General features: G+C 71.2%; 57 protein-coding genes (2 of these 57 only partly in view). 32 read left to right on the top strand and 25 right to left on the bottom strand.

The window, feature by feature from the left end; genetic code table 11:
- Positions 1–584: the 3' portion of an amino acid ABC transporter substrate-binding protein gene (locus GWK15_RS22025; protein ID WP_168043553.1), read on the top strand. 460 nt of this gene lie to the left of the window's left edge; only the last 584 of its 1,044 coding nucleotides appear in the window; its start codon lies off the left edge, out of view; the stop codon is at positions 582–584.
- Between the two features lie 72 nt (positions 585–656).
- On the opposite strand, the gene GWK15_RS22020 is transcribed toward GWK15_RS22025, so the two are convergent.
- From GWK15_RS22020 to GWK15_RS22005, 4 genes are all read right to left on the bottom strand, one after another.
- Entirely contained in the window at positions 657–1,427 is a 771-nt protein-coding gene (locus GWK15_RS22020) for an SDR family NAD(P)-dependent oxidoreductase (protein WP_168043552.1), read from the bottom strand.
- Complete coding sequence (locus tag GWK15_RS22015; RefSeq protein WP_168043551.1) at positions 1,427–2,383, bottom strand: D-2-hydroxyacid dehydrogenase; 957 nt, start codon at positions 2,381–2,383, stop codon at positions 1,427–1,429. Before GWK15_RS22015 ends, GWK15_RS22020 begins: the two co-directional genes overlap by 1 nt.
- Positions 2,384–2,439: 56 nt before the next feature.
- Complete coding sequence (locus GWK15_RS22010; protein WP_168043550.1) at positions 2,440–3,204, bottom strand: Crp/Fnr family transcriptional regulator; 765 nt, start codon at positions 3,202–3,204, stop codon at positions 2,440–2,442.
- Between the two features lie 259 nt (positions 3,205–3,463).
- Positions 3,464–4,213 carry a class I SAM-dependent methyltransferase gene (locus GWK15_RS22005; protein ID WP_168043549.1) on the bottom strand — a complete coding sequence of 250 codons (750 nt, stop codon included), beginning with the start codon at positions 4,211–4,213 and terminating at the stop codon, positions 3,464–3,466.
- A 43-nt stretch (positions 4,214–4,256) separates the two neighbouring features.
- On the opposite strand from GWK15_RS22005, the gene mutM reads away from it, so the two are divergent.
- The 7 genes from mutM (at position 4,257) to gyrB (ending at position 13,213) form a co-directional block, all read left to right on the top strand.
- Positions 4,257–5,153: a bifunctional DNA-formamidopyrimidine glycosylase/DNA-(apurinic or apyrimidinic site) lyase gene (gene mutM, locus GWK15_RS22000; RefSeq protein ID WP_168043548.1), complete on the top strand. Its 897-nt coding sequence runs from the start codon at positions 4,257–4,259 to the stop codon at positions 5,151–5,153.
- A 58-nt stretch (positions 5,154–5,211) separates the two neighbouring features.
- Positions 5,212–5,988 (top strand): enoyl-CoA hydratase, encoded by a 777-nt coding sequence (locus GWK15_RS21995; RefSeq protein WP_168043547.1) that lies wholly within the window; start codon positions 5,212–5,214, stop codon positions 5,986–5,988.
- A 158-nt stretch (positions 5,989–6,146) separates the two neighbouring features.
- Positions 6,147–6,422, top strand: coding sequence for a 30S ribosomal protein S20 (gene rpsT / locus GWK15_RS21990; RefSeq protein ID WP_168043546.1), 276 nt, complete (start codon positions 6,147–6,149; stop codon positions 6,420–6,422).
- Positions 6,423–6,689: 267 nt separating this feature from the next.
- Complete coding sequence (gene dnaA / locus GWK15_RS21985) at positions 6,690–8,117, top strand: chromosomal replication initiator protein DnaA (protein WP_168043545.1); 1,428 nt, start codon at positions 6,690–6,692, stop codon at positions 8,115–8,117.
- A 238-nt stretch (positions 8,118–8,355) separates the two neighbouring features.
- On the top strand, positions 8,356–9,486 hold the full coding sequence (gene dnaN, locus GWK15_RS21980; RefSeq protein ID WP_168043544.1) for a DNA polymerase III subunit beta: 1,131 nt from the start codon (positions 8,356–8,358) through the stop codon (positions 9,484–9,486).
- Positions 9,487–9,577: 91 nt separating this feature from the next.
- Positions 9,578–10,723, top strand: a complete 1,146-nt coding sequence (recF, locus tag GWK15_RS21975) for a DNA replication/repair protein RecF (protein ID WP_168043543.1) — start codon at positions 9,578–9,580, stop codon at positions 10,721–10,723.
- A gap of 66 nt (positions 10,724–10,789) precedes the next feature.
- Positions 10,790–13,213, top strand: coding sequence for a DNA topoisomerase (ATP-hydrolyzing) subunit B (gene gyrB, locus GWK15_RS21970; RefSeq protein WP_168043542.1), 2,424 nt, complete (start codon positions 10,790–10,792; stop codon positions 13,211–13,213).
- A gap of 105 nt (positions 13,214–13,318) precedes the next feature.
- Here gyrB and GWK15_RS21965 read toward each other — a convergent pair whose 3' ends face one another.
- The gene (locus GWK15_RS21965; protein WP_168043541.1) at positions 13,319–13,750 is read right to left on the bottom strand and encodes a hypothetical protein; all 432 of its coding nucleotides are present in this window, start codon (positions 13,748–13,750) and stop codon (positions 13,319–13,321) included.
- Positions 13,747–14,490 carry a DUF7168 domain-containing protein gene (locus GWK15_RS21960; protein WP_168043540.1) on the bottom strand — a complete coding sequence of 248 codons (744 nt, stop codon included), beginning with the start codon at positions 14,488–14,490 and terminating at the stop codon, positions 13,747–13,749. The genes GWK15_RS21965 and GWK15_RS21960 overlap by 4 nt, the downstream gene beginning before the upstream one ends.
- A 181-nt stretch (positions 14,491–14,671) precedes the next feature.
- On the opposite strand from GWK15_RS21960, the gene GWK15_RS21955 reads away from it, so the two are divergent.
- Both GWK15_RS21955 and GWK15_RS21950 read left to right on the top strand, forming a co-directional pair.
- Positions 14,672–15,010, top strand: coding sequence for a Lin0512 family protein (locus tag GWK15_RS21955; protein WP_168043539.1), 339 nt, complete (start codon positions 14,672–14,674; stop codon positions 15,008–15,010).
- A gap of 14 nt (positions 15,011–15,024) precedes the next feature.
- Entirely contained in the window at positions 15,025–15,366 is a 342-nt protein-coding gene (locus GWK15_RS21950; protein WP_168043538.1) for a Lin0512 family protein, read from the top strand.
- Between the two features lie 16 nt (positions 15,367–15,382).
- Here the strand turns inward: GWK15_RS21950 and GWK15_RS21945 are convergent, their stop codons facing one another.
- The 5 genes from GWK15_RS21945 to GWK15_RS21925 form a co-directional block, all read right to left on the bottom strand.
- Positions 15,383–16,243, bottom strand: a complete 861-nt coding sequence (locus GWK15_RS21945) for a substrate-binding domain-containing protein (protein ID WP_168043537.1) — start codon at positions 16,241–16,243, stop codon at positions 15,383–15,385.
- Positions 16,240–16,959 (bottom strand): PIG-L deacetylase family protein, encoded by a 720-nt coding sequence (locus GWK15_RS21940; RefSeq protein ID WP_168043536.1) that lies wholly within the window; start codon positions 16,957–16,959, stop codon positions 16,240–16,242. The genes GWK15_RS21945 and GWK15_RS21940 overlap by 4 nt, the downstream gene beginning before the upstream one ends.
- 283 nt (positions 16,960–17,242) lie before the next feature.
- Positions 17,243–17,845: a TetR/AcrR family transcriptional regulator gene (locus tag GWK15_RS21935; RefSeq protein ID WP_245211813.1), complete on the bottom strand. Its 603-nt coding sequence runs from the start codon at positions 17,843–17,845 to the stop codon at positions 17,243–17,245.
- Positions 17,846–17,910: 65 nt separating this feature from the next.
- Positions 17,911–18,825, bottom strand: coding sequence for an aminotransferase class IV (locus GWK15_RS21930; protein WP_168043534.1), 915 nt, complete (start codon positions 18,823–18,825; stop codon positions 17,911–17,913).
- Positions 18,822–19,862 (bottom strand): histone deacetylase family protein, encoded by a 1,041-nt coding sequence (locus GWK15_RS21925; protein ID WP_168043533.1) that lies wholly within the window; start codon positions 19,860–19,862, stop codon positions 18,822–18,824. Before GWK15_RS21925 ends, GWK15_RS21930 begins: the two co-directional genes overlap by 4 nt.
- A gap of 245 nt (positions 19,863–20,107) precedes the next feature.
- Here GWK15_RS21925 and GWK15_RS21920 point away from each other — a divergent pair, with 245 nt between their 5' ends.
- From GWK15_RS21920 to GWK15_RS21895, 6 genes are read left to right on the top strand one after another with little or no spacing between them, the layout of a single operon-like run.
- Positions 20,108–20,902 (top strand): SDR family NAD(P)-dependent oxidoreductase, encoded by a 795-nt coding sequence (locus GWK15_RS21920; protein WP_168043532.1) that lies wholly within the window; start codon positions 20,108–20,110, stop codon positions 20,900–20,902.
- 42 nt (positions 20,903–20,944) lie between these two features.
- Positions 20,945–21,850: a PHP domain-containing protein gene (locus GWK15_RS21915; protein ID WP_209442350.1), complete on the top strand. Its 906-nt coding sequence runs from the start codon at positions 20,945–20,947 to the stop codon at positions 21,848–21,850.
- An 11-nt stretch (positions 21,851–21,861) separates the two neighbouring features.
- A complete protein-coding gene (locus tag GWK15_RS21910) occupies positions 21,862–22,419 on the top strand; it encodes a phosphonate degradation HD-domain oxygenase (RefSeq protein WP_168043531.1) in 558 nt (185 codons plus the stop codon).
- On the top strand, positions 22,416–23,840 hold the full coding sequence (locus tag GWK15_RS21905; protein WP_168043530.1) for an alkaline phosphatase family protein: 1,425 nt from the start codon (positions 22,416–22,418) through the stop codon (positions 23,838–23,840). The genes GWK15_RS21910 and GWK15_RS21905 overlap by 4 nt, the downstream gene beginning before the upstream one ends.
- A gap of 31 nt (positions 23,841–23,871) precedes the next feature.
- On the top strand, positions 23,872–25,206 hold the full coding sequence (locus GWK15_RS21900) for a (2Fe-2S)-binding protein (protein ID WP_168043529.1): 1,335 nt from the start codon (positions 23,872–23,874) through the stop codon (positions 25,204–25,206).
- Positions 25,203–26,330: an NAD(P)/FAD-dependent oxidoreductase gene (locus GWK15_RS21895; RefSeq protein ID WP_338147311.1), complete on the top strand. Its 1,128-nt coding sequence runs from the start codon at positions 25,203–25,205 to the stop codon at positions 26,328–26,330. Before GWK15_RS21900 ends, GWK15_RS21895 begins: the two co-directional genes overlap by 4 nt.
- 81 nt (positions 26,331–26,411) lie before the next feature.
- On the opposite strand, the gene GWK15_RS21890 is transcribed toward GWK15_RS21895, so the two are convergent.
- From GWK15_RS21890 to GWK15_RS21840, 11 genes are all read right to left on the bottom strand, one after another.
- Positions 26,412–28,028 carry a peptide ABC transporter substrate-binding protein gene (locus tag GWK15_RS21890; protein ID WP_168043527.1) on the bottom strand — a complete coding sequence of 539 codons (1,617 nt, stop codon included), beginning with the start codon at positions 28,026–28,028 and terminating at the stop codon, positions 26,412–26,414.
- Positions 28,029–28,054: 26 nt separating this feature from the next.
- Positions 28,055–28,930: an ABC transporter permease gene (locus GWK15_RS21885; protein ID WP_168043526.1), complete on the bottom strand. Its 876-nt coding sequence runs from the start codon at positions 28,928–28,930 to the stop codon at positions 28,055–28,057.
- Entirely contained in the window at positions 28,927–29,880 is a 954-nt protein-coding gene (locus GWK15_RS21880; RefSeq protein ID WP_168043525.1) for an ABC transporter permease, read from the bottom strand. The genes GWK15_RS21885 and GWK15_RS21880 overlap by 4 nt, the downstream gene beginning before the upstream one ends.
- Positions 29,877–30,848: an ABC transporter ATP-binding protein gene (locus GWK15_RS21875; RefSeq protein ID WP_168043524.1), complete on the bottom strand. Its 972-nt coding sequence runs from the start codon at positions 30,846–30,848 to the stop codon at positions 29,877–29,879. Before GWK15_RS21875 ends, GWK15_RS21880 begins: the two co-directional genes overlap by 4 nt.
- Positions 30,841–31,863 carry an ABC transporter ATP-binding protein gene (locus GWK15_RS21870; RefSeq protein WP_168043523.1) on the bottom strand — a complete coding sequence of 341 codons (1,023 nt, stop codon included), beginning with the start codon at positions 31,861–31,863 and terminating at the stop codon, positions 30,841–30,843. The genes GWK15_RS21875 and GWK15_RS21870 overlap by 8 nt, the downstream gene beginning before the upstream one ends.
- The gene (locus tag GWK15_RS21865) at positions 31,860–32,450 is read right to left on the bottom strand and encodes a sarcosine oxidase subunit gamma family protein (protein WP_168043522.1); all 591 of its coding nucleotides are present in this window, start codon (positions 32,448–32,450) and stop codon (positions 31,860–31,862) included. The genes GWK15_RS21870 and GWK15_RS21865 overlap by 4 nt, the downstream gene beginning before the upstream one ends.
- Positions 32,437–35,373: a sarcosine oxidase subunit alpha family protein gene (locus tag GWK15_RS21860; protein WP_168043521.1), complete on the bottom strand. Its 2,937-nt coding sequence runs from the start codon at positions 35,371–35,373 to the stop codon at positions 32,437–32,439. The genes GWK15_RS21865 and GWK15_RS21860 overlap by 14 nt, the downstream gene beginning before the upstream one ends.
- Positions 35,370–35,645: a sarcosine oxidase subunit delta gene (locus GWK15_RS21855; protein ID WP_168043520.1), complete on the bottom strand. Its 276-nt coding sequence runs from the start codon at positions 35,643–35,645 to the stop codon at positions 35,370–35,372. The genes GWK15_RS21860 and GWK15_RS21855 overlap by 4 nt, the downstream gene beginning before the upstream one ends.
- On the bottom strand, positions 35,646–36,899 hold the full coding sequence (locus GWK15_RS21850; RefSeq protein WP_168043519.1) for a sarcosine oxidase subunit beta family protein: 1,254 nt from the start codon (positions 36,897–36,899) through the stop codon (positions 35,646–35,648).
- A 72-nt stretch (positions 36,900–36,971) separates the two neighbouring features.
- Entirely contained in the window at positions 36,972–37,598 is a 627-nt protein-coding gene (locus tag GWK15_RS21845; RefSeq protein WP_168043518.1) for a fumarate hydratase C-terminal domain-containing protein, read from the bottom strand.
- Entirely contained in the window at positions 37,595–38,464 is an 870-nt protein-coding gene (locus tag GWK15_RS21840; RefSeq protein ID WP_168043517.1) for a fumarate hydratase, read from the bottom strand. The genes GWK15_RS21845 and GWK15_RS21840 overlap by 4 nt, the downstream gene beginning before the upstream one ends.
- A 114-nt stretch (positions 38,465–38,578) precedes the next feature.
- On the opposite strand from GWK15_RS21840, the gene GWK15_RS21835 reads away from it, so the two are divergent.
- From GWK15_RS21835 to GWK15_RS21805, 7 genes are read left to right on the top strand one after another with little or no spacing between them, the layout of a single operon-like run.
- A complete protein-coding gene (locus GWK15_RS21835) occupies positions 38,579–39,190 on the top strand; it encodes a glutathione S-transferase (protein ID WP_209442349.1) in 612 nt (203 codons plus the stop codon).
- Between the two features lies 1 nt (position 39,191).
- On the top strand, positions 39,192–39,785 hold the full coding sequence (locus GWK15_RS21830) for a carboxymuconolactone decarboxylase family protein (RefSeq protein ID WP_168043516.1): 594 nt from the start codon (positions 39,192–39,194) through the stop codon (positions 39,783–39,785).
- Positions 39,786–39,820: 35 nt separating this feature from the next.
- Entirely contained in the window at positions 39,821–40,789 is a 969-nt protein-coding gene (locus tag GWK15_RS21825) for a Bug family tripartite tricarboxylate transporter substrate binding protein (RefSeq protein WP_245211812.1), read from the top strand.
- 4 nt (positions 40,790–40,793) lie between these two features.
- Entirely contained in the window at positions 40,794–41,750 is a 957-nt protein-coding gene (locus tag GWK15_RS21820; RefSeq protein ID WP_168043515.1) for a Bug family tripartite tricarboxylate transporter substrate binding protein, read from the top strand.
- Positions 41,747–42,709, top strand: coding sequence for a Bug family tripartite tricarboxylate transporter substrate binding protein (locus tag GWK15_RS21815; protein ID WP_168043514.1), 963 nt, complete (start codon positions 41,747–41,749; stop codon positions 42,707–42,709). The genes GWK15_RS21820 and GWK15_RS21815 overlap by 4 nt, the downstream gene beginning before the upstream one ends.
- The gene (locus GWK15_RS21810) at positions 42,706–43,635 is read left to right on the top strand and encodes a 2-hydroxyacid dehydrogenase (RefSeq protein ID WP_168043513.1); all 930 of its coding nucleotides are present in this window, start codon (positions 42,706–42,708) and stop codon (positions 43,633–43,635) included. The genes GWK15_RS21815 and GWK15_RS21810 overlap by 4 nt, the downstream gene beginning before the upstream one ends.
- Positions 43,632–44,372 (top strand): GntR family transcriptional regulator, encoded by a 741-nt coding sequence (locus GWK15_RS21805; protein WP_168043512.1) that lies wholly within the window; start codon positions 43,632–43,634, stop codon positions 44,370–44,372. Before GWK15_RS21810 ends, GWK15_RS21805 begins: the two co-directional genes overlap by 4 nt.
- A gap of 185 nt (positions 44,373–44,557) precedes the next feature.
- On the opposite strand, the gene GWK15_RS21800 is transcribed toward GWK15_RS21805, so the two are convergent.
- Together GWK15_RS21800 and GWK15_RS21795 are read right to left on the bottom strand one after the other, a co-directional pair.
- Positions 44,558–45,343, bottom strand: coding sequence for an alpha/beta fold hydrolase (locus GWK15_RS21800; RefSeq protein ID WP_168043511.1), 786 nt, complete (start codon positions 45,341–45,343; stop codon positions 44,558–44,560).
- A gap of 34 nt (positions 45,344–45,377) precedes the next feature.
- Positions 45,378–46,727, bottom strand: a complete 1,350-nt coding sequence (locus GWK15_RS21795) for an NAD(P)/FAD-dependent oxidoreductase (RefSeq protein WP_168043510.1) — start codon at positions 46,725–46,727, stop codon at positions 45,378–45,380.
- Between the two features lie 163 nt (positions 46,728–46,890).
- On the opposite strand from GWK15_RS21795, the gene GWK15_RS21790 reads away from it, so the two are divergent.
- Positions 46,891–47,871: a Bug family tripartite tricarboxylate transporter substrate binding protein gene (locus tag GWK15_RS21790; RefSeq protein ID WP_168043509.1), complete on the top strand. Its 981-nt coding sequence runs from the start codon at positions 46,891–46,893 to the stop codon at positions 47,869–47,871.
- Here the strand turns inward: GWK15_RS21790 and GWK15_RS21785 are convergent, their stop codons facing one another.
- Positions 47,872–48,504, bottom strand: coding sequence for a glutathione S-transferase family protein (locus tag GWK15_RS21785; protein ID WP_168043508.1), 633 nt, complete (start codon positions 48,502–48,504; stop codon positions 47,872–47,874).
- Positions 48,505–48,562: 58 nt separating this feature from the next.
- Between GWK15_RS21785 and GWK15_RS21780 the strand changes: the two genes are divergently transcribed.
- The 8 genes from GWK15_RS21780 to rho form a co-directional block, all read left to right on the top strand.
- Positions 48,563–48,994 carry a PaaI family thioesterase gene (locus GWK15_RS21780; protein WP_168043507.1) on the top strand — a complete coding sequence of 144 codons (432 nt, stop codon included), beginning with the start codon at positions 48,563–48,565 and terminating at the stop codon, positions 48,992–48,994.
- Between the two features lie 41 nt (positions 48,995–49,035).
- Positions 49,036–50,238: an acetyl-CoA C-acyltransferase gene (locus GWK15_RS21775; RefSeq protein WP_168043506.1), complete on the top strand. Its 1,203-nt coding sequence runs from the start codon at positions 49,036–49,038 to the stop codon at positions 50,236–50,238.
- Positions 50,239–50,245: 7 nt separating this feature from the next.
- Positions 50,246–51,031, top strand: a complete 786-nt coding sequence (locus GWK15_RS21770) for a DUF2272 domain-containing protein (protein ID WP_168043505.1) — start codon at positions 50,246–50,248, stop codon at positions 51,029–51,031.
- Positions 51,028–52,140, top strand: a complete 1,113-nt coding sequence (locus GWK15_RS21765) for an oxidoreductase (protein WP_168043504.1) — start codon at positions 51,028–51,030, stop codon at positions 52,138–52,140. The genes GWK15_RS21770 and GWK15_RS21765 overlap by 4 nt, the downstream gene beginning before the upstream one ends.
- A 127-nt stretch (positions 52,141–52,267) precedes the next feature.
- Positions 52,268–53,206: a Bug family tripartite tricarboxylate transporter substrate binding protein gene (locus GWK15_RS21760; protein ID WP_168043503.1), complete on the top strand. Its 939-nt coding sequence runs from the start codon at positions 52,268–52,270 to the stop codon at positions 53,204–53,206.
- A 63-nt stretch (positions 53,207–53,269) separates the two neighbouring features.
- Positions 53,270–53,563, top strand: a complete 294-nt coding sequence (locus tag GWK15_RS21755; protein ID WP_168043502.1) for a DUF1330 domain-containing protein — start codon at positions 53,270–53,272, stop codon at positions 53,561–53,563.
- Positions 53,560–54,012 (top strand): protoporphyrinogen oxidase HemJ, encoded by a 453-nt coding sequence (gene hemJ / locus GWK15_RS21750; RefSeq protein WP_168043501.1) that lies wholly within the window; start codon positions 53,560–53,562, stop codon positions 54,010–54,012. Before GWK15_RS21755 ends, hemJ begins: the two co-directional genes overlap by 4 nt.
- Positions 54,013–54,254: 242 nt before the next feature.
- Positions 54,255–54,763, top strand: partial view of a transcription termination factor Rho gene (gene rho / locus GWK15_RS21745; RefSeq protein WP_168043500.1) — the start only. 766 nt of this gene lie beyond the right edge of the window; only the first 509 of its 1,275 coding nucleotides appear in the window; the start codon lies at positions 54,255–54,257; its stop codon lies beyond the right edge, outside the window.

Below are 54,763 nucleotides of genomic sequence, written 5' to 3'. Positions count from 1 at the left end.
GCGCGACGGTGTGCGCCACGGCGGGTTCGACCAACGAGCTCAACCTCGCCGACTGGGCGCGCACCAACAACATCCGCGTCCAGCCGCTGGTCTTCGAGAGCAACGAGGACACGCGCAAGGCCTACACCGCCGGCCGCTGCGACGCCTACACGCTCGACGCCAGCCAGCTTGCCGCCTTCCGGACCTCGCTGCCCGCCGGCGAGCACATCATCCTGCCCGACATCATCAGCAAGGAACCGCTGACGCCGGCCGTCCGCAAGGGCGACCCGCAGTGGTTCGACATCATGCGCTGGACCATCTACGCGCTGATCCTCGCCGAGGAACTCGGCATCACCCAGGCCAATGTCGACCAGATGCTGCAGAGCCCGAACCCCGAGGTCCGGCGCCTGCTGGGCGAGGCCGGGGACACCGGGCCGGCCATGAGTCTCGACCGTCGCTGGGCCTACAACGCCATCAAGGCGGTGGGGAACTACGGCGAGATCTTCGAGCGGCACCTCGGGCCGAACTCGCCCATCGGGCTCGAGCGCGGGCTGAACCGGCTGTGGAATCAGGGCGGGCTGATGTACGCGCCGCCCATGCGCTGAACATGACCGGAGGGGCCTTGCCCCTCCGGACCTCCCCACCAAAGGCCGAAAGGCCTTTGGAAACCGTCACTTTCAGTAGAGTGAATAACCGCCGTCCACCACCAGGCAGTCGCCCGTGTGGTAGGTCGACGCATCGCTCGCGAGATAGACCGCGAGGCCGCCGAAATCCGCACCCGTCCCCCAGCGGCGCGCGGGAATGCGCGGCAGGACCGCACCGGCGAATTTCTCGTCGCCCACGCTGCGCGCGGTCATCGCCGTCTCGATCCAGCCGGGCAGCACCGCATTCGCCCGGATGCCATGCCGGGCGAGTTCCACCGCCAGCGCCCGGATCACCGCGACCATCGCGCCCTTGGTCGCCGCATATTGCGTGTTGCGCGCGGCCCCCTCGATCGCCGCGAGCGAGGCCGTGCCGACCAGCGACCCGCCCCCGCCACGTTCCACCATGTGCCGCGCCGCCGCGCGCAGCGTGTAGAAGGCGCCGTCGAGGTTCACCCGCGTGACGCGATGCCACTCCGCGCTGTCGAGCTCGACGAACTTCCCCTTCCGCCCATAGGTGCCGGCATTGGCGAAGCAGGCATCGACGCGCCCCAGCGTGGCGAGCGTGGCGGCGAAGGCGCGATCCACGGCGGCCTCGTCGCCGACGTCGCAGATCTCGGCATGCACGCGCACGCCGGTCGCGGACAGCGCGGCGACCGCCTCGGCGTTCTTCGCAGCGTTGGTGCCCCAGATCGCGACATCGGCGCCGGCCTCGGCCAACGCCTGCGCCATGCCGAGCCCGATGCCCGAATTGCCCCCGGTGACGAGGGCGACCTTCCCCGCAAGGTCGAAGGGACGATAGGCCATCAGTAGCCGGCCTCCCGGTCCACCAGCTGCGACAGCGGGCGGCCGTCGACGAAGCGCTGCAGGTTCTCGACCAGCAGGGCGGCGACCATCTCGTCGCGCTGCGGATGCAGGCCGCCGATATGCGGCAGCACCATGATCTTCTCCTCGCCCCAGAACGGATGGTTCGACGGCAGCGGCTCGGTGCGGAAGACGTCGAGGACGGCGCCCGCGATCGTCCCCTCGCGTACCGCGGCGATCAGGTCCTCGTCGCGGATCAGCGCGCCGCGGCCGAAATTCAGCAGCCAGGCGGTCTTCTGCATCTTCGCCAGGCGCGCGGCGTTCATGAAGTTCTCGGTCTCGGGCGTCGCCGGCAGCAGCAGGACGACGAAATCGCTCTGCGCCAGCACATCGTCCGTGCCCTCGGGGCCGAAGACCTGCGCGACATGCGGCACCTCGGCCATGCCGCGCTTGGTGCCGACGACCCGCATCTCGAGCGCGGCGGCCTTGCGCGCCAGCTCCGCCCCGATGGCGCCGAGGCCGAGGATGCCGAGCGTCTTGCCTGCCAGTGTCGACGACACCCGCCGCGTCCAGCGCTGCGCCGCATTGTCCGCGGCGATCGCCGCATAGGGCTTGGTGATGTGGAACAGCGCGCCGAGGATGTTCTCGGGCATCTGCACCCGATGCGTGCCGCGCGCGCAGGACAGCGGCAGGTCCTCGCGCAGGTCGGCGCGCGCCAGCCAATGCTCCACGCCCGCCGTCAGCGCCTGGACGAAGCGCAGCTTCGGCATGCGGTCCAGCGTGCCCGGCGGCGGCCCCCAGGACAGCAATGCGGCCGCCTCGGCCAGCATCGCCTCGTCCGGCGTTCCGGCGCGCGGCACGATCTCCACGCGCAGCCGGTCGCCCAGCCCCGCCGCGGCGATCGCGCGCGCATAGGGCTCCGCCCCGTCGGTCCACAGCAGCACGAGCGGCTTCGTCATGGCATTCCCTCCATCGCTGCCGCGGATGCTGCGGCAGCGATGGCAGGGCGTCCAGGTCAGGCGGCGGGGGCGCGCAGCTCCGCGGCGACCAGGCTCTGGATCTCGGCGACGCGCAGGATGCGGATGGCGCGGCGGTCGCGCGCCAGCCAGCCCTCGCGCGTCATCTCCGACAATTCGCGCGAGACGACTTCACGCCGCGCCCCGATGCGCGCGGCGAGTTCATGATGCGGCGGCGGCGGGGAGACGACGCGTTCCCCCGGCGCCCCGGTGCGCGGCCGCGACAGGCGCAGCAGTTCAGAGAACAGGCGCAGCCGCACCGGCAGCGCCTCCCGTTCCAGCGTGCGTTCCGTCTGCAGCCGCAGCTTGGACGCCAGCGTCCGCAGCAGCGCGTGGCAGGCGGCCGGATTGGCGAAGACGAAGTCGAGGAAGGCCTGCGCGGGGATGATGCAGAGCCGCGAGCGCGTCACCGCGCTGACATTCGCCGCGCGCGGTGCGCCGTCGATGGCCGCGAGCTCCCCGAAGAACTCGCCCGGGCCGAATTCGTTCAGCAGCACCTCGCGCCCCGAGGCGGCGCGCAGCTGCACGCGCACGGCGCCGGCGGCGACGAAGAAGATGTCGGTGGACGGCTCGTCCTCATCCACCACGACCTGGCCGGGTTCGACCGTGCGCCAGCGGGCGGCGGCGGACAGCTTCGTCAGGGACTCGGCGGCCGCCCCGCGGAAGAAGGCGATGTCGGACAGCGCGGGCGGGCGGGTGGTGTCAGCCATGCCGGGACGCAGCCAGACGAGGTGCGGGAAGACCGGATCCGGAACGGCTTGCATGGAACACCTCCATGCCGGCGCCCCGCGAGGGGCCCGGCGGGAGGGAGCCTGCCGCGATCGTTCCGGACGCGCGAGTGATGCGGATCACGTCCCCGACACGCGTCGCGACGGGGTGGCCGCCATCACTGCAACCCCAGGTTCCAGCCGTCCCGGTCCGGACAGTCACGGTGGCGAGCCTCCATGTTCCGCTGCGCGCGATGTCGATGTTGCACCGCGACGCATGGAGATGAAAGCCCGGTCATGACATGGACGGGCGCGGCTAGAGGCGCCAGCCCGTGTGGATCGCGACGATCCCACCCGACAGGTTGCGCACCTCGACCCGCTCCATCCCCGCCTCGCGCATCATGCCCGCCAGCGTCTCCTGGTCGGGGAACATGCGGATGCTCTCGGCGAGGTATTCGTAGGAATCGCGGTCCTGCGCCACGCGCGCGCCGATCTCGGGCAGCGCCTTGAAGGACCAGGCGTCGTAGAGCGGCACGAGGGCCGAGATCTCGAGGCGCGAGAACTCCAGGCAATGGAACCGCCCGCCGGGCCGCAGCACGCGCCGCGCCTCCCGCAGCACGGCGTCCTTGTCGGTGCAGTTGCGCAGGCCGAAGGCGATCGAGACCTTCTCCACGCTGCGGTCGGGCAGCGGGATGTGCTCGGCGTCGACGCACATGAAGGACAGGCCGGCCGCGAGGCCGCGGTCGAGCGCGCGCTTCTCGGCGACCTGCAGCATGGCGGGGTTCACGTCGGTGAGGATGACGCGCCCCGCCCCGCGCTCGAGCGCGAGGAAGGAGATGTCCCCCGTCCCGCCCGCGAGGTCGAGCAGCGTCTCCCGCGCCGAGCAGCCGATCGCGTTGACGAAGATGCGCTTCCAGATCCGGTGGATCCCGAGCGACATCAGGTCGTTCATGACGTCGTAGCGCGGGGCCACGCTTTCGAAGACCTCCCGCACCATCGAGGCCTTCTCGGCGCGGGGAACGGTGCGGTAGCCGAAATCGGCGGTGTCCTGGGGGCTGTCGCTCATCGTGGCGCCACCATAGCGTGGTGGCCGGAAATGGGGAGGGACCATGCCCGAACTGCCCGAGGTGGAGACGGTGATGCGCGGCCTGGCCGCCGTGCTGCAGGGCCACCGCATCGTCGAGGTCGATCTGCGCCGCGAGGGCCTGCGCTTTCCCTTCCCGCCCGGCTTGGCGCGACGGGTCGAGGGCCGGCGCGTGGTCTCGTTCCGCAGGCGGGCGAAATACATGCTGATGCGGCTCGACGGGGGCGAGAGCCTGCTGATCCACCTCGGCATGTCCGGGCGCATGGTGGCGCGGCGGGCCGGCGAGGCGGCTGTGCCGCGCCTCGGCCCGCAGGGCGCGGCCTCGGATGCGCGCGGCCACAACGCCCCGCCCGAGGCGCATGAGCACCTCGTCCTCGTCACCGACCATGGCTGGCGCGTCGGCTTCGTCGATCCGCGGCGCTTCGGCGCGGTGGACCTGGTCCCGACGGAGGCGGAGGAAGCGCACCGGCTGCTGTCCGGGCTGGGGCCGGAACCGCTCGACGACGCCTTCACCCCGGCGGTGCTGTCGGCGGCGCTCGCCGGCAAGCGCACGCCGATCAAGGCGGCGCTGCTCGACCAGACGGTCGTGGCGGGGCTGGGGAACATCTATGTGTGCGAGGCGCTGTTCCGCGCCGGCATCTCGCCGCGGCGGCTCGCCGACAGCTGCGCCGGGGTGCGCGCCGAGCGCCTGGTCCCCGCGATCAAGGCCGTGCTGGCCGAAAGCATCGGCGCCGGCGGGTCCTCCCTACGCGACTATGTCCGGGCCGATGGCGAGGTCGGCCGCTTCCAGGAACGCTTCGCGGTCTATGGCCGGGAGGACGAGCCCTGCCCCGATTGCCCCGGGGTGCCGCCCTGCCAGGGGATCCAGCGGATCGTGCAGGCCGGGCGGTCCACCTTCTTCTGCCCCAAGCGGCAGCGTTGAGGCGGCCGCGCCCCTGCGCTACGCACTGCCCACCGACATAAGGCGAGGAACGCAGCGCATGGCCTACGAGATGATCCTGACGGAGACCCAGGGGAAGGTCGCCGTCATCCGGCTGAACCGCCCGCAGGCTCTGAACGCCCTGTGCGACCAGCTGATGGGCGAGCTCGGCGACGCGCTGCGCGGCTACGACAAGGACCCCGCCATCGCCGCCATCGTCATCACCGGCAGCGAGCGCGCCTTCGCCGCCGGCGCCGACATCAAGGAGATGAAGGACCGCACCTACCCCGCGGTCTATTTCAACGACTTCATCGGCGAGCGCTGGGAGACGGTGCTCGAGATCCAGAAGCCGGTGATCGCCGCGGTGGCGGGTTTCGCGCTCGGCGGCGGTTGCGAGCTCGCGATGATGTGCGACCTGATCATCGCGGCCGATACGGCGAAGTTCGGCCAGCCGGAAATCAACCTCGGCATCATACCTGGTGCGGGCGGCACGCAGCGCCTGACGCGCGCCGTCGGCAAGTCGAAGGCCATGGAGATGGTGCTGACCGGGCGCATGATGGATGCCGCGGAGGCCGAGCGGTCCAACCTGGTCTGCCGCGTGGTCCCCGCCGCGGAGCTGGTCGCCGAGGCGGTCAAGATCGGCGAAAAGATCGGCGCGCTGTCCGGCCCGTCGGTCGCCATGGCGAAGGAGGCGGTGAACGCCGCCTACGAGACCACGCTCACCGAGGGCGTGCGCACCGAGCGGCGGCTGTTCCTCAGCCTGTTCGCGACCGAGGACCAGAAGGAGGGCATGTCGGCCTTCGCCGAGAAGCGCAAGCCGGCCTTCAAGAACCGCTGAGAGGGTTGCGGCGCGCGAGCGACCCGCGCTTCATGGATTTCGCGGGCCGCTTTGGCTTGACGCACCATGGCGGGCCGCTCTAGAACCCCGGCCTTCGCCGCGCCCGGGCTCCCGGGCGCGGCCTCGTTTCACCCGATGTTGAACTGAACCGGAACCCCATGGCGAACACCGCGTCCGCGCAGAAGCGCATCCGCCAGACCGAGAAGCGCATGGCGCGCAACAAGGCGCGCAAGTCGCGCGTGCGCACCTTTGTCCGCAAGGTCGAGGAAGCCGTTGCAGCCGGCGACAAGGCCGCGGCGCAGGAAGCCTTCCGCGCCGCGCAGCCGGAGTTGCAGCGCGCCGCGACGAAGGGCACTCTCCACGCGAACACGGTGGCGCGGAAGGTCTCCCGCCTCTCGGCGCGCGTGAAGTCGCTGGGCGCCGCGCAGGGCTGAATACTCCGCCCCACGGGGCGGAGCACGTTCAAGTATCCGATCTGATCACGGCAGTAGCAGCTGCGAATCCGTTTGCGGCTGCTTTGTCGTGCGCGCGTTTTCACGACCTCGGGTCCGATGACGGCTGATGCTTTTTGTGCCTTGCGACAACGTTGCGGACGGCTAGTCTTCGCGATGTTGGGGGCTTGAACGAACGTCGTTGCGCCGATCGAAAGACGGCAGGTTGGGCCGGGACAATCCGGCCGGGGCGAGTTGTCTGGGGGGTTCATGGAGAAGCAAGCCGGTACCGTCTCCGCGCTCTCCGCCGCCGCCATGGGCGAAGCCTGGGCCCGCATCCGCGGGCGCCTGCGCGAGGAAGTCGGCGAGGTCGAGTACCGCACCTGGCTCCGTCAGATGACGCTGGTCGGCATCGAGGGCGACGAGGCGATCGTCGTGCTTCCCACCCGCTTCCTGCGCGACTGGGTCCGCAGCCATTACGGCGACCGCCTGCGCGCGCTGTGGCAGCAGGAGAATGGCGCGGTGCGCCGCGTCGACGTGCGCTTCGCGCCGGAACGCGCCGCCGATGACGCGCCGGATGCCGAAGCGCCGCGCGCCAACGGCCTCGCCGAACCGCTCGCCGGCAAGCCCGCCGCCGCGGCGCGCGCGGCGGCCGCGGATGCGCGCGGCGACTGGTCGGCCCCGCTCGACCCGCGCTTCACCTTCGATACCTTCGTCGTCGGCAAGCCCAACGAATTCGCCCATGCCTGCGCGCGGCGCGTGGCCGAGAAGCCCGCGAGCCCGGGCTTCAACCCGCTGTTCCTCTACGGCGGCGTCGGCCTGGGCAAGACGCACCTGATGCACGCGGTCGCCTGGGCGATCCGCAACGGCGAGCCGGCGCGCAACGTCGCCTACATGTCGGCCGAGAAGTTCATGTACCGCTTCATCGCCGCGCTGCGCAGCCAGTCGACGATGGAGTTCAAGGAGAGCCTGCGCTCCGTCGACGTGCTGATGGTCGACGACCTGCAGTTCCTGATCGGCAAGGACAACACGCAGGAAGAGTTCTTCCACACCTTCAACGCGCTGGTCGACGCCGGCAAGCAGATCATCGTCAGCGCGGACAAGTCGCCCTCCGACCTCTCCGGCCTCGAGGATCGCCTGCGCACGCGCCTCGGCTGCGGCATGGTCGCCGACATCCACGCCACGACCTACGAGCTGCGCCTGTCGATCCTGCAGGCCAAGGCGACGGCCGCGGGCATCGACGTGCCCAAGAGCGTCATCGAGTTCCTCGCGCACAAGATCACGTCCAACGTGCGCGAGCTCGAGGGCGCGCTGAACCGCCTGATCGCGCACGCCAACCTGTTCGGCCGCGCGGTGACGCTGGATGGCGCGCAGGAAGTGCTGCACGACATCCTGCGCGCGCACGACCGCCGCGTGACGATCGAGGAGATCCAGCGCAAGGTCGCCGAGCACTACAACATCCGCCTGACCGACATGTCCTCCGCGCGGCGCGCGCGGGCCGTGGCGCGGCCGCGCCAGGTGGCGATGTACCTCGCGAAGCAGCTCACCTCGCGCTCCCTGCCCGAGATCGGGCGGCGCTTCGGCAACCGCGACCACACCACGGTGATGCACGCGGTCTCCCGCATCGCCGAGCTGATGCAGGCCGACGCCGCCTTCGCCGAGGATGTCGAACTGCTGCGCCGGATGCTCGAGACCTGACCCGTTCCGCAACGGTCGCCCCGTAAGCCCCGATTCGCTTGGCTTTGCGGCGCTTCGCCTCGGTTTTTCCCCGCTTTGCCGCGCTGAGTCCGGCTGATATGGTGCCGACCCCTCGGCGGGCCGCCGCGCGGGCCGATTCGGCCCCGGCAGCCGGGGGGAACCAGGGGGACACACGCGGTCCCGCCGGGCCCTCGGACGGGCCTGGCAGGACCGCCAGAAATCGGGGCGTCGGGCTGCGATGAAGTTCACGGTGGACAGGGCGGTGCTGCTGAAGGCTCTCGCGCACGTGCAGAGCGTGGTCGAGCGCCGCAACACCATTCCGATCCTCGCCAATGTCCTGATCGACGCGAAGACCGAGGGCAACCTCACCCTCACCGCGACCGACATGGAGATCGCGGTGGTCGAGGAAGTCGCGGGCGTGACGGTCACGCGCGGCGGGCGCACCACGGCCCCAGCGGCGACGCTGTACGAGATCGTCAGAAAGCTGCCCGAGGGCGCGCGCGTCGAGTTCGACCATGGCGGCGGCGACGGCCCGCTGGCGCTGCGCGCGGGCAAGTTCAACACCACGCTCTCGGTGCTGCCGGTCGACGACTTCCCGTCCATGACGGAAGGCCGCCTGCCGACCAAGTTCGCGATCAAGGCCGGCGTGCTGCGCGACCTGATCGACCGCACGAAGTTCGCCATCTCGACCGAGGAGACGCGCTACTACCTCAACGGCATCTACCTCCATGCCGCGGAAGCCGAGGGCGCGCCGGTGCTGCGCGCGGTCGCGACCGACGGTCATCGCCTCGCCCGCGTCGAGGAGCCGCTGCCCGAGGGTGCCAAGGGCATGCCGGGCGTGATCGTGCCGCGCAAGACGGTGAACGAGGTCCGCAAGCTCGCGGAAGAGACGCAGGACGAGATCGAGATCCGCCTGTCGGATACCAAGATCCGCTTCGGGCTCGGCACCGTCGCGCTGACCTCGAAGCTGATCGACGGCACCTTCCCCGAATACGAGCGCGTCATCCCGCGCGGCAACGACAAGAAGCTGACCGTGCCGAAGAAGGATTTCGAGGAAGCGGTGGCGCGCGTCGCGGCGATCAGCAGCGAGCGCTCGCGGCCGGTGAAGCTCTCGATCTCGCGCAACAACCTGCTGCTGTCCGCGGCCAGCCCCGAGCAGGGCCAGGCGCAGGAGGAACTCGACGCCGACAGCGTGAGCTACGAGAGCAGCCCCCTCGAGATCGGTTTCCAGGCCCGCTACCTGACGGACATCACCGCGCAGATCGGCGACAAGGTGGAGTTCCTCTTCGCCGACGGCGCCGCGCCGACGATCGTGAAGGACGAGGCGAAGCCCGAGGCGCTCTACGTCCTCATGCCCATGCGTGTCTGAGCGCCCGCGCATCGCCATCGGCGATGCGCCCTGACAGAGAAGGGAGGGGGCTCGGGGGAGGTTCTCCTCCCCCGAAAACCTGGGTCACAGCGTGCTCCGCCTCACCCGCCTCCGCCTCACCGACTTCCGCTCCTGGTCCTCGCTCGAGGCCCATTTCGCCGCACCCGTCGTCGCCATCGCCGGCGAGAACGGCGCCGGCAAGACGAATCTCCTCGAAGCCATCTCCCTCCTCGGCCCCGGCCGCGGCCTGCGTGGCGCGCGGATGGGCGAGCTCGGCCGCCGCGTGGATGGCGCAGCGCGGCCCTGGGCCGCCGCGGGGCGCTTCACGGGCCCGCTGGGCGCCTTCGACATCGGCACGGGCTCCGACCCCGAGGGCGCCTCCGAACGCCGCCTGTTCCGCCTGGACGGGCAGCCGGTGCGGACCCAGGCGGATCTCGCGGACCGCGTCGCGGCCGTCTGGCTCACCCCCCAGATGGACCGGCTGTTCCAGGAAGGTGCCTCGGGGCGACGACGTTTCCTCGACCGCCTGGCCTGGGCCCTGGAACCCGCCCATGCACGGGAGGTCGCGGCGCATGACAACGCCATGGCCCAGCGCAACCGCCTGCTGGGCGAAGGCCGGGCGGATCCGCGCTGGCTCGCGGGGCTCGAGGACGCGATGGCGCGGCATGCCGTCGCGGCGGCCGCCACGCGGCGCGCGCTGGCATTGCGGCTGAACGCCGTGATGTCGGCAGGCACGGCCACGGGCGCCTTCCCCGCGGCGCGGATGGACCTGCTCTGCCCGATCGCCGCGGCGCTGGCCGAGCAGCCGGCCCTCGCCGTCGAGGACAGCCTGCGCGAGGCCCTGGCCGCCGACCGCCGGCGCGACGCGGCCGCCGGCGGCGCCGCGCGCGGGGCGCACCGGGCCGACATGACGCTGGTGCACCTGCCCAAGGACCAGCCGGCCGAGCTGTGCTCAACGGGGGAGCAGAAGGCGTTGCTGATTTCCACCGTGCTGGCCCATGCCGCCCTGATCGCCGAGGCCCGCGGCTTCGCCCCCCTGCTGCTGCTGGACGAGGTCGCGGCGCACCTCGATTCCGCCCGGCGCGAGGCCCTTTTCGCCGCCCTTGCCGCCCTGCCCGCCCAGTCCTTCCTGACCGGCACGGACCCCGAGGTTTTCCGCCCCCTCCAGGGCATCGGGGACATGTTCGCCGCGCAGCCCGGAAAGCTGCTTCCGATGGGCGAAAGCGGGTCGCCCTGAGGGGCAAGAAAGCCTATATTCGGAATACCTATTCAGCCCCCCTCCAGCCAGGAGTGAGCGCGCCGCATGAGCGAGCCCGCGCGTCCGGAGTCGGACGCCTACGACAGCGCCTCCATCACCGTCCTGCGTGGCCTCGAAGCCGTGCGGAAGCGGCCAGGCATGTACATCGGCGACACCGATGACGGCTCTGGCCTGCACCACATGGCCTTCGAGATCATCGACAACGCGGTGGACGAGGCGCAGGCAGGCTTCGCGACCGGCTGCCACGTCACGCTGAACGGCGACGGCTCCGTCACCGTGCGCGACGACGGCCGCGGCATCCCGGTCGACATCCACCCCGAGGAAGGCGTCTCCGCGGCCGAGGTCGTGCTCACGCGCCTGCATGCGGGCGGCAAGTTCAACCAGAATTCGTACAAGGTCTCGGGCGGCCTGCACGGCGTCGGCGCCGCGGTGGTCAACGCGCTCTCCGAATGGATGGAGGTGCGGATCTGGCGCGAGGGCAAGGAACATCGCCTGCGCTTCGAGCACGGCGACACCGTCGTGCCCTGCGAGGTGATCGGCCCCTCGGACAAGCCGACCGGCACCGAGGTCACCTTCAAGCCGTCCGCGCTGACCTTCACGAAGACCGAGTTCGACTTCGCCGTGCTGGAACGGCGCCTGCGCGAACTCGCCTTCCTCAATTCGGGCCTTAAGATCACCCTGCGCGACGAACGCCACGCCGAGGTGCAGGAGACCACGTTCCACTTCGACGGCGGCCTGGTGGCCTTCGTGGAGTGGCTCGACAAGGGCAAGACGCCGGTCTTCGGCGCGCCGATCAGCGTCGTGTCGAAGGAACAGGACGGCATCCGCGTCGAGCTCGCGCTGCGCTGGAACGATTCCTACCACGAGACGATGCTCTGCTTCACGAACAACATCCCGCAGCGGGATGGCGGCACGCACCTGGCCGGCTTCCGCCAGGCGCTGACGCGCGTGCTGGGCAAGGTCGCCGAAGGGCTTGCCAAGAAGGACAAGGTCAACCTCGCCGGCGAGGACATGCGCGAGGGCATCACCGCCGTCCTCTCGGTGAAGGTGCCGGACCCCAAGTTCAGCAGCCAGACCAAGGAGAAGCTCGTCTCCTCGGAAGTGCAGCCGGTCGTGCAGATGGCCGTCGCCGACGCGCTGACCCATTGGTTCGAGACGCATCCAAAGGAAGCCAAGGACGTCGTCGGCAAGATCATGGACGCGGCCGCGGCGCGCGAGGCGGCGCGCAAGGCGCGCGAGCTGACGCGACGCAAGGGCGTGCTCGACGTCTCCTCCCTGCCCGGCAAGCTCGCCGACTGCCAGGAACGCGATCCGTCGAAATGCGAGCTGTTCATCGTCGAGGGTGATTCGGCCGGTGGGTCCGCCAAGCAGGGCCGCGACCGCGCCTTCCAGGCGATCCTCCCGCTCAAGGGCAAGATCCTGAACGTCGAGCGCGCGCGCTTCGACAAGATGCTCGGCAGCCAGGAGATCGGCACGCTGATCACGGCACTCGGCACCGGCATCGGCCGCGGCGACATCAGCGAGGGCGGCTTCGATCCCGGCAAGCTGCGCTACCACCGCATCGTCATCATGACCGACGCGGACGTGGACGGCTCGCACATCCGCACCCTGCTGCTGACCTTCTTCTTCCGTCAGATGCCGGAACTGATCTCGCGCGGGCACCTGTATATCGCCCAGCCGCCGCTCTACCGCGCGAAGCGCGGCAACGAGGAGCGCTACCTGAAGGACGACCGCGCGCTCGAGGACTTCCTGCTCGAGAAGGCGCTCGCCGCAGCATCGGTGCGCTACGCGGACGGGCGCGTCCTCGGGGTGGAGGAACTGCGCAGCGAGCAGGAATACTACCGCCAGACCTCGGCGCGGATCCGCCGCCTGGCCGGGAACCTTCCGGCCGAGATCGTCGAGCAGGCGGCGGTCGCCGGCGCGCTGACGATGGAAGGCGATCGCGCGCTGCAGGCCGCGCAGCTCCTCGCCGCGCGGCTCGACGCGCTGGCGCCGGAGAACGAGCGCGGCTGGGTGGCGACGGCGGATGCGGCGGGCCTTGCCGTCTACCGCACCGTGCGCGGCGTGACGGAGCGCCACGCGCTCGACGCCACGGCGCTGCGCAGCGCCGAGGCACGCTGGCTCGACGAACGCCGCGAGCGGCTGGCGCGCGACTTCGCGACGGCGCCGGTCCTCGCCCTGGGTGCGAACGAGCACAACCTGCGCGGGCCGCTCGACGCCTTCGACAAGCTGATCGGCGAGGGCCGCCGCGGCCTTGCGATCCAGCGCTTCAAGGGGCTGGGCGAGATGAACCCGGACCAGCTCTGGAAGACGACGCTGGATCCGGCGGCGCGCACGCTGCTCAAGGTGCGGATCGAGGATGTGGAGGACGCCGAGCAGGTGTTCTCGACGCTGATGGGCGACCTGGTGGAGCCGCGGCGTGACTTCATCGTGGGCAATGCGCTGAAGGTGGCGAACCTCGACGTGTGACGTCGTGCGTGCACGCCGCGCCGGCCTGATCGGCAGGTCCGGCACCCCGGCGATGCCGGAACGCGAAGGGGCCGGGCGCGGGCTGCGTCCGGCAAGGATGGCGCCTCAGCCCGGATCCAGGCACCAGGGCCGCGCCTGCGGGTTCCACCTGATCCCGTCGGCCGCCAGGCTCGCCGCCAGCATCTCCGGGTCCAGCCGGCAATGCCGCACCAGCAGCCCGACATAGACGCCGACGAAATCCGGGCCATGCGCGGCGCCGTCGCCTTCCGCCGTACTCGTCATCGCATGCGCGACCTCGTGCAGCAGGATCCAGGAGGGCAGGCTGTCCGGCGCCTCGATCGCGAGGCGGCTGCCGGTCGCGAGCGTCGCCCGGGTCGCCTTGCGGGGCCGCACGCGCGGCGGCCAGCGCAGGCCCTCCGCGGTCCAGACATGGTCGACGATCGCCTGCATCCGCTCGAAGGCCACCACCGACCGGTCCAGCGGCGCGACGACGCGGTTCTCCCACGCATAGAACCGTTCGTCGCGCGCGCTGGTCATCGCGTGCGCGTCGGCAGGGATGGCGCGCCGGCGCCGCCGCGCACGGGGCGCTGCAGGTTCACGCGCCCACCGGCCTCGGCGCCCTGCCGGTAGGCGGCGCCATCCCGCACGGTGCGCGTCGTGTAGCTCGTCCGCAGGCGGATCCCGAGGGTGCGGAAGCCCTTGGCGATGATCTCCTCCTTCACCACCACAAGGGCAGTGCCGGTCGCGGCTTGCGCGCGCGCCGCCTCGGCCGCCGCGCGCCGATGGGACGCGATCTCCTCGATGCGGGTGGAAACCCGCTCGGCGAAGCCGTAGCGAAAGCTGCGCAGGCGGTTCTGGGGCGTGGCGCGGCTCCGCCGATAGGCCTCACTCGACCGATACGCCGCCTCCTCGTGGTCCACCGCGCTCGCGACGAGGTGCAGCAGGTATTCGGCCATCAGCACGTCGGGCTCGAGCCCATAGAAGACGAAGGTGCCGCGTCCCACCATCCAGCCGCGGGTCTCCGTCAGCTCGATGACCGACAGGAAGATCACGCCGAGCGCCTGCAGCCGCGCGCCGGTGAAGACGACCTGGCGCTGGACGCAGACCTCCTGGCGGAGCTCGACCTCGGACATGGTGAGGCCATAGACCTCGAGCAGCTCGCCGATCTTCTGTGCGGCCGCGAGCGCCTCCGCCTCGGAGCAGCCGCGGTCCACCGTGCGGGCCGCGAGCGCGCGGATGCGGCCCTTCACCTTCTCGAGTTCGGTCTGCTGGCTCACTGCGTCCCTGCCCCGCGCCCCCGGATACGACGCGCCCGCCGCCAAGGTGGAGATCCTGCCGGGCGCCCGCAACCGTGCGACGGCGGCGCGGCGTCGCCGCGGGCCGGGGCTGGGCGCCCGGTCATGCCGGTGTAGGATGGCGGCGCGACCCATGGCGCGGGCCGCATCGAAGGGAACGATCATGGCGCTCAGACGCATGGTGCTCGAGATCGGCATGGGCACCGACATCCGCGGCACCGACTACACCAAGGCCGCCGTCCGGGCGCTGCGCGACGCGCTGTGGCACAACTCGCTCACCATCGGCGCCGCGGTCGGCCAGCCCGTCGACGCGATGCAGGTCGAGGTGCTGATCGGCGTGCCGAAGCCCGACCAGGTCGACAAGGCCGAGGTCCTGTCGATCCTGCCGCACGGCACCGGGACGGTGACCGTCGTCGAGGGCGGGCTCGAGATACCCAATGACGAAGGCACGAGCACGACCGTCATCGCAAATTGCTGCGCCATCGTGCGGCTCGACATCTAAGGGAGCGCCGTACCATGGCCCTGAAGCGCATCATCCTCGAGATGGGCACCGGCAACGACCTGCACGGCGGCGACTACACCAAGGCGGCGCTGCGCGCGGTGCAGGACGCGCTGCATCATTCGTCGCTCGCCTTCATCCGCACCCTCGGCCTCGACATCCGGACCATGCAGGTCGAGGTCACCATCGGCGTGCAGCGGCCCGACCTGGTGGACCTGGAGGCGGTGCGCACATCGCTGCCCTACGGCGTCGTCACCGCGAAGGCGGTGAAGGGCGGGCTCGATGTGCCCGAGGAGGACCGCCACGACAGGGCGGTTATCGCGGCGGCGGCGATCGCCGTCCGCTTCGACCTGCCCTGACCGCTGCGGGGGCTGCTCAGCCGATACCGGCAGGCAGCCCTTCCCAGGCTTCTTCGACGGTCATGTCGCGCGGCAGCAGCCCCTGTTCGCGCGCGTAGCGGATGGCGAGCGCGATGGCGGGGCCGAGGGCCGCGCGCCCCTGCGGCAGCGCCGCATCGCCGGCGGCCTCCCGCAGCATCCGCGTGAGCTCGGTCACGATGTCCGGCCGTTCCCGCGCCAGCGCCCCGCGCACCACGACCAGGTGGTTCACCGGCACGAAGCCATGCGCCGCGACGAAATTACGCCCCGCCGCCTCCGGATCCGCGAAGACCGTCCGCAGCCCGGCATCCCCCGGCAGGTCGTTGCCGAAGATCGCCGCGTCGAGCTCCCCGCCCCGCAGCATCGCCAGCATGTCCTGTCCCGGCGCGGCGCGCGCGACGAAGGGCGGGTCGCGATACTCGGCGACATGGGCGTCCTCGAAGGTCACCCAGGCATTGTCCTCGGGCGCGATGCCGTGCGCTTCCTGCATCCGCCCGCGCAGCCACAGGCCGGTGGTCTGCGAATAGGCGCGCACGCCCACGCGCCTGCCGCGCAGATCGGCAGGGCCGCCGATCGATCCATCGGCGCGGCACAGCAGTGCCGCCTCCTGGAAGCGCGCCACCACCGCGACGGGCAGCAGCACCAGATCCTTCCCCCAGGCCTTGGCCATGAGGAAGGTGGCGATCGCCATCTCGCTGACGTCGAAGCGGAGCTCGCGCACCATCGGCGCGAAGGCGCGGCTGATCGGCTTCACCTCGATGTGGTCGAGCGCGACCAGCGGCGAGGCAACGCGCCCGTCGAGCAGCACCGCCGTATTGGCGTAACGGCCGAGCGCCGCCGACAGGCGCGCGCCGCTCACGCCAGGCTCTCCACGACATGCGGGAAGACGGACTGGTAGCCCTCGCCCCAGGTGATCTTCTTGTCGGAATTGCGCGCCGCCTGGGCGCCGCGCTGCTGGGCCACGCGGGTGTAGTATTCCCAGAGGTGCTCCTGCCCCTCCATCGCCTCGATCGCCGCGCGCTTCTTCGCCCAGACGCTGCCGATGTCGAGCAGCACGTCCGGCTTCCAGTTGCACTGCTCGGGCTGGTGCGGCTCGAACAGGAAGACCGGCGGCGCGCCGAGCACCTTCTGCCCCGGATTGTGCCCATGCGCCTGCGCGGTGATGCGCGCGTTCTGCGCCCAGGCGGACACCGTCGGGTGGTCGTGGTTGTAGAGGTCCTCCTTGCTATGGGTCAGCATGAAGGCCGGGTGGATGGCGCGGTAGACGTCGACCAGGCGGAAGAAGGCGGCCTCGGTCAGGTTGATCGGGTAGTCGCCGAGGTCCCAGAACTGGATGTCGTGCACGCCGAGCAACGCGGCGGCCTTCTTCGCCTCCGCCTCCCGCGAGGTCTTCACGCGGTCCATCGTCATGCCCGGCTGACGCCACAGCTTCGCGGATTCGCCGCGCTCGCCGTAGGACAGGCAGATGACGGTGACCTGGTAACCCTTCTCGGCATGCAGCGCGATCGCGCCGCCGCAGCGCCAGACGAAGTCGGCGGAATGCGCGCTGACGACGAGGGCGGTCTTGGTGGTCATGGACTACGGCTCCTGTCCGGGACGCGGCGGCGTGCCGCCTGTGTGGAAACGCTCGACGATCTTGGGGCCCCAGGCCCGGCCCTTCTTCCGCCGGGCGCGGTTCCTCGGCAAGGGGCATCCGACGACGCCGGGGCGTACCTCAGGCTACGGGATGCGCCATGCGACAGGGCGGAATGGGCCTGGTCCATGGCCAGTTCGGCGGCCTGCACCGGCGGTCCCACCACCCCGGATACGCGCCGCCGGCATGTCCTGCTGTCGCTGCGTCCCTCGACGGCGGTCGCCGTCAGGCCTCGAGCGGCCGCTCCCGCTTCGCCGCATGCTCGCCGACATACAGGCGCAGATAGGCGACCCGCGCCCGCAGCGCCTCTGTCGCCATGGCGGGCTCGACCGTTCCGCTGCGGGCGTAGGACAGCGACCAGATGGCGTCCGAGATGGCGACGGAGACATCGAAGGCGTCCTCGAGCGCCGGGCTCTCCGCCACGACGAAATGCTGGATCAGCCTGCGATAGTAGATGGCCCCGATGCGCCGGTTGGTCGCGAGGTCCGCGACCCGCACCTCCCACCCGCCCTGCGGCCCGAGGAAGAGGCGCATCGCCACCGGATGCTCGCGATAGAAGCGCAGCGCCTGTTCGGCCTGGATGGCGCAGAGGTCGCTCCACTGCGCCAGGCGGTCATGGTCGATGCGCCGCGCGGCCAGCACCTCGAACCCCGCATGGTAGCGCTGCGCGAGCGCCATCAGCAGCGCGGGCGTGGTGGCGAAGTAGTGGTAGATCGAGGCGGCCGGCAGGCCCGCCGCCTTCGCGACCTCCTGCAGGCCGATCTCGACCGTCCCCTCGCGCTGGATCAACGCGTCCGCGGCGTCGAGTATCCGCTCGATGCGCAGCAAGCCCCGCGCCTGGCGCTGCGGCCCGGCGGGCCTCTCCCCGGTCACGGCTGGCGGCCCGGCCGCGCTCAGTCGTCGTAGGCGACGGGCGTGGTGAAGGCCGCGTCGTCGTGGCGCCGCCAGTAGAGGTCGAGGATGCGGCGCGTCACCGGACCCGGCCTTCCATCGCCGATCGGACGGCCGTTGTAGGACGAGACCGGCGTGATGCCGCCCGCGGTGGTGGCGGTGAACATCTCGTCGGCATCATCGAGTTCCTCGACGCGGACGGGGCGGATCTCGCACTTCATCTGCAGGTCGGCGGCGATCTCGGTGACGGTGCGGCGCGTGATGCCTTCGAACATGCCGCGATCGGGCGTGGCCAGCGCGCCGCCCTTCACCACGAAGATGTTGTAGCCCGGCCCTTCCGTGACCGTGCCGTCGGCGAGCGGCAGGACAGTGGTGTGCGCGTCCTGGTCGTAGGCCTCGAACAGGCTCATCGTCAGGTCGAGCCAGTGGAAGTTCTTGATCCGCTGGTCGAGCGATTCCGCCGGGATGCGCTGCGTCTTGGCCAGGATCAGCTTCAGCCCGTCGCGCCGCTGCTCCTCGTTCGCGATCCACAGGAAGGGCGTGACATAGGCATAGAGCCTGTTGCGGCAGAGCCGCGGGTCGCGCGTGCCCGGCGGCTGCACGCCGCGCGAGCACATCACCATCACGAAGGCGTCGCGATATCCGGTGCGGCGGACGCATTCCATCAGCACGCCGATCAGTTCCTCGTCGGTGTGCGGCAGCGCCATGCGCAGCCCGGCGATGGAGGCGCGGAAGCGGTCGATGTGGTCCTGCAGCCGGAAGAAGCGCCCCTTCCACACGTGCAGCGCATCATAGGTGACGTCGGACCGCAGGAAGCCGCGGTCGAGGATGGGGATGCTCGCCTCGGCGAGCGGCATGTAGGTCCCGTCCATGTAGGCCACGCCCTGGGCGGCGGCCATTTCGTCGATCGCGTTCATGCTGCCGTGCTCTCCCGCCCCTCGAAACCTGCCAGCGCGCCGGCGACGCAGCGCGCGATGGTGTCCATGTTGTAGCCGCCTTCCTGCACCAGCACCGTGGGCAGGTCCAACGCCGCGAGCCGCGCGCCGATCCGGCGGAAGCCGTCGAAGGTCACCTTCAGCCCCTCGGTCGGATCGGCTTCATGCGCATCGACGCCGAGGGAGACGACCAGCGCCTCGGCCTGGAAGGCCCGGATCCGCGCGCAGGCGGTCTCGAGCGCGGCGAGGAAGGCCTCGTCGCCCGCGCCCTTCGGCAAGGGCAGGTTCAGGTTGAAGCCGAGGCCATTGCCCTCGCCCCGTTCATGCGCATGGCCGGCGAAATAGGGGTGGTAGTCGATGGGGTCGCGATGCAGGGAGACGAAGAACACGTCGTCGCGCCGCCAGAACACGCCCTGCGACCCGTTGCCGTGGTGCACGTCCACGTCGATCAGCGCGACGCGGCCAAAGCGCCGGCGGAGATGCTGCGTCGCGATCGCCGCGTTGTTCAGGAAGCAGTTGCCGCCGCCCATGTCGGGAAAGGCGTGGTGCCCGGATGGCCGGCACAGCGCATAGACCGCGCGTTCGCCGTGCAGCACCTCCTCCGCGGCCGCGACGGCGAGGTTCGCGGAATCGATCGCGACCGACCAGGTGTGTTCCCCGATCGGCGCCCAGCAATCATGCATGTGGTAGCCGGCCCGCCCGACGATCGAGGTCGGGTAGCCGTTGTCCATGCCGCGCACGGGGAAGATGTAGGGAAACACGTCCTCCGACGCGTCCGGGATCTGCTGCCACTCGCTCCAGGCACGTTCGAGGAAGTCGAGATATTCCGGCGTATGGATCGCCGCGACCGGCGCCACGCCGTGCGGTGCCGCGTTCAGCAGCGCGTGCCCGTCCTGGCGCAGCGCGGCGAGGATGTTCTCGGCCCGCAGCGGCAGGTCGCGGTTTGCGACGATGCGCCCATGCCGAAAGGTCTGGCTCGGCCGATGGCCGGCGTGGTGGGGGGAGAAGAAGGCCTTCATGGGCGACATCCTAGCCGAACCGAATTCGAATAAAATCGAATTCTGCGTCGGTCATGGACGTGATTCGCCTCACAGGGGTCCATCAACCGGATTCCCATCGGCTATCCGCCCCTGCCGACTGGCATCCGCATCGTGGCGCGCCCGGCCCGCCCCTCGGCTGGACGCCCGCCCCCGATCGTTGGATCGTGACGCTGCAAACCTGGCCCGGCCGCCCAAGCAGCGCCGGGCCGCGGAGGAAGAACGGCATGGATTTCAACGGCAAGGTCGCGGTCGTCACGGGCGGCGGCAACGGCATCGGGCGCGCGACGTGCCTCGGCTTCGCGCGGCTCGGCGCCAAGGTCGTCGTGGTGGATCGCGACGCCGACGGCGCCGCCGCGGTGGCCGCCGAGATCGGGCGCGGCAACGCCATCGCCTGCACCGCCGACGTCACCCGCGCGGCGGATGTCGAGGCCTATGTGAAGGCGGCGCTCGACGCCTTCGGCGCCATCGACTGCTTCCACAACAATGCCGGCATCGAAGGCCGCGTCGCGCCGACCGCCGAGCACGCGGAAGCCGATTTCGACGCCGTCATCGGCGTCAACGTGAAGGGCGTCTTCCTCGGCCTGCGCCATGTCCTGCCGGTGATGATCCGCCAGGGGCATGGATCGGTCGTCAACACCGCCTCGATCGCCGGGCTGGTCGGCACGCCGGGCATGCCGGCCTATGTCGCCTCCAAGCACGCGGTCATCGGCCTGACCAAGGTCGCGGCCGGCGAGGTCGGGCCGCTCGGCATCCGCGTCAACGCCGTCTGCCCCGGGCCGATCGACACGCGCATGATCCACGAGATCGAACGGCAGGTCTCCCCGAACAATCCGGAAGGCGTCGAGGAACGCTATTCCGCCGGCATTCCGCTGCGTCGCTACGGCACGGCGGAGGAGGTCGCGAATGTCGTGCTCTTCCTCTGCTCGGACCTCGCGGCGAATGTCACGGGCGCGCAGTACGTCGTCGATGGCGGCCGCACCGCGGCGCCGGCGGGCGTGTCCCAGGGCCGTGTCACCTGATCGCCGCGTGACAGGCAGGCCGGGGCGGCGGATCATGCGCGCATGATCGCCGACCCTGCCTTCGCCCGCCCCGGACGCTTCTGGAAGGGCAACATCCACACCCATTCCGACATGTCGGACGGGATGCGCACGCCAGCGGATGTCTGCGCGACTTATCGGGAGGCGGGCTACGACTTCCTCGCCCTGACCGACCATTTCATGGCGAAGTACGGCTTCCCGATCGTCGACACGCGCCCCTTCCGCACCAACGGCTTCACGACGATCCTCGGCGCCGAACTGCACGCGCCCGAGACCGCGCTGGGCGAGATCTGGCACATCCTTGCCGTCGGCCTGCCGCCCGATTTCCCGCCGCTCGCGGATGGCGAGGACGGCCCGGCGATCGCCGCGCGCGCGATCGCCGCCGGCGCCTTCGTCGCCATCCCCCATCCTGCCTGGTACGGCCTGACCATCGAGGACGCGGCGCGCATCCCGGGCGCCCACGCGGTCGAGGTCTACAACCACACCTCCCAGCTGCGCACCGACCGCGGCGACGGCGCCTATCTCGCGGACCAGATGCTCGCCGGCGGCCGGCGTATCGGGCTGATCGCGGTGGACGACGCCCATTTCGCCTGCCCCGACGCCTTCGGCGGCTGGTTGATGGTCAAGGCCGAGGCGAACGAGCCCGAGGCGCTGCTCGCCGCGCTGAAGGACGGCGCCTACTACGCGACGCAGGGCCCGCTGATCCACGACATCGCCTGGGGCGAGCACGAGGTCGAGGTGACCTGCTCCCCCGCCGCGAGCGTGATGGTGCTCGGCCGCGGATCGCGCGCCGCGCAGCATGTCGCCCCCGGCACCACGCGCGTCCGCCTGCCGATCGCCAAGCCCCGCGGCGGCGGCTTCGCGCGCATCGTCGTCGCCGATGCCCAGGGCCGCCGCGCCTGGGCCAACCCCGTCCACTTCGAAGGCTGAGGACACCCGCCATGGCCAGCGACATCGTCGAGAAGATCCACGACATGCTCGAGCGCCGCGCCGACGGCGCCTATGGGCTGCACGACGTGACGCAGCGCCAGCACGCGCTGCAATCGGCCTGGCTCGCCGAGCAGCAGGGCAAGTCGCCCGCGCTGATCGCGGCGGCGCTGATGCACGACATCGGGCACCTGGTGCACGACCTCGGCGAGAACCCCGCGGCCGAGGGCGTCGACGACCGGCACGAGGATCTCGGCCATGCTTGGCTCGCCCAGTATTTCGGGCCCGAGGTGACCGAACCCGTGCGTCTGCACGTCGCCGCCAAGCGCTACCTCTGCGCGACCGAGGCCGACTATTTCGGCAAGCTCTCGCCCGACAGCGTGCTGAGCCTCTCGCTCCAGGGAGGGCCGATGAGCGCCGGGGAAGTCGCCGCCTTCGAGGCCCTGCCCCACCACGCCGATGCCGTGCAGCTGCGCCGCTACGACGAGGAGGCGAAGATCAAGGACCTCGAGACGCCCTCCGTTGCGCATTTCATGACCTATGTCGCGCGCTGCCTGAAGCCCGCGTCATGACGCGCGTCGTCATGGTCGCGCTCGACGGGCTGCGACCGGACATGGTGGATGCGGCGGCGACGCCGTACCTGTTTGCCCTCGCGAACGAAGGCACGCGCTTCGCCAATGCGCGCAGCGTCTTTCCGTCCGAGACGCGCGTCGCGACGCCCTCGCTGATCACCGGCTGCCGGCCCGGCGGGCACGGCATGGTGGCGAACACGGTCTTCGACGCCTCGGTCGCCCCCGACCGGCTGCTGCGCACGAAACTGGTGGAGGACGTGCTCGCGCTGGCGAACGGTGCGGAATCGCCGCTGCAGCGCCCGAGCCTCGCCGAACGCCTCGCCCCTGCCGGCAAGACCTTCGCGCTGGTGAGCGCCGGCACGGCAGGTGCCGCGCGCCTGCTGCACCCGGCGGCGGAGCGCCTCGCCTCCTTCCGCTGGAACGTGGAGGACACCGAGGGCGCGACGGCCACAGAGGTGCGCGAGGCGCTTGGCGCGACGCCCGAGGCCGCGGTACCGAACATCCCGCGCGTGGAATTCGCCGGGCGCGTGCTGCTGGACCATGTCCTGCCGAAGCATCGGCCCGACGTCGCATTGCTGTGGCTGTCCGAGCCCGACATCTCCTTCCACTGGGGCGGGCTGCGCGCGGAGCACACCCAGCGCGCGCTGCGCGCGGCGGATGCCGTGCTCGGCCGCATCCGCGCCTGGCGCGACGCGCAGCCGGATGCGGCGGAGATCGCCATCGTCGTGCTGTCCGACCACGGCCATGTGACCGGCCGCGGCAAGCGCTGCCTGCGCACCGAACTCCAACGTGCCGGCTTCCGCGCCGGCACGGGCATGGGGCCCGATGTCGACGTCGTTGTCGCGCCGGCCGCCGCGCCCGGCCTGTGGTTCCGCGATCGCGCGCTGGCGCCGCAGATTGCCGATTTCCTCGCCACGCAGAACTGGGCCGGGCCGCTGCTGGGGCGCGACCCCGCCATCCTGGCGGACGGGCGCGCGCTGCCGCTCTCCCTGCTCGGAAGCGGTCATGCACGCAGCGCCGACCTCGTCGTGACCTTCGCGGGGCATGAGGAGCCCGACGAATGGGGCCTGCCCGGCCACGCCCCCTTCGACGCCCCGGACGTCCCCGAGGGCGGCGGGATGCATGGCGGGCTGCACCGGGCGGAACTCGCGACGGTGCTGGTGATGCAGGGCGGGCCGGTGCGGCGCGGTGCCGTGGCCGAGGAGCCCGCGGACCTCACCGACATCGTGCCGACCGTGCTGCACCTCCTCGGCCTCGCGCCCGAGGGCATGGAAGGCCGCCCGCTGCGCGCCGCGCTCGACGCCGCCGCCGACGCCCCGCCGGCGCGCGAGACGATCGACCTGCCCGGCGGCTTCGTGCTCGAGGCGATGCGCGCGCCTTCGGGTCGATTCTATCCGACGGCGCTGCGAAAGGTGCGGTGACGGACGGCGGGGAGCCGCCTAGACTTTCCGCATGTCGCAAGCGGATCCGACCTCCCTCGCCGGCAAGACCTTTCCGCTGAGGGACGGCTACGACCACGTCGTCATCGGTGCCGGGGATGCCGGCATCGCCGCCGCGCAGGCCGCGGCAGCCGCCGGGGCCAAGACGCTGCTGGTGGACGAGCATCCGCTCGATCCCGGCCTCTTCGGCCTCGACATCCCCTACCTGTTCGGCGAACGCGTCGATGCCGCGACGCGCAATGCGGGCCGGATGGAGGAACGCATCGTCGCCGCCCGGCCCGGGCTGATCGCGGCGATGGAAGCCGGCGTCGAGGTCGCGCTCGGCGTCGCTGCCTGGGGCGGCTTCGTGCGCGGCGTGGCCAATCGCGGGTTGCCGCGGCCGGTGCTCGGCCTCGCGGACCGGGAGGCGGCGTGGCTCGTCGCGGTGGATCGCATCACCGTCGCGACCGGCGCGCGCGACGTGGTGGTGCCCTTCGCCGGATGGACGCTGCCCGGCGTCATGGGGGCGCGCGGCTTCGACGCGGCGCTGCGGCTCTACGGCGCCTTCTCGGGACGCCGGATCGCGGTGATCGGCGGCGGCGCGTTGGCGGACGGCGTGGTCGCGGCCGCACGCGCGGCGGGGCTGGACGTCGCCGCGCAGATCGCCGCACCCACGCCTGTGCGCATCGAAGGGCGCGAGGAGGTCGCCGGCATCGCCTGGCAGGACGGCGATACCTGGCGCGAGACCGCCTGCGACACCGTCGTCATGGCAGTGGACACGGTGCCGATGGTGGACCTGGCCGAGTTGCTCGGCTGCCCGATCGCCTGGGATGCCGCGAAGGGTGGCTTCGCGCCGCAGCCGACGCCGCAGGTCGCGATCGTCGGCGATGCCCTTGGTGCGGCACCCGCGGCGCGCGCCGCCTGGCTCGACATCGCGCTCGCTGAGGATCACGCCCTGGTCTGCGCCTGCGAGGAGGTGAGCGCCGGCGACCTGCGCGCCCTGCGTCCGCCGCGCTATCTCGATGCCGCGGGACCGGAAGCCGGGCTCGGCGCGCTTGGTCCGCTGAACCAGGACCAGGTAAAGCGCCTGACGCGCGCCGGCATGGGCGCTTGCCAGGGCCGCCGCTGCCGCGAGAGCGTTCACGCGCTGCTGTCGCGCCACCGTCCCGCGCCGCTCGCCTCCTACCGCGCGCCGATCCGCCCGCTACCGCTGTCGGTGCTCGCCGCGCTTGAGGAAGATCCCGCGCTCCGCGCCAACTGGACCGGCTGGTTCGGCATCGCCGCGCAATGGCTGCCGCATTGGGAACCGGCGCCGGAGAACGCCGAATACATCGGCGGACGACTGAGCGGTGCGGAGGTGGTGAAGTGATCGTCATCGTCGGCGGCGGCGTCACCGGCCTGTCCACCGCCTTCTGGCTCGCGCGCGAGGGCCACCCCGTCACGGTGGTCGAGAAGGGCATCGTCGGCTGGGAAGCCAGCGGGCGGAACGGCGGCGGCTGCACCCACCCTTATTCGCCCCTGTTCCGCGAGGAGCAGCGGCTGTGGCCGATGATGGACGAACTGCTCGGCCACCCGACGGAATGGCGGCCGCACCGGCTGAAGGTCGCGCTGGACGAGGGCCAGCTCGACCGGCTGTGGAAGAGCACGAAGCTCGCCACCGACCAGGGCTTCGAGGCCGCGCCGCTCGATCGTGCGGAACTGCGCGACCTGGTGCCCTGGGTCGGGGACAACGCCGTCGGCGGCATCCATTGGAAATATGGCGGCCACGCCAATCCGCAGCGCACCAGCCAGGCCTATGCCTGGGCGGTGGAGCGCCATGGCGGACGCATCCTGCAGCACACCGCCGTGCGCGGCATCCGCACCCAGGGCGGCCGCGCCGTCGCGGTCGAAACCAGCGCGGGCGAGATCGGCTGCGACGCCGTGGTGATCGCGGCAGGGCCGCATACCGCCGCGCTCGCCGCGCCGCTCGGCCATCGCGTGCCGATGGCGCCGGCGCGCGTCGAGATGATCGTCACCGAACCCCTGCCGCCGATCGCCTATGGCGGCGTCGACGGAAACGGCCTCTACGGCCGGCAGACGCTGCGCGGGAACCTCGCCTATGGCGGCGGGCCGCATGAATGGATTGACCTCGACGGCGAGGCGACGCCGCGGCCGGTCAATTCACCGGTCGTCGCCAGCCTGGCGCGGCGGCTGAACGAATTGTTCCCCCGCCTCGGCCATGTGCGCGTCATTCGCTCCTGGGGCGGCATCGTGGAGAACACGCCGGACGGCCGCCCGATCCTCGATCGCCTCGAGGATCCGGGGAATGTCGTCGTGGCGAGCATGTCCTCGGTGGGCTTCGGCCTCTCGCCGGCGACCGGGCGCGCGCTCGCGCAGCTGGTGCTGCAGGGTCACTGCGACTTCGCGGACCTGTCGCAGTTGACGCTTTCGCGCTTCGGCAACCTGCCGCTGGACTGGCGCAGCCGCCAGGGCTGGGAGGCGATGCCGGCCTGAGTCCGGTTCCGGTATCCAGAGGCCTTTCGGCCTCTGGCGGGTGGGGCTCGGGGAGGGCGGCGCCCTCCCCGCTCCTCGCGACTAGGCCCAGGCCCAGTCGTACACGTTCCAGGTGATGTCCGTGACGTACTGGTTCGGCGTCGGCCCCTGCAGCTGCTTGCGCTTCAGATGCCCCTGCACCGACCCGCCCTGCGCCGCGAAGGGCACCTCCTCGTGCAGGATCGCCTGGATCTGCTTGTAGGTCGCGATGCGGTCGGCCTGCTCGGTCTGCGTCACGCCGAGTTCGAGCAGCCGGTCCACCTCCGCATTCTCGTACTGCACGTAGTTCGATCCCTGGCGGTGCTTCACCGGGATCATCTTCGAATGGCACCGCGCCGTGTAGTCCGGGTCGAGGCCCACCGTCGGATCCCACGCGACCAGCAGCGTGTCGAAGCGCGACTGCGTCGTGTACTCGCCCCACACGACCGAGGCCGGCATGTTGCGGATCTCCATCTCCACGCCGATCGCCTTCCAGTTCTGCTGGAACAGCGCCTGGCAGCCCTGCCGTGCGACATTGCCGGCGGTGGTGGACATGGTGAACTTCAGCTGCACGCCGTCCTTCGCGCGGATGCCGTCCGGCCCCTTGCGCCAGCCGGCTTCGTCCAGCAGGCGCTCGGCGCCGGCCGCGTCGTTGGTGTAGTCACGCAGGTCGCGGTTGTAGGCCCAATGCGTCGGCTGCAGGTAGGACAGCGTCCGCGGCCAGGTGCCGAAGTAGATGTCATCGATCGACTTCTGCATCTGCGTCGCCATGGTCAGCGCGCGACGCACGCGCGGATCGGCGAATTGCGGCTTGCCGCAATTGTAGTAGATGAACTGCACGTTGGGCGTCGGATAGAGCAGGAAGTCGCGGTCCGGGAAGGCGCGCGCCTCGGTGAAGCGATCGGGCGGCACGCCGCCGAGCGCGAAGTAGTCGACCTCGCCCGTGCGCGCCTGGCCATAGGCGGCCATCTGGTCCGGCACGAACTTATGGATGAACTGCCGCACCTTCGCCGGGCCGCGGTGGTAGTTCGGGTTGCGCTCATAGACCATGTGGCTGCCGGCGGTGCGGCTGCGCAGGATGTACGCCCCGGTGCCGATCGGCTGGCTGTTGAAGGCCGCCGTCTGGATGTTCTGCTCTCGCCCCAGGATATGCTGCGGGACGATGTGCATGTTCTGCCACGCCCACAGGAACGGCACGAAGGGGCGGGAGAGCTCCATCTCGACCGTGTGGTCGTCCTTCACGCGGAAGGTCTTGATCAGGTCGAAGCCCGAACGGCTGCGGACAGCCACGTTCGGGTTCATGATGGTCTGGTAGGTGAACTCGACGTCCTTGGCGGTGAAGGGCTGGCCATCCGACCACTTCACGTCGCGCTTGAGGTTCACCGTCCAGGTCAGCCCGTCGGCCGAGATGCCGCCGTTCTGGCGGGACGGCACCTGGGCGGCGAGGTTCGGGAAGAACTCGCCCTTGTCGTTCACGTCCCACAGCGCGTCGAAGATGCAGGCTTCCGGCACGTTCTCGGTGCCGGCATTGACGTAGAGCAGCGGGTTGAACTGCACCGGTTCCTGCGTCATCGCGAGGATGATCCGATCCCGGTTGATCGACTGCCCCCAGACGGTGGGGGCAGCCAGCAGCGTCGCGGACCCGGCGAGAATGCCGCGGCGCGAAATCCTGATGGTCATGTCGCGAGCCTCCTTCTTCTTGTGGTTCACGGATCCATGCGCAGGCGCGGGTCGAGCGCGTCGCGGAGCCCGTCGCCCATGAAATTGAAGCCCATCACCGTCAGCGTGATCGCCGCCCCGGGCAGGATGGCGAGCCAGGGGACGGTATCAAAATACCCCTGCGCGTTGGTGAGCATGTTGCCCCAGGAGGCGAGCGGCGGCTGCACCCCGTAGCCGAGATAGGAGATGTAGCTCTCCATCAGCACCGCCGAGGCGACCTTGAGCGTCGCCGCGACCAGGATCGGCGCCGCGGCGTTGGGCAGCAATTCGCGGAACATGATGCGCGCGCGTGACGCGCCGAGCGCGCGCGCCGCCGCGACGAAATCCTGTTCCTTCAGGTGCAGGATCTCGGCCCGGACGATGCGGCTGACCTCCATCCACGATGTCAGGCCGATAACCAGCGAGATCGACAGCAGCGTCGGCGGCACGAAGGCCGCGACCACCAGCAGCAGGAAGACCTGCGGGAAGCACAGCATGGTGTCGACGAAACGCATCAGCAGGTTGTCGACGACCCCGCCGAGGAAGCCCGCGGTGATGCCGATCAGCGCCCCGGTCATCACCGTGGTGACCATCGCCACCAGCCCGACGGTCAGCGACACCCTGCCGCCATAGAGCAGCCGCGACAGCGTATCCCGCCCGAGTTCGTCCGTGCCCAGGGGATGCGCCCAGTCGGCGAAGGGCGGGCGGAAGCGCAGGGCGGTGTCGAGCAGCGTCGGGTCCTGCGGCGCGAAGGCCGGCGCGAAGAGCGCGGAGGCCAGCAGCAGCGCCACCACGAAGCCGCCCGCCAGCGCCAGGCGATGCCGCCGGAAGCGCGTCCAGACGCGGCCGATTTGGCTCTGCGGGGCAGCGGCGGTCGCGCTCATCGCAGCCGCACCCGCGGGTCGATGACCGCGATGGCCAGGTCGGCAAGCAGGTTTCCGATGATCACGAAGATGGCCGTGAACATCATCATGCCCATCAGCACCGGGTATTCCTTCATGTTCAGGGCATCGACGAACAGGCGCCCCATGCCGGGCCAGCCGAAGATCGTCTCGGTCACCAGCGCGCCGGAGAACAGGAAGGGCAGTTCGACGCCCAGCAGCGCGATCAACGGCTTGGCGGCATTGGGGAAGGCATGGCGCATCAGCCGCGCCGCCGGCGGCACGCCCTTCGCGCGGGCCGTGCGCATGAAGTCCTGCTGCATCACCTCGAGGAAGGCGGAGCGCGAATAGCGGCTCCAGGTCGCGGTGATGACGAGCGCGAGGACCATGGTCGGCAGCACCAGGTGCCGCAGGAGCGAGAGGATGTTGCCTTCCTCCCCCAGCTCCCACATCCCGCCCGAAGGCAGCCAGCGCAGTTCGATCGCGAAGACGAAGATGGCCATCAGCCCGAACCAGAAGGTCGGGAAGGACAGCGCGAACAGCGCGCCGGTCGTCGCGAGCACGTCGAAGACGGAATACCGCTTCACCGCGCCCAGCACGCCGATCGACAGGCCGAGCACGATCGCCACCGACAGCGCCGATCCCATCAGCAGCAGCGTCGCCGGCAGGCGTTCCAGGATCACGCCCAGCACGGGCCGCCCGCCGAAGAAGGTGTAGCCCCAATTGCCGGAGAAGATGCCGGTCGCCCATTTCACGTATTGCACATGCACCGGCTGATCGAGGCCGAAGATGATCTTGATGCGCTCGATGTCCTGCGCCTGGATCGTCGGGTTCAACGTATAGACCGCGAGCGGCCCGCCCGGGGCGAGGTGCATCAGCCCGAAGCCGATCAGCGACACGCCGATCAGCAGCGGGATGGCCTGCAGCAGGCGCCAGGCGACGAAGCCGATCATGGCGCGGCCAGGTGGCAGGCCACGGCATGGCCAGGGGCGACGACGCGGGGCAGCGGCACCTCCTCCGCGCAGCGGGGCTGGGCGATCGGACAGCGGGGATGGAAATGGCAGCCCTTGGGCGGCTTCGCAGGGCTCGGCACGTCGCCCTGGAGCACCTGGCGCGCACGCCGGCGGCCCGGCACCGGTTCCGGCACGGCGGACAGCAGCGCCTGGGTGTAGGGATGGCGCGCGTCGAAGAACAGCGTCTCGCGCGGCGCCGTTTCCACCACGCGGCCGAGATACATCACCGCCACCCGGTCCGCGACATGGCTGACGACGGCCAGGTTGTGCGAGATCATGATGTAGGCGAGGCCGCGTTCCGCCTGCAGCCGCTTCATCAGGTTGATGACCTGCGCCTGGATCGAGACGTCGAGCGCGCTGACCGGCTCGTCCCCGATGATCAGTTCCGGCTCCAGCGCGAGCGCGCGGGCGATGCCGATGCGCTGGCGCTGTCCGCCGCTGAATTCATGCGGGTAGCGCCGCGCCGCTTCGGGCGGCAGGCCGACGGTGCGCAGCAGTTCGGCGACCCGCGCGTGGCGGTCGGCCGTCGTGCCGATGCGATGGATCTCGTAAGGCGCGGCCAGGATGCCGCCCACCGTCATGCGGGGATTGAGGCTCGCATAGGGGTCCTGGAAGACGATCTGCATCCGCCGGCGGAAGGGCGCGAGGCGCGAGGGGCCGTGCTGCGCGATCTCCTCCCCGCCGAAACGGATGGATCCGCCGGTCGGATCGATCAGCCGCAGGATCGCCTTGCCGGTCGTGGTCTTGCCGCAGCCGCTCTCGCCTACCAGGGCCAGCGTTTCCCCGCGCCCGACTTCGAGGTCCACGCCATCCACCGCGCGCACCGTGCCGACGCGCTGCCGCAGGAAGGGCGAGCGGATGGGGAAATGGACCTCGAGGCCCGAGACCTTCAGCAGCGGGTCAGCCATTCGCCGGATTCCAGCACGCGACGCGATGGCCGGGATCGGTCTCCGCCAGCGGCGGCGGCTCCGCGGCGCAGCCCGAGACGGCCCGCGCGCAGCGCGGCATGAAGGCGCAGCCGCGCGGACGGTCCCCTGCTCCCGGCACCATGCCGGGGATCTCGGGCAGGGTCGGCGCCGGCACGCGCTCGATCTTCGGGATCGAGGCCAGCAGCCCGCGCGTATAGGGATGCCGCGGCGCGGCGAACAGCGCGGCGACCGGCGCTTCCTCGACGATCCTGCCCGCATACATCACCGCGACGCGATGCGCGGTCTCCGCGATCACCGCAAGGTCGTGGGTGATGAGCAGGATCGCGCTGCCCATCTCCCGCTGCAGCTCGGCGAGCAGCTCCAGGATCTGCGCCTGCACCGTGACGTCGAGCGCGGTCGTCGGTTCATCCGCCACCAGCACCGCCGGCCGGCAGGCCAGCGCGATGGCGATCATCGCCCGTTGCCGCATCCCGCCCGAGAGCAGGTGCGGATAGGCCCGCGCCACCCGCGCCGGATCAGGGATATGCACCAGGCGCAGCATCTCCTCGGCCCGCGCCGCGGCCTCGCGGGATGACAGCCCCAGGTGGCGGACCAGCGGCTCGGCGATCTGCCGCCCGACCGTCATCACCGGGTTCAGCGAGGTCATCGGCTCCTGGAACACCATGGAGACGGTGCGCCCGCGCAGCGCCGACATGCGCTTTTCATCGAGCGCCATCAGGTCGGTGCCGTCGAGCAGCACCTCCCCCTTCGGCAGCGCGGCGAGCGGCGGTTCCAGCAGGCGCATCAGCATCAGCGCGGTCAGCGTCTTGCCACTGCCGCTTTCGCCGACAAGGCCGAGCGTCTCGCCGCGGCGCAGGTCGAAGGACACGCCATCCACCGCGCGCAGCACATGCGGCGGGACGGGGATATGCAGCGTCAGGTCGCGGACGCTGAGCAGCGGGGCTTCGGCGGCGGCCGCTCCGGTCTCGTCCGGAAGGCTCGCCGCCGCGCTCATGCGATCTCCACGCCGAAGGGCGCGCCGGCCTCGAGCAGCCAATGCAGGAATGGCTCGGCCAAGGTCGAGAAGACCGTCAGCTCGAAACTCGGCGCGGCGTCGGTCTGATGCACCAGGCAGCCGATCTGCGCGATCGGCGTGCTCGCGGCGCGGCCAGGACCGAAGGCGCGCGGATGCAGGTCGATCCGGCAGCCGCGGGACAGCGCCTCCCGCGCCACAGCGCCGGACACGGCGATGGTGGTCCGCCCATGGCTCTGGTCCGCGACGGCCGCGCAGGTCGCGAAGGCCTCCGCCGCGCGCACGGCGAGCGCGCCTTCGGTCGTCCGCGGCGCCGTCAGCAGCCATTGCCCCGGCTGGATCCAGATCGCCGTCACGCCGCTGCCGGAAGCGGTGTGCCCAGGCCCGGGCGCGTCGATGCCGAAGGCCGTCCGCATCGCCGCGGCCAACGCCGCATCCTGTCCGCGCCGGACCATGACCTGCACGATGTCGCGCGCGGGAAAGGACACGCGCAGCGGCGCATCGCCCGCCGCGCCATGACGGCCGCGCGCGACGCCGGCGAGCGGATGCACGGCCTCAGGCGCGGACACGCAGGTTCTCCGCGTCATAGCCATGCGGGCTGACCACCTTCACCGGCACCTCCTCGCCCATCAGCGGGTTGGCGGCGACGATCACGCTGCCGATGTGTGTCTCGCCGTCCCGCAGCAGGCCAAGCCCGATCCAGCCCGGATCGACGACCGACTGCGTGGCGCTGCTGATCCAGCCCTGGCTGCGCCCGTCGACGATCAGGTGGCAGCCGGCGCGGATCTGCCGCGCGGGATCGGCGCTGCGCAGCCCGACCAGCCGCGGCCGCGACGGATCCGTCATCCCCGGCCGCTGCGCCAGCACGCGCCCGATGAAATCGCCCTTCTTCTTGAGCATCCGCCCCAGGCCGAGATCCTGCGCCGTGGTCTGGCCGTTCAGCTCCGACCCGGCGACATGGCCCTTCTCGATGCGCAGCAGGCCCAGCGCCTCCACGCCATAGGGCTCGATGCCGTGCGGCGCACCCGCCGCCAGCACCGCCCGCCAGACCTGCGTGGCGTAGCCCGCCGGCATCGCGATCTCATAGGCGAGCTCACCCGAGAAGGAGATGCGGAACAGCCGCGCCGGCACGCCCGCCGCGAGGCAATCGGCGACGGCCATGAAGGGAAACGCCTCGTTCGACACATCGAGGCCCGTCACGACCGCCGCGACCACCTCCCGCGCCTTCGGACCGGCGATCGACATCGCCGCCCATTGGTCGGTGACGCTCGCCAGGCTGACATCGAGGTCTGGCCAGGCGCTCGCCAGGTGGAACTCGAGATGCTGCATCACCGGCCCGGCCTGCGCCGTGGTGGTGGTGACGAAGAAGCGGTCGGGCCCGAGGCGCGTCGTCGTGCCGTCGTCGAAGACGATGCCGTCCTCGCGCAGCATCAGCCCGTAGCGCGCCCGCCCGACCTGCAGCGTCGAGAAGGTGTTGGCATAGACGCGATCGAGGAAGGTTGCCGCATCCGGCCCCTCCACCACGATCTTGCCGAGCGTCGAGACGTCGCAGACGCCGACGCGCTCGCGCACCGCCCTCGCCTCGCGCTTCACGCTCGCCCAGGCATCGGCGTCGCCGGCCTTCGGATAGTAGGCCGGGCGCTTCCAGATGCCCGCATCCATCCACACCGCGCCGAGCGCCTCATGCTCGCCATGCAGCGCGGTCCGCCGCACCGGCTGGAAATGTTGCCCGACCTCGCCGCCCGCGATGGCACCCCAGGCGACCGGCGAGGTGTAGGGCCGGAAGCGCGGCAGGCCGACCTTGGCGACGGGTTCCTCGCGCGCCTCGGCCAGCACCGCGGCGCCGACCAGGCCACCCACCTTGCCCTGGTCCGTGCCCATGGCGTGGGTGGTGTAGCGCTTGGCGTGCTCGATATGGCTGTAGCCCTCGCGATGCGCGAGGCGGATGTCGTCGGCGGTGACGTCGTCCTGGATGTCGACGAAGGCCTTGCCGCGCCCCTTCACTTCCCACAGCTCGTAGGGGCGATGATCGGGCGCCGGCGCCTCGGGCAGCGTCATCGCAGGCGCCGCCGCGAAGCCCGCCGCGACCGCCGCCGCCTGCCCCGCCGCCGCGCCATCCGCCGCCGCCGCGGCGATGCCGTTCACCCCGCGGCAGCCGCCCGCGCTGCGTTCGTGCTGGGACGCCGCGCCCGGCACGAAAGCCAGCAGCGCCTCATCCCAGGCTAGCGCCGATCCCGACATGCTCGCGAGGTGCACCGCCGGATTCCAGCCCCCCGACACCATCAGCAGATCCGCCGGCACAGCATCGCCGCGGCCACCGCTGCCCGGCGCGCCGATCTCGACGCCACGCAGAGCATTCCCGCCGACCGTGCCGGTCACCACGCTGCCCGCATTGACGGTGAAGCCGGCCTCCCGCGCGCGCTGCATCGCGGCGCTGTCGGTGCGCGGGTCGATGATGGCAGCGATGCGCGTGCCAGCCTCGGCCAGCGCGAAGGCGGCATCATAGGCGGCGTCATGCGTCGCAAAGAGCGCGGCGGTCTCGCCCGCCCGCACGCCATAGCGCCGCGCGTAGGTCCGCGCCGCGCCGGCCAGCATCACGCCGGGCCGGTCATTGCCCGGGAAGGCGATGATCCGCTCATGCGCGCCGGTGGCGAGCACCACTTCCTTCGCGCGGATCGTCCAGTAGCGCTGGCGGGCCGTATGCGCGGGCGGCTGCGGCAGATGGTCGGCCACCCGCTCGACCGCGCCAAGCACGCCCTGGTCGTAGAAGCCGAAGACGGTGGTGCGCGGCAGCAGCGTCACCTCGGGCATCGCCTCGAGCGCCGCGATGCTCTCCTGCCGCCAGGCCTCGAGCCCCGGCTCGTTCAAAAGGTCGCCGCCGAGCAGGAAGTCCTGCTCCGCCAGGATCACCCGCGCACCGGTCGCGCCCGCCGCCCGCGCCGCCGCGAGCCCCGCGGCGCCAGCGCCGACGACTAGCACGTCGCAATGCGCGTGGGCGCTCTCATAATGGTCCGGGTCCGGCAGGCCCGACGCACGCCCGAGCCCCGCCGCCTTGCGGATCATCGGCTCGTAGACGCGTTCCCAGAAGGAGGCGGGCCACATGAAGGTCTTGTAGTAGAAGCCGGCGCCGAGCCAGGGCGCGAGCAGCCCGTTCACCGCCATCCAGTCGAAGGCGAGCGAACCGCGATGATTCTGGCTGGTGGCGGCCAGGCCGTCGAACAGCTCGGCCACCGTCGCGCGTGTGTTCGGCTCGCGCCGCGCCCCGTCGCGCAACTCGACCAGCGCATTGGGTTCCTCGACGCCCGCCGAGAGGATCCCGCGCGGCCGGTGATACTTGAAGGACCGCCCGACCAGCCGCACGCCGTTCGCGAGCAGCGCCGCGGCGAGGGTGTCGCCGTGGTGCCCGTCATAGGCGCGCCCATCGAAGGTGAAGTTCAGCCGCTTCGAACGGTCGACATGGCCGCCCGAGGGCAGGCGAAAGCGCTGGCTCATGCCCCGGGCACCTCGAGCGTCTCGGTCGCGGCGGCCACGGCGCGGACCTCATGCGTCACGGTGTGGCGCAGCACCTTGAGGAAGGCGCGGCAGCCGCCATTGTGCTGCCACCACTCCACCTGCCAGCCGCGCGGGTTGCGCCGCAGATACAGGTAATCGTGGAAGGCGCCGACATCACCGTCCGGGCCGGGCCGCGTGACGGTGGCATCGCCGCGGTAGGTGAACTCCACCTCGTCGCGCGCGCCGCAATGGGGGCAAGGGATGCGCAGCATCTACTGCGCCCAGAAGAAGGGGCCGTTGCCCCGCTCGTCGAGCATGCGGCCCTCGCGGAACCTGTCCAGCGTATGCGCGGCATTCAGCCGGTGCGGCGCGTCCTTGGCGATGGTCCAGGCATGGCACCAGCCGGATCCCGGCGTCGCCTTGAAGCCGCCGTAGCACCAGCCCGCGGTCATGTAGAGCCCTTGCACCGGCGTCTTGCAGATATAGGGCGACCCGTCCGGCGTCATGTCCATCACACCCGCCCAGGACCGCAGCCCGCGCAAGCGCCCGAGGGCCGGGATCATGCTGACGCCCGCCGCATAGACATGCTCGGCCGTCGGCAGCGTGCCGCGCTGGCCGTAGGAGGGATACCCGTCCAGCCCGCCGCCGAAGACCAGCCCGCCCTTGTCCGACTGGCTGACGTAGAAATGCCCGGCGCCGAAGGTCACGACGCAGTCGATCAGCGGCTTCAAGCCCTCGCTCACGAAGGCCTGCAGCAGATGCGTCTCGATCGGCACGTCGAAGCCGGCCATGGCCGTCAGCGTGCTGGTGCTGCCCGCGACCGCGAGGCCGACCTTCGGCGCCCGGATCTCGCCCCGCGTGGTGCGCACGCCCTGGATGGCGCCGCCCTCGATGATCATGCCGGTGACTTCGCAATGCTCGATGATGTCGACGCCGCGCGCATCCGCCGCATGGGCGAAGCCCCAGGCGACCGCGTCGTGCCGCGCCGTGCCGCCGCGCCGCTGCAGCAGCCCGCCCATCACCGGATAACGCCCATTGTCGACATCGACGATCGGGCACATCGCCTTCACGCCGTCGCGGTCGAGGATCTCCGCATCGATGCCGTTCAGCCGCATCGAGTTGCCGCGCCGCAGCGCCGCGTTCTTCTGCGCATCGTTGTGGAACAGGTTGATGACGCCGCGCTGGCTCATCATGACGTTGTAGTTGAGCGACTGCTCCAGCCCTTCCCAGAGCTTCAGCGAATGCTCGTAGAAATTGTTGTTCTCCGGCAGCATGTAGTTGGACCGGACGATCGTCGTATTGCGGCCCGTGTTGCCCTGCCCGATCAGGCCGCGTTCCAGCACGGCGACATTGGTGATGCCATGCTCGCTCGCCAGGTAGAAGGCGGTGGCAAGGCCGTGCCCGCCGCCGCCCACGACGATGACGTCATAGGACGGCTTCGGCGCCGCCTTGCGCCAGGCGGGCTTCCAGCCGCTGTTGCCGCGAAGCCCCTCCGTCAGGATACGAAAGCCCGAATACCCCGGCATCACTCGTCCCGCGCTGATCGCGGAAGTCTATGCACCGGATGGAAGGCTCGGCAAGCGAGCCCCCGGCAGAATTCATCCCGCGCCGGCGCGATCCGCGGCAAGGCGTGCGAGGATTTCGGGCATGCGTGCCTCCGCATCGTGCCGCAGCGAGTCGAACAGGCTGTTGCCATGCGCGTCGATGCCGACCGTCAGCGGACCGAGCCCGCGCACCGCGAGCCGGACCAGCCGGTAATGCGCGACGAGGTCGGGATAGGCGACCTCCCGCACCGCCTCGATCGCCGCCGAATGCAGCGGCGCCCCGCCGCCGAGGAAGGAGAGGTAGACGCACCCCACCTCCCGCATCGCCTCCACGCAGCCAGCGTCGAGCCCGCCCTTCCCGCCGACGGCCGTCAGGCCGAAATGCCGGATCAGCCGCGGCATCAGCGCATTGAAGCGCGTGCTGGTCGTCGGGTTCATGTAGAGCACCTCGAGCCCGCCCTCCGCCGTGTCGCGCGAATAGGACCCGAGATGCATCAGCGATCCGCCGGCGAGCGGGATCGGCGGCTCGCGCCCTTCCTCGGCGCAGGCGACCAGGCGTTGGACGGTCGGCAGCCCGGCGGTGATGACGATCTCCCCGTCGAGCAGCACCATGTCGCCGGCACGCAGGCTCCGCGCCTCCTCCCGCGACATCGGCATTCGGATGGTGCGCAGGCTGCTCATTCCAGGCGCTCCACGGTCCCGTCGCCATGGATGCGCGCGCGCGTCCGGCGGTTGATCCAGCAGTTGAAGCACACGGCGACCGGCGTGTAGCCGTGCCCCGAGGCGTAATCGACATGCACCGCCAGCGCCGTCGTGTCGCCGCCCGTGCCCATCGGCCCGAAGCCCGTGGCATTGACCGCGCGCAGCAGGCGCTCCTCCATCGCCGCCAGCACCGGCTCGGGGTTCGTGCTGCCGATCGGGCGCATCGTCGCCTTGCTCGCGATGCGCGCCGCCACATCGAAGGACCCGCCGATGCCCACGCCGACGATCACCGGCGGGCAGTGCTGCGATCCCGCCTGCAGCACCACCTTCATCACATAGGCCTCGATCTCGGCGAGGGTGGGGAAGGAGAAGGTCTCGAGCGCCGCCCAGCGGCCCGATCCCAGCGCCTTGGGCTGGCACAGGATCTCGACCCAGTCCGCCCCGCCGGCGACGTCCCAGGTCACCAGCGGCATGTCCTTGCCCTTGTAGCCGCGCTCATTCGTCAGCGGGTTCGTCACATGCTTGAGCAGGGGCGGATCGATGGTCGCGACGAGTTCGTCGAAGCCGTCCGAGATCGCCGCCTTGATGTCGCCCTCGAGCCGCGCCGCGGTGCCGATCGTGACGTGATAGACCGGCACGCCCGCATCTGAGCAGATGAAGCGTCCTTCCGCTTCCGCCTTGCGCGCGGACCCGAGCATCATCGCCAGGACTTGACGGGCACCCTCATGGCTCTCCGCAGCCAGCGCCCGCCCAAGTCCGTCCTTGGTATCGGCCGGCACGGCGCGCAGCGACCAGTCGTAGAGCTGCGCGGACAGCGCCTTCACCGCCTCATAGGTGATGGGCATGCACCTCGGTTTCCTTCCCTGCACGCGATGGCTGGACGCCGGCGCGCGCGGCCTTAAAGTCATACAACTGACCTAACGACACAAGAGGGAGGGGCGCCGCGGCGCCGCATGTCCATGATGAAGCTTCACTGGTCCCCGCGCTCCCCCTTCGTGCGCAAGGTCATGGTCGCGGCGCACGAACTCGGCCTCGCCGACCGCATCGACACCGTGCGCACCGTCGTCGCCATGACCAAGGTCGCGCCCGAGCTCCTGCCCGACAATCCGCTCGGGAAGATCCCGACCCTGGTGCTGGAGGACGGGACGGTCCTCTACGACAGCCTCGTCATCGTCGAATACCTCGACAGCCTGGCCGGCGGCGGGCGCCTCATCCCGGCCTCTGGCATGCCGCGCTTCGTCGAACTTCGCCGCCACGCGCTCGCGACCGGCTTCCTCGATATGCTCATCCTGTGGCGCGCCGAGCGCGCGCGCGCGGTCCCGCAGCCCGAACTGATCGACACCTTCACGACCAAGCTCGACGCACTGCTGCCGGCCATCGATGCGGAGATCGAGGCGATCGCCGCCGCGCCTGTCGGCGTCGCGCAGATCACCTTCGCCATCGCCGGCGACTACATGGATTTCCGCTTCGCCGACCTCGGCTGGCGCGACCGCGCCCCGCGCTTCGCCGCCTGGCAGGCCGGCTTCGCGAAGCGCCCGTCGATGCTCGCCACGCCCGTCATCGACGCCTGACATGCCCCGCATTCCCCTGCCCGCCACGCGAGAAGATCTCACCGAGGACGCGCAGCGGGAGGTCTGGGACCGCGTCGTCTCCGGCCCGCGCGGGCGCGTCGTCGGCCCGCTGCGTGCGGCGATCCATGCGCCGGACCTCGCCCGCGCCTGGTCCGCGCTCGGGGAATCGCTGCGCTTCGGCACCTCGCTCGGCAAGCGGCTGGCTGAGCTCGCCATCATCGTCACCGGCCGGCGCTGGTCGGCGCAGGTCGAATGGTTCGTCCACGCCCGCGCCGCGGCGGAGGCCGGCCTCGAACCCGAGATCATCGCCGCCATCCGCGACGGCCGGCCGCCGCGCTTCACGGAGCCGGACGACGCGGTGATCTACGACTATGCGCGCCTGCTGCTGCGCGACGGCAACGTGCCGGACGACCTCCATGCCCGCGTCACGCAGCGCTTCGGCGTGAAGGGCGTGGTCGAACTGACGGCGCTCGTCGGCTACTACTCCATGGTCGCGATGACGCTGAACGCGCACGGCATCCCGCTGCCCGAGGAAGCGCCGCTCCCCCTCGCCGCACCGCCGGAGGGACTCTTCGACCAACCGCCGCCGGAGTAGCGGCGCCAGGAACAACGATACGGGAGGAACCAAGGATGATCCGCAGAAGGACCGCGCTTTCCGCGCTGATGCTGCCCGCGCTCGCCGGCCGTGCCCGGGCCCAGGCCTTCCCCGACCAGCCCATCCGCCTCGTCATTCCCTTCGCTGCCGGCGGGCCCGCGGACCTCATCGCGCGTTCTGTCGGCCGCGTGATGGGCGAACGCCTCGGCAAGCCCGTGGTGGTGGAGGCCCGCGCCGGCGCCGGCGGCCTGATCGGCGTCGAATACGTCGCGAAGTCGCGCCCCGACGGCTACACGCTGGTCCTCGCGAGCAGCGGCGCCATGGCCATCCTGCCGCACCTGCAGCCCAACATGCCCTACGATCCGCGGCGCGACCTCTCGCCGATCACGCAGGTGCTGGCGGTGCCGCAGATCGTCTCCGTCGCACCCGGCCTCGGCGTGCGCAACCTTGCAGAACTCGTGGCACTCGCGAAGGCGCGGCCCGGCCAGCTTACCTTCGGTTCGGCGGGCATCGGATCCTCGCTGCATCTCGCGGGCGAACTGTTCAAGCTGCGCGCTGGCATCGACATCACCCACGTGCCGTTCCGCGGCGCGGCACCGGCGGTGACGGAACTCCTCGCGGGGCGCATCCAGATCCTGTGCGCCGACGTCCCCGCGCTGCTCGGCCAGGTGCGTGCGGGCGCGCTGCCCGCGCTGGCGCTGACCGCGCCGCAGCGCCTCGCGATCCTGCCCGACGTCCCCACCGCCGAGGAAGCCGGCGTGCCCGGCTTCATCAGCGAGACCTGGTACGGCGTGCTCGGCCCCGCCGGCTTGCCGGCCGACCGCGTCGCGACGCTGCACGCCGCCGCGCGCGCGGCGCTCGAGGATGCCGACACGCGCCGCGTGCTGCTCGACCAGGGCGGCCGCATCGTCGCGAGCAGCCCCGAGGAATTCGCCACCTTCATCCGCACCGCCTACGACACCTGGGGCGAGGTGGTGCGCGCGACCGGCATGAAGCTGGAATAGCGCGATGCGCCGTCGCGCCCTGATCGCCGCAGCGACGGCTGCCTTCCCGGTCACGGCCGGAGCCTGGCAGCCGCCGCGCCCGATGCGCATCCTGGTGCCGCTCGCCCCTGGCGGGACGGCGGACACCATCGCGCGCATCGTCGCCGACCCGATGGCCGCGACCCTCGGCCAGCCCGTGCTGATCGAGAACCGGCCCGGCGGCAATGGCAGCGTCGCGGCCATCTCGGTGGCGCGCGGACCGGCGGACGGGCTGACGCTGCTCTACTGCTCGCCGTCGATCCAGATCCTCAACCCGCTGATGATGCGCAACATCCCCTACGACGCGATGGCGGACTTCACGCCGGTCGTCGCCCTGATGCGCGCACCGAAGGTGCTTGTCGTCCGTCCGGATTTCCCCGCGCACAGCGTGGCGGAGCTCATCGCACTGGCAAAGTCGCGCCCAGGCGGCCTCACCTATGCGAGCGCGGGGATCGGGTCCTCCGCGCATCTCGCCGGCGCGCTCTTCGCGCAGATGGCGGGGATCGAGATGCTGCACATCCCCTATCGTGGCACCGCGCCCGGCGTGCAGGACCTGATGGGCGGCCGCGTCGACATGATCCTCGACACCGCCGCCGCGCTGCTGCCGCTGGTGCGCGAAGGCCGGCTGCGCGCCCTCGCGGTCAGCACGCAGGACCGCGCCGCGGCCGCGCCCGACCTGCCACCCATCGCGGCCACGCTGCCGGGCTTCAGCGACGCCTCCTTCAACTACCTGATCGCCGCGGCCCGGACGCCGCCCGACGCCATCGCGGCCATCAACGAGGCGGCGAACCATGCGCTCGCCGACCCTTCCGTCCGCGCGCGGTTCGCCGCCCTCGGCGCCGAGCCTCTCGGCGGCACGCCCGCCCAGCTCGCCGCCGCCGTGCAGGAGGAGATCGCGCGCTGGCGCGGCGTCATCGCATCCCAGGGAATCACCATCGAATGAGGCTCGCCCGCCGCGCCCTGCTTGCCATCCCGGCCACCCTCGCCGCGCCGGCCTTCGCGCAATCCTTCCCGAACCGTCCGCTGCGCCTCGTCGTGCCTTTCGCGGCCGGCGGCTCCGCCGATGCCAGCGCGCGGATGCTGGCCGATCCGCTGGGTGCCGCGCTCGGCCAGCCGGTTGTGGTGGACAACCGCCCCGGCGGCGGCGCGACCGTCGGCGCGCTCTTCGTCGCGCGCGCGACGCCCGATGGCCACACGCTGCTCTACGGCACGCCGGGGCCGCAGATCATCAACCCCCACCTGATGCGCAGCCTGCCCTACGACCCGGTGCGGGACTTCGCGCCGGTCTCGGGCTACAAGCGCGCGCCGAACCTCTTCGCGATCCACCCTTCGCTGCCGGCACAGGACGTGGCGGGGCTGATCGCGCTGGCACGCGCGGAGCCGGGGCGGCTCTCCTTCGCCTCCTCGGGCATCGGCTCCTCCTCGCACCTGGCGGGCGAGATGCTGAAATTCATGGCGCGCATCGACATCACCCACGTGCCCTACCGCGGCACCGGTCCCGCGACGACGGACCTCATCGCGGGGACGGTCAGCATGGCGCTCGACACGCTTTCGATCCTGCTGCCGCCGGCACGGGCGGGAAACCTCCGCGCCCTCGCCGTCACCACGCCGCAGCGTTCGCCGCTCGCCCCCGACCTGCCGGCGCTGGCCGAGACGCTGCCCGGCTTCGACGCCGCGCCCTTCAACTACATCTCCGCCCCGGCAGGCACGCCGCAGCCGATCGTCGCGCGGCTCAACGCCGCCATCGTCACCATCCTCAACGACCCCGCCTACCGCGCGCGGATGGAGGCACTGGGCGAGGAGGCGACGCCCTCCTCCCCGGAGGACCTCGCCGCCACCATCGCCGCCGAATCCGCCCGCTGGAAGCAGGTCATCGACGCCGCCGGAATCCGAGCCGAATGAACGACGTCAAGGAAGCGATCCTCCTCCTCTCCGCCATCCCGGCCGATCTGCGCGCGGCCCTCGCTGACCGCTTCACGCTGGTCGAGGACGCGCCGGCGGAAGGCCCGCGCCCCGGCTTCCGCATCGCCGTGACCATGGCCCTCGCCGGCGCGCGAGAGGAGCATTTCGCCCGCCTGCCCGACCTGCGCCTGGTGGTCAGCCAGGGCACCGGGCTCGAACGCATCGACCTGCCCGCCGCGGCGCGCCGCGGCATCGGCGTCGCCTACACGCCGGACGTGATGACCGAGGACGTGGCCGACGCGGCCATCGGCCTGATGTACGCCGCCGCCCGCCGCGTCGCCGAAGCCGACCGCTTCGTCCGCGCCGGGCGCTGGATGAAGGAACGCATGGGGCTCGGCCTCAGTCTGCATCGCAAGGCGACGGGGATCGTCGGCCTGGGGAAGATCGGCCAGGCCATCGCGCGGCGCTGCGCCGGGCTCGGCATGGACGTCGCCTGGACCGGCCCGCGGCCGAAGCCGGACCAGCCCTGGACCCATGTGCCCGACCTGCGCGCGCTGGCCGAACGCTCGGACGTGCTGATCCTCGCCGTGCCGGGCGGCGCCGGCACCGATGGGATGGTGGACGCCGCGGTGCTCGACGCGCTCGGCCCGCGCGGCGTGCTGGTGAACATCGCGCGCGGCTCGGTGGTGGATGAGGCGGCGCTGCTCAACGCTCTGGAACAGAAGCGCATCGCCGCCGCCGGGCTCGACGTCTTCGCGCGCGAGCCCGGGCTCGATCCCCGCTTCCTCGCCCTCGACAACGTGGTGCTCGCGCCGCATTCGGCGTCCCTCACCATCGAGACGCGGCATGCGCTGATCGCGCGCATCCTCTCGGACATCGAGGCGTTCCGCGAGGGCCGCCCCTTCCTGAATGCGGCCGCCGGATGAAGACCGCCGCCGTCGATCTCAGCCGCAGTGCGGTGGCGCGCTACCTCCAGCTCGCCACGCTCTTTCGCCGCAGGATCGAACAGGGCACCTGGCGGCGCGACGAACGCATCCCGACGGTCGACGAGCTCGCTGCCGAATGCGGCGTGGCGCGCGCGACGATCCGCCAGGCGCTCGACCAGCTCGAACAGGATGGGTTGATCGCGCGCTACCGCGCCAAGGGCACCTTCGTCCGCGCCGCGCCGGAAGCGAACCGCCTGTGGTGCGAGGTCGAGACCGACTGGTCCGGCCTGCTCCGATCGCGCGAGGGCGCGGAGATCGAGATCCTCGGCGACCGCCCCGACCAACCCGCCGATGCGCTGCCGACCGTGGACATCGGCCGCCCCGCGCCGCGCTACCACCATGTCCGCCGCCGCCATTGGCGCGATGGCCAGCCCTTCCTGCTCGCCGATGTGTGGCTCGACGAACGCCTCTGGCCGAAGGTGACGGCGAACGACCTGCGCACCCGCACGGCACTGAAACTGGTCGCCGGCATTCCCGGCGTACGCATCGCCGATGCGCGGCAGGTGCTCACCATCGGCACGGCGGATGTGGAAACGGCGGCGGGGTTGCAGGTCCCGCTCAACGCCCCCGTCGCCTTCGTCCGCCGCGCCGCGGTGAACCCGAGCGGCACGCTGCTGATGGTCGCCGATGGGATCTATCGCGGCGACGTGGTGCGGATCGACATCAAGCTGAGGTGAAGAGGAGTCTTCGTTTACCTCAGGCGCCGGCGCGAGTTTTTGGTCTGCCTCAAGCGCCGGCGCGCGCATCCGCGCGCTTGGCTTGCGCGCCATGCACTGGACCGCCCGGCACGGCGGTTGGTCTGGGCGCGGTCGCCCTTCGGGCTCCCGGCCCGAGGCTTAGCCTCGGGCCGCGGGCATCGTCCCTACGGCCACAGCCTTCTCGCATAGTCGATCAGCGCTTCTGCGACGGCCTGCGGCTGCTCCGGCAGGAGCGCGTGCCCGGCGCGCTCGATAACCACGCGCTGCGCCAGCGGCCCGAGCGTCGCGCGCAGGTCCGCCTCGCTTGGCGGGGCCGCGATCGCATCCTCCGCCGCCGCCAGGTAGAGCAGCGGCTTGCGGTCCGCGACGCGCAGCCAGGACCGGTCCGTCGTCGCCTCCCGCGCACGTCGCTGGGCGCGCGCCACCTCGGTGTGCCAGCCCGGCAGCCAGACGCTCGCATCGTTCCCCGGCGCGAAATAGCCGCGGCGCAGATGCCCCAGCCGCACCTCGTCGGGCAGCGACGTGTCGAAACTCCCCGCGATCGCCGCGCTGATCTCCGGATCGACGGTCGTGCCCGTCACCGCGGCCAGCATCGCCACGCCCTGCACCAGGTCGGGGCGCAGATGCGCGGTGATGCGCGCGACCCAGTTGCCGGCCGCATGGCCCGCGACCAGCGCGGTCGCGACGCCGTCCTGCTCCATCGCCGCGATCACGTCGCGCGCCATGTCGAACAGCGTCGATCCCTCGCGCAGCGGCGCCGATTGCCCGATGCCGCGCGGCTCCGGCCGGATCAGCCGCAGCCCGGCCGCGAGCAGCATCGGCGCGATGCCGTCGAAATCCTCCTGGCCGCGGCCCAGCGAGGGCAGCAGCACCACCGGATGCCCGCTGCCCTGCAGCCAGACCTCGAGCCGCCCGGACGGCAGGTCGAGCAGACGCGTCTCATGGTCCATGGCTTTCCTCCCTGCCGCGCGTCGCGAGGGCCGCTCAGATCCCCGCGGGCGCGTGCATGCGCGATCCGTCGGAAAAGCGCGACAGGCGGAAGGGCGCCGGATCGACGACCGGCGGCGCCCCGGTCGCGAGGTCCGCCGCCAGCCGTCCCGCCCCCGGCCCGATGCCGAAGCCATGCCCGCTGAACCCGGCCGCGACGACCAGGCCCAGCAGCGCCTCGACCGGCGAGATCACCGGCACCGCATCCGGCGTCGAGTCGATCCACCCCGCCCAGAGCCGCGCCGCGCGGATGCCCGCCAGTTCGGGATAGGTGGCGACGATCTCGCGCAGCGTCGGCTCGACGATGCTTGCCTTCGGCTTGGGGTCGAGCACGCGCATCCGCTCGAACACCGTCGGCCGGTCGAAGGACCACTTGCCGTGCCAGGCGTCCGGCCCTTCGAAGAAGGACTTGCCGAAGCGCAGCTCGACCATCTTCCAGTTCTTCCGCAGGCTCGGCAGGAACTGGCGCGCATAGCGGATGCCCGCCGGCGTCAGTTCGAGCCGCCCGCGTGCCCGCGCCGCCACCAGGTACCCGCCGTCGAGCAGCGGCGTGAGGATGAAGTCCGGCGTGTAGAGCGGCCCGCTGCTGACCTGCTTCGCCGGCGTCGTCGCGAAGATCGTCGAATGCACCGAGGATTGCGGCATGTCCGCCCCGTGCCGCCGCAGGAACATCGACGCCCAGGCGCCGCCCGCCAGCACCACCGCCTGCGCGCCGATCCGCCCCTTCTCGGTGAAGACGCCGCTGACGCGCCCGCCCGTGGTGTCGAGCCCCCGCACCGCGCAGTTCTGGTGCAGCGTCGCCCCCAGCGCCCGCGCCCCGCGCGCGAGTGCGGGCGCCGCCTTCGCCGGTTCCGCCCGCCCGTCGCGCGGCGAGACGATGCCGCCGATCCAGTCCTGCTCGTTGCCGGGCGTCAGCCGCTTCGCCTCGGCCGCGTCGATGATCCGCGCGCCCATCTGGTAGGGCTGCGCCATGTCGAGCCAGGCCTTCCAATCGGCCAGCTGCTGCGGATCCTTGGTGACGTAGACGAGCCCGTTGCGCCGGAAGCCCATGTCGGCGCCGATCTCGGCGGGCAGGCTGTCCCACAGCGACTGGCTGTGCTGCATCAGCGGGATCTCCCGCTCGTCGCGGTTCAGCGTGCGGCACCAGCCCCAGTTGCGGCTCGACTGCTCGCCCGCGACCACGCCCTTGTCCAGCAGCGCGACCGAATGCCCCGCCTTGGCCAGCGCATAGGCGGCGCCGACGCCGACGATGCCCGCGCCGATCACGGCGACATCGACCGATGCAGGCAGGGCGGCATCGCTCTCGACGGGGTCGAGGAGGCGGGGTCCGGGATTCGGCGTGCTCATGCCTCATCTGTGCGCAGGACCGGCGGGGACTGTCCAGATACGGATCGATCGACGCCTCGTACTGCGATTTCGTGGGTTGCGCCCATCGCCGCACGGGGGAACCATCCCTGCCCATGACCGAACCCGCCACCGGCGGTCCGGCATCCTGCCAGGAGACTCCGTCATGACGCTGATCCATCGCCGCGCCCTGCTCGCCGCGACGCTCGCCGCCCCGGCGCTGCGCAGCGCCACCGCCCAGGGCGCCTGGCCCACGCGGCCGGTCACGATGGTCAATCCCTGGCCGGCGGGCGGGTCGTCCGACACCATGACGCGGCTCTTCGCGCAGCGCTTCACCCAGGTCTTCGGCCAGCAATTCGTGGTGGAGAACCGCGCCGGCGCCTCGGGCACGATCGGGCACAACTTCGTCGCGCAGCAGCGGCCCGACGGCTATGTGCTGCTATCGGCGACGAACAGCACCTATGCCATCGCGCCGCACCTGATCACGCCGCTGCCCTACGACAATCGCGCCGCCTTCACCGGCATCAGCCTGATGGCGCGCACCGCGCAGGCGGTCTGCGTGCACCCCTCCGTGCCGGTCACGACGATCCAGGAATTCCTCGCCTATGTCCGCGCTCGGCCGGGGCAGATCAACTTCTCCTCGGCCGGCATCGGCGCCACCAGCCACCTCGCGACCGAGCTGCTGATGGCCGCGGCGGGGCTCGACATGGTGCACGTGCCCTATCGCGGCGGCGCGCCCTCGGCCCAGGCGGTGCTGGCCGGCGAGACCAAGATGTCCTTCATCGACGCCATCACCGCGCTGCCGCATCGCCAGGCCGGCACGCTCAAGATGCTCGCGGTCAGCACGGCGCGGCGCACGCCGCTCGCGCCCGATGTGCCGACGCTGCAGGAAGCCGGCGTCGCCGGCTTCGAGTCCTCGACCGACATGGCGCTGATGGCCCCGGCCAACCTGCCGGCCCCGATCGTCGCGCGCCTGACCGAGGCGGTGCAGGCCGCCGTCGCCGATCCCGGCTTCCGCGCGCAGATCGTCGCCCAGGGCGCCGACCCGGTCGGCGGCACGCCCGCGGAATTCGGCCCCTACTGGACCGCCGAGTTCGACAAATGGGGCACGCTGATCCGCGCCCGCGGCATCCGCATCCAGAACTGATCAGCGCAGGGGCGGCGCCGCGCTGCCCATGCCCGCCGGCGGCACGGTCCGCGCCACCGCGGGCCGCGCCTGCGCCGCGTCGAACAGCGCGGCGAGTGCGGGGCGTCCCTGCCGCCAGGCGAAGGCCGTGTGCCGCCGCTCGCAATACCCCAGCAGCGAGACCAGCGCGAACCAGCCCGCATCCCGCGCCGCATAGCCGCCGCGCGCCGCCTCCTGCTCCAGCGCATCGGCCACGCGCACGGCGCGCAGCGCCTCGAGCGCGATGACGCCCGGCGATCGCTCATGCTCAGGCCGCCGCAGTTCCCGGTTCCACACCGCGATGCCGTCCATCGCGCCGAGCACGCGCCCATAGGCCGCGAGCGCCCGCGGGTTCTCCGGCCCCGGCAGCAGCCGCCGCGCCGGCTCGACCAGGCTGTCCAGCATCATCAGCACCGGCGTCGTCTCGGTGATCGCCGTCCCGTCGTCGAGCACCAGCGTCGGCACCCGCCCCACGGGGTTGAACGGCAGCAGGACCGAGGAAGGATCGCGCAGCGTCGCCTCCTCGGCCGCGACGCGATCCTCGAGCCCGAGTTCGATCACCGCCATCCGGGCGATGCGGGCATAGGGCGAGCCGGGCGAATGGAAGAGCTTCATGCGGGGGACGCTACCACCCCCCGTTGACGGCGCCAGCCCGGCGCGCGAAGCCAGGGCCATGACGCACGCCCCCGCCCCCTTCGACCCCGCCGCCCATGGCTGGAAGATCCTGCATTGGCACGAGGACGGCTTCCCCACCCTCGTCGGCCCCTTCTGGTCGAAGAAGGACGGGGATGGCTGGGTCTACGGCTTGGTCGCCGAACCGCGCCACGGCAACGCGCATGGCATCATCCATGGCGGCATGCTGGTGACCTTCCTCGACCAGATCCTCGGCGTGACCTGCTGGACGGCCGCGAACAAGGCCCCGGTCGTGACCATCCAGCTCAACACGCATTTCGTCTCCGGCGCCAAGGCAGGCGAGTTCCTCGAAGCCCGGGCCGAGGCGGTGCGCGCCACGCGCTCGATGGTCTTCGTGCGCGGCCAGCTCACGGTGGGCGAGCGGATCGTCGCGACCGCGGACGGGGTCTGGAAGCGGCTGGGCGCGTCCTGAGGGCTCGGCTACCCTTCGGCCACGCCAAGGGAGGAAGCGCCATGCGAAGCGCCGTCATCGTCTCCACCGCCCGCACGCCGATCGGCCGCGCCTATCGCGGCGCCTTCAACGACACCAACGCGCAGACCCTGGGCGGCCATGCCGTCCGCGCCGCGGTGGAACGTGCCCGCCTCGACCCCAGGGAGGTCGAGGACGTCATCATGGGCGCCGCCCTGCAGCAGGGCTGCCAGGGATCCAATGTCGGCCGCCAGGTCGCGCTTGCCGCGGGCCTGCCGGACACCGTGCCGGGCATGAGCCTCGACCGGCAATGCTCCTCCGGCCTCATGGCCATCGCCACCGCGGCGAAGCAGATCCTGCATGACGGCATGCAGGTCGCGGTCGGCGGCGGGCTCGAATCCATCTCCCTCGTGCAGAACGACAAGGCCAACTGGTTCCGCCGCGCCGACCCCTCGCTGATGGAGCGCGTCCCGGCGCTCTACATGTCGATGCTCGAGACCGCCGAGATCGTCGCCGACCGCTACGGCGTGCCCCGCGACGCGCAGGACGAATACGCCTTCGGCAGCCAGCAGCGCACCGCCGCAGCCCAGGCCCGCGGCGCCTTCGACGACGAGATCGTCCCGCTGCCCTCCGTCATGAAGCTGGTCAACAAGGAGACCAACGAGGTCCTCGACGTCCCGACCACGCTGAAGAAGGACGAGGGCAACCGCGCCGACACGACGCTCGAAGGCCTGCAGTCCCTCAAGCCGGTCTTCAAGGACGGCATGGTGGTCAAGCAGGGGAAGTTCATCACCGCGGGCAATGCGAGCCAGCTCTCCGACGGCGCCTCCGCCGCCGTGCTGATGGAGGAGAAGGAGGCGTCGAAGCGCGGCCTGCATCCCTTGGGCGTCTATCGCGGCATGGCGGTCGCGGGCTGCGATCCTGGGGAGATGGGCATCGGCCCCGTCTTCGCCGTGCCGAAGCTGCTCGCGCAGCACGGGCTCAAGATCGACGACATCGGCCTGTGGGAGCTGAACGAGGCCTTCGCCTGCCAGGTCCTCTACTGCCGCGACCGCCTCGGCATCCCGCAGGAACGGCTGAACGTCGATGGCGGCGCGATCTCGATCGGTCATCCCTACGGCATGTCGGGCGCGCGCATGGCCGGCCATGCGCTGATCGAGGGCAAGCGCCGCGGCGCGAAATACGTGGTGGTGACGATGTGCGTCGGCGGCGGCCAGGGCGCCGCGGGCCTCTTCGAGGTCGCCTGAACCTGCGATGCGGCGCGCCGTCCTCCTCCTCGGCGCGCTGCTCGCCGCCTGTGCCGCGCCGCCGCCGCCGGAGCCGCCGCTCTCCTACCCGCCCTCGGCGCGCGAGCGCATGCTGCGCATCGCCGCCGCGGAATGGGCGGATTGGGGCCGCCAGACCTCCGAGGCGCCGGCCGGCACGGAATCCGAATCCGACCCGCGCAACTTCCCCCGCGTGCTCGCCTATTGGCAGGCGGTGCCGGAGGGCAGCGGCCCCATCGCGCGCAACCGCGCGCTGTTCCGCGACGGCAGCCCGGACCTCTGGCGGGAGCCCGCCTGGTCGGCCGCCTTCGTCTCCTACGTCATGCGCGGCGCGGGCATCGGCGCGCGGGAATTCCCGCCCTCGGCCGCGCATGCCTTCTACCTCGATGCGCTGATCGCCGATGCGCAGCGCTTCCCCGCGACCGCGCCCTTCCTGCCCTATGAGGTCGCGGAGCGCGCGCCGCGCGTCGGCGACCTCGTCTGCGCCGACCGCTCCGCCGCGCCGCTCGCCTCCTGGCGCGACCGCGCCGCCGAAGCCGGCCGCTTCCGCCCAATGCATTGCGACATCGTGGTGCGCGTCACGGCGGGCGCGGTGGAGGCGATCGGCGGCAATGTCCGCGATGCGGTGACGCTGTCCCGCTTCGCCACCGACCCGTCCGGCCGCCTTCTTCCACGCGGCCCCGGGCAACCCACATGGTTCGCCGTCCTCGAGAACCGGCTGGGGCGCCTGCCCCCATGGTTCTCTCCATCCCGAAATGAGGGTCCCACCTCGTGACCGATCTCTTCTCGCCCCTGACGCTGCGCGGCGTCACGCTCAAGAACCGCATCGGCGTGTCGCCGATGTGCATGTACTCCTGCCGCGACGACGGCCTGCCGACCGACTGGCACCTCGCGCACCTGGTCTCGCGCTCGGTCGGCGGCGCCGGGCTGATCATCACCGAGGCCTCGGCCGTCGTGCCCGAAGGCCGCATCACGCCGGCCGATGTCGGCATCTGGTCCGATGCGCACATCGCCCCGCATGCGCGCATCGTCGATGCCATCCACGCCACAGGCGGCGTCGCCGGCATCCAGATCGCCCATGCCGGCCGCAAGGCGTCGCGCCAGCCGCCCTGGGGCGTCGGCGCGGCCGATCCGTCCTGGGTCTGCCAGGCACCCTCCGCCGAAGCCTTCGAGGGCTTCGCCGTCCCCCATGCGATGACCGAGGCCGAGATCGGCGCGACCCTCGCCGCCTTCGTCGAGGCCGCGAAGCGTTCGGTGAAGGCGGGCTACCGCTTCATCGAGCTGCACGGCGCGCACGGCTACCTGGTCCACCAGTTCCTCAGCCCGATCTCCAACCGCCGCAACGATTCCTGGGGCGGCGACTTCGAGGGCCGCACCCGCTTCGCGCGGGAGATGGCCGCCGCCGTCCGCGCCGCGATCCCGTCCGACATCGCGCTTGGCCTGCGCATCTCCCACACCGACTGGGTCGAGGGCGGCTGGACGACGGAGGAGAGCGTCGAACTGTCCCGTCGCGTGAAGGCGCTCGGCGTCGACCTGCTCGACGTCTCCTCGGGCGGCCTCGATGCCGGGCAGAAGATCCCGATGGGGCCGGGCTACCAGGTGCCGGGCGCGGAAGCCGTGAAGCGCGGCGCGGACATGCCGGTCGCGGCCGTAGGCCTGATCACCGAGCCGAAGCAGGCGCAGCAGATCCTCGCGGACGGCAAGGCCGACCTGATCCTGCTGGCGCGCGCGGTGCTGCGCGAACCCTACTGGCCGATGCGCGCGGCGGCCGAGCTCGGCCGCGTCGACGCGCTGCACATCCCGCCGCAATACGACCGCGGCTGGAACACGCTCGGCAAGTGGACGATGGACCGCAGCATCGCGGCCCCGATGAAGACGCTCTGACGCAGCGCCGCGGAGAGGGGCGCCGCCCCTCTCCGCACCTCTCCCCGCCAAGGGCCGAAAGGCCCTTGGGACCCGGGACCGGGGCGCCTAGTCTCGCGGCGGAAACGAGACCGCCGGGAGGAACACCATGGTCCGCACGATTGCTGCCGCGCTCTGCCTGCTCGCCTCCGTGGCGACGGCGCAGGAAGCCTACCCGAGCCGGACCATCACCCTCATCGCCGCCTATCCGCCCGGCGGGAACACCGACCTGATGGCGCGCGCGATCCAGCCGGAACTCAGCCGCGCGCTGGGGCAGACCGTGGTGGTGGTGAACCGCGGCGGGGCGGCCGGGACCATCGGCAGCGCCGAGCTCGCCCGCGCCCGACCCGACGGCTACACGATCGGCATCACGCCCAACAACCCGATCACGGCGCAGCCGCACGCCATCCCGCTCACCTATTCGCTCGACAGCTTCCGCTTCCTCTGCCGCGTCTACGACAATCCGCAGGTCGTCATCCTCGGCCGCAATGCGCCCTTCCAGGACCTCCAGGGCATGATCGCGCATGGCCGCAGTGCGCGCGAAGCCCTGGTCTACGGCGCGCCCGGCAGCGCCAGCACGCAGCACATCCTCATGGCTGCGCTGCTCAAGCGTGCCGGCGTCGAGGGGCTGATGGTCTCCTTCACCGGCGCGGGGCCGATGAGCCAGGCGGCCCTCGGCGGGCAGATCATGGCCTTCATCGAGGCCTCCTCCATCCCGGCCTCGACCGGCCTCACGCCCATCGCCGTCGTCACGGCGCAGCGCCTGCCGCACCTGCCCGATGTGCCTACGGTCGGGGAACTCGGCTACCCCATCCAGGGCTCCTCCCATGGCGGGCTGATCGCCCCGGCCGGCATCCCCGACGCCGCGGCGGCGGCCATCGAACGCGCCTGCGAGACGGCGGTGGCCAGCGAAGGCTTCCGCACCACCGCCCAGCGCCTCGCCTCGGTCCCCGCCTTCCTGCCCGGCGATCGCTTCCGCGAAACCTTCGCAGCCGAAAGCGCGGCGAACCAGACGCTGCTGCGCGAGCTCGGCCTCGCCCGCCAGTAGCCCGTATTGCCGCGACGGGCCACCGCCCGCCATGCTGCGGCCCAGGCCCGAGAGGATACGCCCATGCCCGCCTATTTCCTGGTGAACATCAGCGTCCGCGACCCCGCGAAGTTCGAGCAGTACCGCCAGGCCGTGCCCGCGGTGATCGCGAAGTTCGGCGGGCGCTACATCGTGCGCGGCGGCGCGGTCGAGGTGATGGAAGGCGACCCCGGCCTCGAGCGCGTCGTCATCCTCGAATTCCCCGACGCCGCCGCGGCCCGCGCCTTCTACACGAGCGAGGAGTATGCCCCGCTGCTCGCCCTGCGCCTGTCGGCGGCCGACGGCAGCATGGCGCTGGTCGAGGGCCTGCCCGGGTGACGATCGACGCGCTCGCGCCCTGGTATGTCTGGATCAAGTCGGCGCACCTGATCGGCACCTTCGCCTGGATGGCGGGGCTGTTCTACCTGCCGCGACTGTTCGTCTACCACTGCCAGGTCGAGGTCGGCTCGGCGCAGTCCGAGCTGTTCAAGGTCATGGAACGCCGCCTGCTGCGCGCCATCATGAACCCGGCGATGATCTGGACCTGGACCTTCGGCACGCTGCTGGTCCTGACCCCCGGGGTGGTCGACTGGAAGGCGGGCTGGTGGCACGGGAAGATGCTCGGCCTGCTGACCATGACCTGGCTGCACCATGACCTAGGCCTCGCCCGCAAGGCCTTCGAGCGCGACGCCAACACCCGCAGCGAGCGCACCTGGCGCATCCTGAACGAGGTCCCGACCCTCGCCCTGATCCTCATCGTCGTGATGGTGATCGCGAAACCCTTCTGAGTTTCCCGGGATTCCGCGCCGAACCGCGCGGTTCCCGGTTGACGGGCGCCCCGCGCGTCCATAGGTTCCGGGTACTTCCCGCCCACGGTGCGGGCCATCGCGCCCCGCGCCGCCACTTCCCTCCTCCATTCGGGACATCGCCCCTCGCGCCCCCAGCGGCGCCGACCCGGGCGATCAGGCTCCTTCGGGGCCATCGGGAACGTCCCGGCCAATCCCCTGCTTCGGACCGCGTCCAGGACCCCATGCATCTTTCCGAACTCAAGGCCAAAAGCCCCGCCGACCTCCTCGCCTTCGCCGAGGAACTGAACATCGAGAACGCGTCCTCGCTCCGCAAGCAGGACATGATGTTCGCCATCCTCAAGACCCTGGCCGACAACGACCAGGCGATCTTCGGCGAAGGCACGCTCGAGATCCTGCCCGACGGCTTCGGCTACCTCCGCAGCCCGCAGGCGAACTTCCTCCCCGGCCCCGACGACATCTACATCTCGCCGGCCCAGGTGCGCCGCTTCGGCCTGCGCACCGGCGACACGGTCGAAGGCCAGATCCGCTCGCCCAAGGATGGCGAGCGCTACTTCGCGATGCTGAAGGTCAACAGCATCAACTTCGAGCCGCCGGAATCGCTCAAGCACCGCATCAACTTCGACAACCTCACGCCGCTCTATCCGAACCGCCGGCTGAAGATGGAGAACGCGGAGGTCGAGTCCGTGGGCAAGGGCCCCACCAAGGACAACACCCATCGCGTCATCGACCT

The organism is Neoroseomonas oryzicola, from assembly GCF_012163135.1.
GTDB lineage: Bacteria > Pseudomonadota > Alphaproteobacteria > Acetobacterales > Acetobacteraceae > Neoroseomonas > Neoroseomonas oryzicola.
The sequence above is the reverse complement of the archived record's forward strand: the minus strand, read 5'-3'. Positions and strand labels throughout refer to the sequence as shown.

What these genes read in the sequence shown, in the direction of transcription:
- GWK15_RS22020 (WP_168043552.1), bottom strand. Translation starts at nt 1,427, where the DNA reads ATGGCCTATCGTCCCTTCGACCTTGCGGGGAAGGTCGCCCTCGTCACC.
- GWK15_RS22015 (WP_168043551.1), bottom strand. Translation starts at nt 2,383, where the DNA reads ATGACGAAGCCGCTCGTGCTGCTGTGGACCGACGGGGCGGAGCCCTAT.
- GWK15_RS22010 (WP_168043550.1), bottom strand. Translation starts at nt 3,204, where the DNA reads ATGCAAGCCGTTCCGGATCCGGTCTTCCCGCACCTCGTCTGGCTGCGT.
- GWK15_RS22005 (WP_168043549.1), bottom strand. Translation starts at nt 4,213, where the DNA reads ATGAGCGACAGCCCCCAGGACACCGCCGATTTCGGCTACCGCACCGTT.
- mutM (WP_168043548.1), top strand. Translation starts at nt 4,257, where the DNA reads ATGCCCGAACTGCCCGAGGTGGAGACGGTGATGCGCGGCCTGGCCGCC.
- GWK15_RS21995 (WP_168043547.1), top strand. Translation starts at nt 5,212, where the DNA reads ATGGCCTACGAGATGATCCTGACGGAGACCCAGGGGAAGGTCGCCGTC.
- rpsT (WP_168043546.1), top strand. Translation starts at nt 6,147, where the DNA reads ATGGCGAACACCGCGTCCGCGCAGAAGCGCATCCGCCAGACCGAGAAG.
- dnaA (WP_168043545.1), top strand. Translation starts at nt 6,690, where the DNA reads ATGGAGAAGCAAGCCGGTACCGTCTCCGCGCTCTCCGCCGCCGCCATG.
- dnaN (WP_168043544.1), top strand. Translation starts at nt 8,356, where the DNA reads ATGAAGTTCACGGTGGACAGGGCGGTGCTGCTGAAGGCTCTCGCGCAC.
- gyrB (WP_168043542.1), top strand. Translation starts at nt 10,790, where the DNA reads ATGAGCGAGCCCGCGCGTCCGGAGTCGGACGCCTACGACAGCGCCTCC.
- GWK15_RS21965 (WP_168043541.1), bottom strand. Translation starts at nt 13,750, where the DNA reads ATGACCAGCGCGCGCGACGAACGGTTCTATGCGTGGGAGAACCGCGTC.
- GWK15_RS21955 (WP_168043539.1), top strand. Translation starts at nt 14,672, where the DNA reads ATGGCGCTCAGACGCATGGTGCTCGAGATCGGCATGGGCACCGACATC.
- GWK15_RS21950 (WP_168043538.1), top strand. Translation starts at nt 15,025, where the DNA reads ATGGCCCTGAAGCGCATCATCCTCGAGATGGGCACCGGCAACGACCTG.
- GWK15_RS21940 (WP_168043536.1), bottom strand. Translation starts at nt 16,959, where the DNA reads ATGACCACCAAGACCGCCCTCGTCGTCAGCGCGCATTCCGCCGACTTC.
- GWK15_RS21930 (WP_168043534.1), bottom strand. Translation starts at nt 18,825, where the DNA reads ATGAACGCGATCGACGAAATGGCCGCCGCCCAGGGCGTGGCCTACATG.
- GWK15_RS21925 (WP_168043533.1), bottom strand. Translation starts at nt 19,862, where the DNA reads ATGAAGGCCTTCTTCTCCCCCCACCACGCCGGCCATCGGCCGAGCCAG.
- GWK15_RS21920 (WP_168043532.1), top strand. Translation starts at nt 20,108, where the DNA reads ATGGATTTCAACGGCAAGGTCGCGGTCGTCACGGGCGGCGGCAACGGC.
- GWK15_RS21915 (WP_209442350.1), top strand. Translation starts at nt 20,945, where the DNA reads ATGATCGCCGACCCTGCCTTCGCCCGCCCCGGACGCTTCTGGAAGGGC.
- GWK15_RS21910 (WP_168043531.1), top strand. Translation starts at nt 21,862, where the DNA reads ATGGCCAGCGACATCGTCGAGAAGATCCACGACATGCTCGAGCGCCGC.
- GWK15_RS21905 (WP_168043530.1), top strand. Translation starts at nt 22,416, where the DNA reads ATGACGCGCGTCGTCATGGTCGCGCTCGACGGGCTGCGACCGGACATG.
- GWK15_RS21900 (WP_168043529.1), top strand. Translation starts at nt 23,872, where the DNA reads ATGTCGCAAGCGGATCCGACCTCCCTCGCCGGCAAGACCTTTCCGCTG.
- GWK15_RS21890 (WP_168043527.1), bottom strand. Translation starts at nt 28,028, where the DNA reads ATGACCATCAGGATTTCGCGCCGCGGCATTCTCGCCGGGTCCGCGACG.
- GWK15_RS21885 (WP_168043526.1), bottom strand. Translation starts at nt 28,930, where the DNA reads ATGAGCGCGACCGCCGCTGCCCCGCAGAGCCAAATCGGCCGCGTCTGG.
- GWK15_RS21880 (WP_168043525.1), bottom strand. Translation starts at nt 29,880, where the DNA reads ATGATCGGCTTCGTCGCCTGGCGCCTGCTGCAGGCCATCCCGCTGCTG.
- GWK15_RS21875 (WP_168043524.1), bottom strand. Translation starts at nt 30,848, where the DNA reads ATGGCTGACCCGCTGCTGAAGGTCTCGGGCCTCGAGGTCCATTTCCCC.
- GWK15_RS21870 (WP_168043523.1), bottom strand. Translation starts at nt 31,863, where the DNA reads ATGAGCGCGGCGGCGAGCCTTCCGGACGAGACCGGAGCGGCCGCCGCC.
- GWK15_RS21860 (WP_168043521.1), bottom strand. Translation starts at nt 35,373, where the DNA reads ATGAGCCAGCGCTTTCGCCTGCCCTCGGGCGGCCATGTCGACCGTTCG.
- GWK15_RS21855 (WP_168043520.1), bottom strand. Translation starts at nt 35,645, where the DNA reads ATGCTGCGCATCCCTTGCCCCCATTGCGGCGCGCGCGACGAGGTGGAG.
- GWK15_RS21850 (WP_168043519.1), bottom strand. Translation starts at nt 36,899, where the DNA reads ATGCCGGGGTATTCGGGCTTTCGTATCCTGACGGAGGGGCTTCGCGGC.
- GWK15_RS21845 (WP_168043518.1), bottom strand. Translation starts at nt 37,598, where the DNA reads ATGAGCAGCCTGCGCACCATCCGAATGCCGATGTCGCGGGAGGAGGCG.
- GWK15_RS21840 (WP_168043517.1), bottom strand. Translation starts at nt 38,464, where the DNA reads ATGCCCATCACCTATGAGGCGGTGAAGGCGCTGTCCGCGCAGCTCTAC.
- GWK15_RS21835 (WP_209442349.1), top strand. Translation starts at nt 38,579, where the DNA reads ATGATGAAGCTTCACTGGTCCCCGCGCTCCCCCTTCGTGCGCAAGGTC.
- GWK15_RS21830 (WP_168043516.1), top strand. Translation starts at nt 39,192, where the DNA reads ATGCCCCGCATTCCCCTGCCCGCCACGCGAGAAGATCTCACCGAGGAC.
- GWK15_RS21825 (WP_245211812.1), top strand. Translation starts at nt 39,821, where the DNA reads ATGATCCGCAGAAGGACCGCGCTTTCCGCGCTGATGCTGCCCGCGCTC.
- GWK15_RS21820 (WP_168043515.1), top strand. Translation starts at nt 40,794, where the DNA reads ATGCGCCGTCGCGCCCTGATCGCCGCAGCGACGGCTGCCTTCCCGGTC.
- GWK15_RS21815 (WP_168043514.1), top strand. Translation starts at nt 41,747, where the DNA reads ATGAGGCTCGCCCGCCGCGCCCTGCTTGCCATCCCGGCCACCCTCGCC.
- GWK15_RS21810 (WP_168043513.1), top strand. Translation starts at nt 42,706, where the DNA reads ATGAACGACGTCAAGGAAGCGATCCTCCTCCTCTCCGCCATCCCGGCC.
- GWK15_RS21805 (WP_168043512.1), top strand. Translation starts at nt 43,632, where the DNA reads ATGAAGACCGCCGCCGTCGATCTCAGCCGCAGTGCGGTGGCGCGCTAC.
- GWK15_RS21800 (WP_168043511.1), bottom strand. Translation starts at nt 45,343, where the DNA reads ATGGACCATGAGACGCGTCTGCTCGACCTGCCGTCCGGGCGGCTCGAG.
- GWK15_RS21795 (WP_168043510.1), bottom strand. Translation starts at nt 46,727, where the DNA reads ATGAGCACGCCGAATCCCGGACCCCGCCTCCTCGACCCCGTCGAGAGC.
- GWK15_RS21790 (WP_168043509.1), top strand. Translation starts at nt 46,891, where the DNA reads ATGACGCTGATCCATCGCCGCGCCCTGCTCGCCGCGACGCTCGCCGCC.
- GWK15_RS21785 (WP_168043508.1), bottom strand. Translation starts at nt 48,504, where the DNA reads ATGAAGCTCTTCCATTCGCCCGGCTCGCCCTATGCCCGCATCGCCCGG.
- GWK15_RS21780 (WP_168043507.1), top strand. Translation starts at nt 48,563, where the DNA reads ATGACGCACGCCCCCGCCCCCTTCGACCCCGCCGCCCATGGCTGGAAG.
- GWK15_RS21775 (WP_168043506.1), top strand. Translation starts at nt 49,036, where the DNA reads ATGCGAAGCGCCGTCATCGTCTCCACCGCCCGCACGCCGATCGGCCGC.
- GWK15_RS21770 (WP_168043505.1), top strand. Translation starts at nt 50,246, where the DNA reads ATGCGGCGCGCCGTCCTCCTCCTCGGCGCGCTGCTCGCCGCCTGTGCC.
- GWK15_RS21760 (WP_168043503.1), top strand. Translation starts at nt 52,268, where the DNA reads ATGGTCCGCACGATTGCTGCCGCGCTCTGCCTGCTCGCCTCCGTGGCG.
- GWK15_RS21755 (WP_168043502.1), top strand. Translation starts at nt 53,270, where the DNA reads ATGCCCGCCTATTTCCTGGTGAACATCAGCGTCCGCGACCCCGCGAAG.